Here is a 57,671-nt window from a genome sequence, read left to right as displayed (position 1 = left end):
CATCGACGAGTGGATCGCGACGCGCCGCAAGTACGACCCCACAGGCGTTTTCGCCTCCGATATGTCCAGAAGGCTGGAACTGTGATCAACGCTGTAGGTAACCCGCAAACCGTTTTGCTTCTCGGTGGAACCTCCGAGATCGGCCTCGCCATCTGTGAGGAATACCTGAAGAAGGCGCCGCTCCGCGTCATTCTGGCGGCTCTTCCCGGCGATCCGGGACGCGAAGCTGCGGTCAAGCAGCTCGAAGCGAAGGGTGCCACCTCGGTGGAGCTCATCGACTTCGACGCCGTTGATTTCGAATCGCACCCGAAGGTGATCGACCAGGCGTTCTCGAACGGGGACGTCGACGTCGCGATCGTCGCCTTCGCACTGGACGGTGACTCCGAAGAGCTGTGGCAGAACCAGCGCAAGGCGGTTCTGGTCGCAAACGTGAACTACACAGCGTCCGTCTCGGTCGGTGTTCTTCTCGGCGAGAAGATGAAGGCTCAGGGCTTCGGCAAGATCATCGCGATGTCGTCGGTTGCCGGCGAGCGCGTCAAGCGTGCCAACTTCGTCTACGGCTCCACCAAGGCAGGCCTCGACGGTTTCTACCTCGGACTCGGCGAGGCTCTCGCGGAATTCGGACCGCAGGTCACCGTCGTTCGCCCCGGCATGGTGCGCACGCAGTTCAGTGCCCACGTCAAGGAAGCTCCGCTGACGGTCAACAAGGACATCGTCGCGAAGCTCGCTGTTGCCGCCTCGGACAAGGGCAAGGAAATCGTCTGGACTCCCGGCCCGTGGCGTTTCGTCATGATGGGTCTGCGCCACGTGCCGCGCCCGATCTTCCGGAAGTTGCCGGTTTAAGCTCCTCCCGTGCCAGAAACAACGACTGCTCCGAGTACAGAACTTTCGACCCCGTCGCCGTGGCGTAATGCCGCGGCGACGGTGGTGGAAATGGCCCTCGGAGCGCTGGTCGCCGCTGTTGTAGCCGCTGTCGGGCTCTTTGCTTTCGGCCGAGTGCAGTGGCCGGCGTTCACGTCTTCCAACGTCACGCAGGCCGTCACGACGGTGCTGCAGGTGCTCTGCATCGCAGTGGTCGGTGTTGCGGTTCTGATGTTCCGCGCCCGCAAGGCCGAGCGGGTCGCAACACTCCTCTCGTGGGCCGGGCTCTCCGGTTTCGTCACCACGACGCTCGGACTTCCCCTGGCCGCGACGAGTCTGTATCTGCACGGCGTCTCGGTCGATCAGCAGTTCCGGACCGAGTACCTGACCCGGCTGACGGATTCGGCTGCGCTGCAGGACATGACGTACGTGGATCTGCCGCCGTTCTACCCGGCCGGCTGGTTCTGGATCGGTGGACGCGTCGCGAACCTGCTGGGCATGGACGGTTGGGAAGCCTTCAAGCCCTACGCGATCGGCTCGCTGGCTGTCGTCGCCGTCGTTGCACTCGTGTTGTGGACCAAGCTGATTCGACGCGATTGGGCCGTAGTCGCAGCGTTGGCCGTCACTGCCGTCGTGTTGGCGTACAACTCCCCCGAGGCGTACGGCGCCGTCATCAACCTCCTGATCCCGCCGGTGCTGATCCTGGCGTGGGGGGCTCTCGATCGCCCGGGTGCCTCTCGATTTGCCGGAGCCGGCGCAATTCTCGGGACGGGCCTGTTCCTCGGTTTCGCCGCAACCGTCTACACGCTGTACCTCGGATTCGCCGCATTCGCCGTGACTCTGATGGCCGTCGTTGCCGCAGTACTTGCCGCCCGCGCCCAGAACACGTGGAAAGCCGCGCTGGGTCCCCTAGTCAGGCTCGCCGCAATCGCGGTGATCTCGGGTCTGGTCGCTCTGACGGTCTGGGCGCCTTACCTGTTGAAGGCACTCTCGGGTGCCACTGCAGAATCCGGCACGGCAATGCACTACCTCCCCGATTCCGGTGCGGTACTGCCCTTCCCGATGCTGAGTTTCTCGCTCGTCGGCGGACTGTGCCTACTCGGCACGGTCTGGCTGATTTCTCGTTTCCTCTTCTCCCGCCGCGCCCGGGCACTCGGTATCGGTGTCATTGCCGTGTACCTGTGGGCACTGCTGTCCATGACGTTCACCGTCGCCGGCAGTACGCTCCTCGGCTTTCGACTGGAGCCGGTCCTGATCGGACTCCTTGCCGCCGCCGGCGTGTTCGGATTCTTCGAGTTCGCCGGTTGGATCGTCCTGGCCACCAGCGAAAATCCCCGCGTCAAAGCGGTACTGGTTGCACTCGGTGTCATCGGAGCCATCGCCTTCGCGCAGAACATCCCGCAGGTGCTGGCGCCGGATATCGCTGTGGCATACAGCGATACCGACGGCAACGGCGAGCGCGGGGACAAGCGACCTCCCGGGGCCGAAGCCAATTACGCGGACATCGACCGGATCATCCGCGAACAGTTGGGACGTGAACCCCATGACACGGTGGTACTCACCGCCGACATCGGCTTCCTGAGCTTCTACCCGTACTTCGGTTTCCAAGGTCTGACGTCGCACTACGCAAACCCCCTCGCCGATTTCCGTGCCCGCGCCGCACTGATCGAGCAGTGGTCGGAACTGAAGACCCCTGACGAACTGATAGCTGCGCTGGACGCGTCGCCGTGGCGCAGTCCCGACGCCTTCGTCTTCCGCCAGGGCGCCGACGGGTACACACTGCGGTTGGCCGAGGATGTCTACCCCAACGACCCGAACGTCCGCCGCTACACGGTCACGTTCCCCAAGGAACTGTTCGACGATCCTCGTTTCACAGTCACCGAGCAGGGCCCGTTTGTGGTCGTTACCCGCTCTGACGCGATCTAACCAGGAGATACGTCACAAAAGGCTTACCGTCGGGGTCGTTGACGCGACCCCGACGCACCCCTAACTTCATACCGTGACCCGAACCGATGCCCGAGCGGCAATGATCGATGCAGCCGAGCGTCTGGTTGCCGAACGAGGTCTGGCCGCTCTGACGCTTCGTGATGTTCAGACCGAAGCCGGACAGGCCAACAAATCGGCTGCGCAGTATCACTTCGGTTCACGTGAAGGTTTGCTGGCGGCCGTCGTCGAGTCCAGAATGCGACCTGCCGGTGAGCGTCGACGCGAGTTGCTCGACACGATCGATCTCGACCCGAATCCACCGACGATGCGTGCCCTCGTCGAGGCTCTCGTCCTGCCGTTGGCGGAACAGACCATCTACCGCGAAGGCACGTTGTACGCACGGTTCCTGGTGCAGTCGATCTTCGACCCGGCCATGTCGTCGACCATCCGTGATCACATGCAGGCCGAGAGTTTCCGCGAAGTTCAGCGGCGGATAGTCGCTGCGTCCTCGTTGCCGGCAGAGATCGCCGAACTTCGGGCGGCAACTCTGACCGTGCTCGCCGTCGTCACTTTTGCCACGTGGGAGGGTCGCGTCGACAGCCGAGAACGTGCTCACGTGATTGTTGCCGACCTGATCGAAAGTTGCCTCGGAGCACTCTCGGCCCCGGCTGCGCAAATCTGACACGCTGTCCGGCGAGTTTGTTTCCGAAACTGCCGGGGTACTCAGCCCCTCCAAGCGCAGTCGAGCAAACGGCCGCATCAACCACCGGCGGGGTAGGTGATGACAGTGAGCGAACTCGTTACGCAAAGCCGCGAGCTTGTACCGCATCGTGCAGTTCTCGATTCCGCAGAACATGTTCTGGTCATTGCGCGCGGCAAACCGTTCGGGCGCGAGCAGGCCTTCCACGAAGTGTTGAGCGTCGCGATTCGCAATCGCATCGAAGTACTCACTCTGGCAAGGGCTCTCATCGACGTTTCCGAGTCCCGCGACTACCGCGCGATCCCGACCGACACCGCACACACCGTTGCGGTGCTCGAATGGGGTGAGCTACTCGAGATCCCGACCGAACACCACGAGAAGTCCAGAGCCGAATCGGCTGGAGACGCCGATGAATCGAACGACTTCGACGATCCGATCGAGCCGGAGTATCTGGTCGAGACCGACGTGGGCGGACGCGTCGTCTTCGTCGCCCTCGCGTTCACGATCGGCGGGATAGTCGGATTCTTCGCGCACGACTGGGCGCTTCTGCTTCTGATCACCGCCGTGTACCTCGTGTGGATCGCGGCACGGCTGGTCGCGAAACTCGTCAGTGTTTCCCGCAGTGCCCATTGGGCGGACGCCGAGCCTATTCGTGGCACCGATTCGACAACTCACAACGCGGAACGCTCCCACCACCACGCTGTTGCAGCGTGAGGGCGGGAGCGCCCGTACTGCACTACAACCGTTGCGGCACACCGTAAGTGACGACGGTATCGCCATTCGACGTGACAGCCTTCGCGTAGGGCCTGATGGTTACCGGCCCGATTGCTCCCTGTACGTATCCGTGAACTCCGGAGAGCCGGACGGCTGCTTCAGGTCCGTCGAATTCCTGGTCTTCGAGTAGCGCGACGTCGGTGATACCGCCCGGCGCCAGATCGACGTCCAGTTCCTGTGAAGGAATGATGTCGCCGCCGATGGCGAACCCGTTCGAAATGTCCAGGCCCAGTTCGAAGTCCGGAACCAGACCGATACCGAGGTTCGTTCCGCTCTCGACTGCCCAGTCGAGGCCGGGACTGTTGAGAACAACCGTCGCGCCGGTCAACGCGATCGGGTAGCCGATTTGATAACCGATCGTCAGCTTCGTTCCGGTGAAGCTTGCCGCGTCCGGCCCGTCGATCTTCACGCCGGCAACCCCGTCGTGGAAGAACTCGACGCTCAGCGGTGAGCTGTCGAGAGGCGGAAAGACGTGGATAGCGGTATCAGCCTGATAGACCTCTATCCGATTTCCTTTGACGTCGGTGATCGAACTGGTGTTGTCGACGCCTGCCGACGCCGTCCCACCCCCCAGGACAACGGCCAGTAAGGCCACTGCTCCCACTGCGCTACTGCGAACTGCTGTCTTCGACATGCACAAGCACCATCCCATCCGGTATAGGCCCCGGACGTAGGTTCCAACTCTTCGTCGAGGATGGGATTCGTCGGGGCTGCCTGAACAAACGCGAGCAAGATCCTTGTTGCGATACCCCGGTCACGAACCCGTCAAACGATGCACGAAAACATTACTTTCCGGACAAGTCGGGTGGCCCGGTTTGTCCCGTCGGCTGCGCCCGCTCGCGGACGCGAACCGTTTTGTTCGTTACTCTGACAGAGGAAGTTATCGAATCGAGACCTAAATAGGCCACCCCGAACTTCTGAGAACTGCCACTTCAGGGATGGGCGCCAGAACCGAAAGGCACCGACTGCATGACCGAGACCTTGCCCGACGTCCAACTGCTCGAAGAAGCACGTCCAGGGCGAGTCCGTTCAGCAGTGCGGCGCTCGGTCGTCCAGCGCGGGCGTCTTGTCGACCTCGCGATCATGGCGACGTTCACCGTTGCGGCGATCTACGTGATGTCGAACCTGTGGAGCGATCTGCAGTCCGGCTATCTGTTCAACGCGGGCCGCGACCAGGCCATGTGGGAATGGTTCTTCGCCGATACCGCTCACGCCCTCGCCCAGTTCCGCAGCCCGCTGTTCAGTGACCTGCAGAATTACCCGCTCGGCGTGAACCTGATGGCCAATACCGCGATGTTCGGCATCAGCATCCCGTTGGCCCCGATCACGCTGATCTTCGGACCGACAGCCACGTATGCGATCGGGCTGACCGCCGGCCTCGGCGGCACCGCCATCGCTTGGTACTGGGCATTCTCGCGGCACGTACTGACCGGTGTCTCCGTCCGCTCCAAGATCGCCGCCGCCGTCGGAGCGGGGTTCTGCGGATTCGCGCCCGCCATGATCTCGCACGCCAACGGTCATCCGAACTTCGTGGCTTTCTTCGTACTCCCCTTCATCTTCTTGCAGGTAGTACGCATCTCGAACGGCAAGCGTCCGGTTCGCGACGGAATCGTTCTCGGCCTACTCGTCGCGTGGCAGATCTTCCTCGGCGAAGAGCCGCTCCTCATCTTCACGATGTCAGCCATGGTGTTCGGCGCCGCCTATGCACTACCTGACCTGGCCAAGTCGCGCCAGGCGATCAAGCGCGCGATGCCCGGTCTCGTGATCGGCGGCGCGGTCACACTCCTGATCACCGCGGTGCCGCTGTGGTCGCAGTTCTTCGGCCCTGCGAGCTACGACGGCGTCTCACACGGTCAGGCAGGCAACGACACCGCTGCACTCACCACGTTCCCGACCGAATCGGTTGCGGGTGATCCCGAGGGCGCGGAGTTCCGAATGAACCCGACCGAGGAGAATGCGTACTTCGGATGGCCGTTGGTGCTCCTGCTCCTCGGTGCAACGGTGTGGCTGTGGCGCATCCGTCTGACCCGCGCTGCCGCCGCCGTGATCGTGGTGATGGGTGTGCTCTCGCTCGGTTCCGAACTGACCATCGACGGTGACAAGACCGGCATCACCCTGCCGTGGAAACTCCTCGCCGACTTGCCGTTGTTCGAATCGGTGCTCGAATCCCGATTCGCCATGGGCGCGATTCCGGCGATCGGGCTGCTGCTCACCCTCGGCACCTACCGCGCTTTTGTCGAACTTCGTGGACCGCGCCGCACGGCCGCCGGTGTCTGGCTGGTGGCGCTCGCCGTCGCGATGATTCCCCTCATCCCGACCCCCATCGACGCCGATCAGCGATCTGCGACGCCCGAATTCATCACCAGCGGCTCGTGGGAGAACTACGTCAGCGACGGCACTCTGGTGACGGTCCCTGTCGCGAGCGCCGAGGACGCCCGCGCACTGAGCTGGCAGGTCGACGCCGACTTCGGCTTCCCCATTGCCGGCGGGTACTTTGTCGGCCCGGATTCGAAGACCCGCGCCGGAATCTACGGCGCCGAGTCCCGGCCCACCTCGACCCTGCTGGTCAATGCCAAACAAACCGGCAAGGTCCCGTTGATCGACGTGGGCACCAGGGCGAACGCACTGACCGACCTGCGGTACTGGCACGCCGATGTACTGGTGCTTCCCCGATTCTCCGGCGACGACGCCCTGCGCCACACGGTCGACGAACTGGTCGGCTTCGACGCCAAGCGCGTCGACGACGTGTGGGTGTGGGACGTACGAGACCTCGTGAGCGGCAAGACCTCCAACCAGAGCTAAGCGGGTTGATCAGCGGGTCATGATCACCGGACCGTCTTCGGTGATCGCGACAGTGTGCTCACTGTGCGCAGCCCTGGCGCCCGAAACGGTGCGAAGGGTCCACCCGTCGGCGTCGTGCCGGTAGTCGTCGGTTCCGTCGGCGATGAGCATCGGTTCGATGGCGATGACCAGGCCGGGCCGTAACCGGAAGCCTTTGCCTGCTCGACCTTCGTTGGGCACATCCGGCCCTTCGTGCATCTCGCGGCCGATGCCGTGCCCACCGTGATCGGCGAGCATTCCGTATCCGAGGCCGCGCGCGTACTGTCCGATCGCGGCACCGATGTCGCCCAATCGGTTTCCGGGCTGGGCGGCGGCAATGCCACGGGCTAGTGCCTCATCGGTCGCGTCGATCAGTGCCTGATCCTCACTACTTCCCTGTCCGACGGTGAAGCTGATGGCGGAGTCGCCGCACCAGCCGTCGAGTCTCGCACCGCAGTCGATACTGACCAGGTCACCGTCACGGAGTCGGTACCCATTCGGGATACCGTGCACCACAGCATCGTTCACACTGATGCAGGCGACGCCGGGAAAGGGTATCGGCGCCGTCGCCGGCCGGTAATTCAAGAACAGCGCCGAGGCGCCGGCAGCCGAAATGACCTCCGCGGCAACGGCGTCCAATTCGAGCAACGTCACTCCGACGCTCGCCGCCTCACGCGCCGCAGCCAGAGCCTGCGCGGTGATTCTCCCCGCCGCCGCCATCGCGTCGATTTCCCCTGCGGTCTTGATTTCGACCATCTCGAACACCTTCCTTGTCGAATAACTATACCGGTATTACTATAAGCACATGGTGCGCGTGCCGCTGACGGCGGAAGAACTCGAACGAGGACTACGACTGGGTGAACTCCTGCGATCGGCGCGGGGGGACCGAAGCATGGTTCAGGTAGCGCTCGACGCCGGTATTTCCGTCGAAACGCTGCGCAAGATCGAAACCGGACGCATCGCGACACCCGCCTTCTTCACCATCAGCGCGGTCGCGGAAGTGTTGGGTATTTCACTCGACACCATCGCCCGAACACTTGAAACACCACAATCCGAACAGGAAGTTGCATCCTGAGTAGTTCTCTCAGGATGTGTGGGCCCGCACTCGCCTAACATCGTTCCTTGTGCCGTCTGAAGTAGTAGTGCCCCCGAAACCCGTGCCCACTGGCCCCGAAGCTCCCCGAGAATCGGATTCCCAGAGAGTCCGGACGGCACGACTCATCGCGATAGTCACCGGCCTTCTTGGCCTGCTTCTTGCACTCGCGACGCCGTTCCTGCCCGTCAAGCAGGAAGCCGCGAGCATCGACTGGCCGCAGGGTGGGACCGTCAACAGCGTCTCGTCGCCGCTGATCTCCTACTCGCCCACATCGCTCGACATCAGCATTCCCTGTTCCACCCTCGGCCAGTTGGGCGGCAGCGACGGCACACTGCTCTCGACCATGCCGAACGGTGCGCCGGACCGAAACGCCCGCGGCCTCACCGTCCGCACCACTGCCGACCGCCTGGAAGCACTCACTCGCGATTCGGTGCTGATCTCGGCTCCGCTCGATCAACTGAGTGGGTGCACGGCGATCACCATCACGACCAACTCCGAGCAGACCGTCGCGGCGGTCACCGGAATCGACGGCGTCGGCACCACCCTGACCGGTGACTACCGCCCACAGGTTGTCGGCATCTTCACCGACCTGCAGGGCGCAGCGCCCGCCGGACTGTCCGCCCACATGGACGTCGACTCGCGGTTCTCGTCCAGCCCCACACTTCTCAAACTGTTCGCGATGATCGTCGCGGCACTCTCGACCATCGTCTCGCTGTACGCACTGCACCGGATCGACGGCGTCGACGGCCGTCGTGCCCGGCGGTTCCTTCCGGCACGGTGGTGGAAGTTCACCGGCATCGACGCCCTGGTGATCGGCACGCTGGCGCTCTGGCATGTGTTCGGCGCCAACACTTCCGACGACGGTTATCTGCTCGGCATGGCCAGAGTCTCGGAGCACTCCGGGTACATGGCGAACTACTTCCGTTGGTTCGGCGTCCCCGAAGCGCCGTTCGGTTGGTACTACGACGTGCTGGCGCTGTTCGCGAAGGTCAGCACCGCGAGCATGTGGATGCGCCTGCCCGCATTGATCGCCGGCATTCTGTGCTGGATGGTCATCAGCCGCGAGGTGATACCGCGACTCGGTGTTGCGGTGCGCCGCAACAAGGTTGCCATCTGGACGGGCGGGCTCGTGTTCCTGGCCTTCTGGTTGCCGTACAACAACGGCCTTCGTCCCGAACCCATCATTGCCCTCGGCGCCCTGCTCACGTGGTGCTCCATCGAGCGCGCCATCGCCACCGGACGTCTGTTGCCCGCCGCGATGGCCGTGCTGATCGCCGCATTCTCGCTGGCCGCCGGGCCTTCCGGGCTGATCGCCATCGGCGCGCTGATCGCCGGAGCCCGGCCGATCCTGCAGATCCTGATCGCCCGCGGCAAACGCGTCGGCTTCCTGTCCCAGGTCATGCCGATCCTCGCAGCCGGAACCGTGGTTCTTGTCGCAGTCTTCGCAGATCAAACCCTCGCAACGGTTCTCGAATCCACCAGGGTGCGAACCGCCGTCGGGCCGAACGTTCCGTGGTTCGAGGAGCGGTTGCGGTGGGACGCACTGATGACCATCTCCCCCGACGGCTCACTGGCCCGCCGCTTCGGCATGTTCGTCATGATCGTCGGACTCGTCTTCTGCGTCATGATGATCCTGCGCAAGGGCCGGATCCCCGGCACCGCGATCGGGCCCTCGCGCCGAATCCTCGGCATCGTGTTCGCGTCGCTGCTCCTGATGCAGTTCACCCCCACCAAGTGGACTCACCACTTCGGTGTGTACGCCGGTCTGGCCGCTACGGTTGCCGTGCTCGCCGCCGTCGGCGTGAGTGCGTCGAGCATGCGTTCCAAACGAAACCGCGCGCTGTTCGCCGCGGGCATCCTGTTCATCCTCGCTGTGGCGTTCACCAGCTCCAACGGCTGGTGGTATGTCTCGAGTTACGGCGTCCCGTGGTGGGACAAGCCACCGTCAATCGCCGGCAAGGGATTCTCGACGGCCTTCCTCGGCCTCACGATCCTCACGCTGCTGCTGGCAGCCTGGTACCACGTCATGGAGCCGCGCGAGCGAAACGGTGCGGAAGACAGCGTCAAGAAGACAAGGCGACTTCGCCTTCTCGCCCCGTCACCGTTGACCATCGCGGCCGGAGCCGTCGTGCTCTTCGAGGTGCTGTCCCTACTCAAGGGAGCGGTCGCTCAGTACCCCGCGTACTCGATCGGCAAGTCCAACATCGAATCCGTCTTCGGCGGAAGCTGCGGTCTCGCGGGTGAGGTACTCGTGGAGTCCGATCCCAACACCGGCGTCCTGCAATTGGTGGACAGGCCCACCGACCTCGCCGGCGCCGGAGCTTTCGGTGCAAGCGAATCGACCGGATTCTCGCCGGACGGAGTCGCCGGCGACCTCACCGCAGACGCCGAGGACTCGACGGCGGGCAGTGCAAACAGCCTCGACACCACGACCTCTCAGTCCGGCACCACCAGCACGCCCGGAACCGGATCCGGAACCGCTGGCGGCTCGCAGTCGACCTCGGGCGTCAACGGCAGCAACGTCGCGCTCCCGTTCGGGCTCGACCCCGCAAAAACGCCGGTGCTCGGTAGTTACGGAGCGCCCCAGAACGCGTCACTGACCACCGGTTGGTACTCACTGCCCGAGCGCAACGACGCCGCGCCGCTCCTCACCGTCGCCGCGGCCGGACGAATCCGCTACGTCAACTCCGACGGCATCGTCACCCCCGGCGCGGTCTTGCAGGTCGAATACGGCAAGAAGCAGGCCGACGGAAGCGTCGACGCGCTGGGACGAGTCGATCCGATCGACATCGGCCCGTCGCCGTCGTGGCGCAACCTGCGCGTTCCGATGGATCAACTGCCCGCAGACGCCGACACCGTGCGTCTGGTGGCCAGTGACACCGACATCAGTGCCGACCAGTGGCTGGCGGTGACACCGCCGCGAGTGCCGACCATGCGCACGCTGCAGGACGTCGTCGGATCCACCGATCCGGTGCTGATGGACTGGGCCGTCGGTCTGGCCTTCCCGTGCCAACGTCCGGTCGATCATCTGTACGGCGTCGCCGAGATCCCCGAGTGGCGCATTCTGCCCGACCGCATCGGCGCGGAGTCCACCAACGCCTGGCAGGACCACTACGGCGGCGGACCGCTCGGTTGGACCAGCGAACTGCTCTCGGCCAGGGCATTGCCCACCTACCTGGACAACGACTGGGACCGGGACTGGGGTTCGCTCGAGCAGTACACACCGCTCGATCCGGACGCGATTCCCGCGCAAATGAACGTCACCACCGAGACCCGGTCGGGCACCTGGACACCGGGCCCGATTCGTTACCAGTCGTAACTGTTACGCGTGGACCTACCAACCACCCAGGCACGGTAGGTCCACGCTCAGCCCTGACATACCATCGGTAGCCGTGCCCGACGCCGTGACAGCTTCACCCCAGACTTCGAGTTCGCCGCCTCCTGCTGGTCAGGATGCCCGCGAGCGTTTCCATCGCACTCGATGGGTTGCGATCATCGCCGGCTTGCTCGGCTTCGTACTCGCACTGGCAACTCCTCTGCTTCCTGTCGTGCAGACGACGGCGACGGTCAACTGGCCACAGAACGGCGTGATCGGCGACGTCGAGGCACCGCTGATGGCGCAGGTTCCCATCGACGTCAACGCGTCGATCCCCTGCACCGCGGTCAGCTCACTCCCCGAGGGCGGCGGCATCCTGATGTCGACGGCACCTGCTCAGGGCGACGGTGCCGCGCTCTCGTCGATGTTCGTCCGCGTGTCCGCTACCAGCGTCGACGTGCTCGATCGCAACGTTGTCGTCGCTTCGGCAGCGCGCGAGGACGTCGAGTCGAGTCGCTGCGGCGCCATCGCGTTCAGCTCTGACGTCAACCGGACCTCGGCGGAGTTCGTCGGACTCACGTATCCCGACGGCAACCCGATTCGTGGCCAGCTCGACGGCGACTTCCGCCCGCAGGTGGTCGGCGTCTTCAGCGACCTGCCCGACGGCGCTGCCCCCGAGGGCCTCGGCTTCTCGATGACGATCGACTCACGTTTCTCGTCGAGCCCCAGCGTCCTGAAGCTGGTCGCGATGATCGTGGCAGTGCTCTCGACCATCGTCGCGCTGGTCGCCCTGGCTCGCCTCGACGGCACCGACGGCCGCAAGCACCGACGTTTCCTGCCCGAACGCTGGTGGAAGTTCTCCGGTATCGACGGAGTTGTGGTCGGCACGCTGGTCGTCTGGCACTTCATCGGCGCGAACACCGCCGACGACGGTTATCTCCTGACCATGGCCCGAGTCTCGCCGGACGCGGGATACATGGCCAACTACTTCCGTTGGTTCGGCGTTCCCGAGGCCCCGTTCGGCTGGTACTACGAAGTCCTGGCCGTGATGGCGAAGATCTCGACGGCGAGCCCGTTCATGCGTCTGCCCGCTCTGCTCGCCGGAATCCTCTGCTGGATGGTGATCAGCCGCGAGGTCGTCCCGCGTCTCGGCCGGGCGGTCCGCCGGAGCAACGTCGCCCTGTGGACCGGCGGTCTGGTATTCCTGTCCTTCTGGCTGGCGTACAACAACGGTCTTCGCCCCGAGCCCATCGTGGCTCTCGGCGCACTGCTCACCTGGTGCTCCATCGAGCGCGCCATCGCCACCGGACGCCTGCTGCCCGCGGCCACGGCAATCTTGATCGGCGCCTTCACTCTTGCCGCCGCACCCACCGGATTGATGTGTATCGCAGCCCTTCTCGCCGGTGTGCGCCCGTTGGTGCGCATCGTCGTCAAGCGTCACCGACTGGTCGGCACACTGCCGCTTCTCGCTCCGATCGCCGCTGCCGGAACCATCGTGCTGGTGGTCATCTTCGCCGACCAGACCTTTGCCGGCGTCATGGAAGCCACGCGCGTCCGAACGATCATCGGGCCCAATCTCGAGTGGTACCAGGACTTCCTGCGCTACTACTACCTCTTCGTCCAGACGGTCGACGGCTCGGTTGCCCGACGCTTCGCGTTCTTGACGATGATCCTGTGCCTCTTCACGACGCTCTTCGTGTTGTTGCGCCGCGGCCGCGTCCCCGGCGCCGCAACCGGTCCGTCGTGGCGCCTGGTCGGCGTCGTCTTCGGCACGATGTTCCTGATGATGTTCAACCCCACCAAGTGGACTCACCACTTCGGTGCGTACGCGGGCATCGCTGGTTCTCTCGCCGCGCTGACCGCCGTCGCCGTGTCCGCGTCGGCCCTGCGCTCACGTCGTAACCGATCGGTGTTCGTGGCCGGACTCCTCCTGATGCTGGCGTTGACGTTCGCCGGTATCAACGGCTACTGGTACGTCTCGAGTTACGGCGTGCCGTGGTTCGACAAGACCATCTCCTACGACGGCCGTGAATCCAACACACTGTTCCTCGCGCTCTTTGCTCTCGCTTTGGCCTTTGCCGCCTGGCAGTACCTGCGTGAGGGATTCGCAGCTCCGCCCGAGAAGCCGAACACAGCCAAGGGCAGACGAATTCGCAAGTTCGCGGCCGCTCCGCTCACCGTGATCGCCGGTCTGATGGTCCTGTTCGAGGTGCTCTCGCTGCTCAAGGGAGCGGTGTCGCAGTACCCGGCGTACTCGCTGGGCCGAAGCAACATCGAGGCACTCGCGGGCAAGACCTGCGGCATGGCCGAGGACGTTCTGGTCGAGACCGACGTCAATTCCGGGAATCTACGGCCGCTCACCGCTCCCGGATTCAACGCCGAGGATCCGTTGTCCGGAGTTGATTCGAAGGGCTTCTCCCCCAATGGGGTTCCGAGCGATCTGACTGCGGATTACATCGAAGTCAAGCAGGGCATGGGCAATACCGACACCCAGAGTGTCGGCCCCAGCTTCGCCACCGGTTCCGGCGCCGGAACCAGCGGCGGCACCGGCAACATCGGCGTCAACGGCAGCACGGCCAAACTCCCCTTCGGCCTCGATCCGTCGAAGACGCCGGTCATGGGCAGCTACCAGCCCGGCGTGCAGGAACCTGCTTCCCTCATCTCGAGTTGGTACGGATTGCCCACTCGCAGTGAAGAATCACCGCTGGTGGTCATGTCCGTAGCGGGCCGCGTCTGGTCCGTCGACAACACCGGTGCGATCACGTACGGCCAGTCGCTGCTGGTCGAGTACGGCAAAACTCAGCCCGACGGAACCGTGCAGGTTCAAGGTTCGTACATGCCGCGGGACATCGGGCCCGCGCCGTCGTGGCGCAACGTCCGCATCCCCATCGACGAACTCGCGCCGGACGCCGACGCCGTTCGAGTGGTCGCGTTCGATCCCAACCTCACAGGCGATCAGTGGATGGCATTCACGCCGCCGCGCGTGCCGAAGCTCAAGTCCCTGAACTCGTACATCGGCAACGAGCAGCCGGTCCTCCTGGACTGGGCTGTCGGCCTTCAGTTCCCGTGCCAACGTCCGTTCACACATCAGAACGGTGTGGCCGAGATGCCGAACTTCCGCATCCTCCCGGACCGTCCCCTGGCCGTCAGCTCCACCGACACCTGGCAGTCCGCGGACAACGGTGGCCCACTCGGATTCACCGAGGTCCTCGCCGGTGCGACGACGGTTCCGACGTACCTGAAGGACGACTGGGCGCGGGACTGGGGATCACTCGAGCGGTACGACCGGTACTTCCCCAATGCTGTTCCGGCAGAGGTGGAGACGGGCACGGCAACCCGCTCGGGCATGTGGATGCCCGGCGAGATGCGGGTGCACTAGCCTGCGCCGCCTACTCGGGTTACTGCTCGGGTGCGACGTACGGAGACGGCCGAGACCGCTCCGACAACGACGACGCACCCGAGTAGTTGCCCAACGCCCGGCCGTTCGCCGAGCAGCACAACTGCCAGCAGCACGGCGAGAACCGGTTGCATGAGCAGGAGCGTCGCGCCCACCTCGGCGGGAAGCCGAGGGAGCGAGTGCCCCATCAGCATCCAGCCGAACACCTGGCCGACCAGCGCCAGTGCCGCGAGCCAGCCGAACGCTTCCCAACCCGGGACGAAATCGATCCGGCCCCACAGTGATCCGATGACGGAGCCGGCGATGCCCGCGGATGTCGTCGAGATCAACACCTGGCTCGCGGCCCGATCCGCCTCGCCCGTACGACCGACCACGAAGATGTAGCCGCCGTACGCGATTCCGGAGACGAGCGAGAGCGCCGTTCCCCACAGCAGGTCGTCGCCGGTTCCCCCGCCCCCGAACACGCCGCCCGCCAAGGCGATTCCCGTGAACATGAACGGTAGGGCGAAGACGAAGCGCATCGGCACCCGATTGCCGAACACCAACCAGGACAGTGCGGGCACCACAATCACCTGTACGTTCACGACGACGCTCGCCATACCCGCGCCGATCATCAGAATCGACTGCGACCACAACGCGAAATCCAGTCCGAGCAACAGACCGCCGAGCACCTGCAGAACGGCTGCCCGCCGGCTCGGTTTGCCCACCCGGCGGTACTCTCGCCACGCCAACCACAACAGCGGCGGCAAGGCCAGGAAGCAACGGAAGAAGACGGCCGTCGAGGGCCCGACATCAGCCAGCTTGATGAGGAGCGAACTGATCGAGATCGCGGCTGCGCCTCCGACGACGAGCAATCGAGGGTCGATGCGCCCCCGAGGAGTTCGGGTGGGTGTCGGTGTCTGCGCGGTCGCGGAGGTCAGAGTGGTCACTCGACAATGTTCCTGCCGCTAACTATTCAGCACAAGCAAATGTTCAGACCGTATATTCGGTAGCATTTCTACTGTGTTGAATCTCGAAAGACTCCGCGCCCTGCACGCCGTCGCCGAGAACGGATCAGTGGCGGCTGCCGCCCGCACCTTGCATGTCACACCGTCCGGGATTTCGCAGCAGTTGAACAAACTCGAGCGCGAGGTCGGTGTTCCGCTCCTCGAACCGCAGGGCCGCGGTGTGCGACTCACAGAAGCGGGCCGAATCCTCGCGCGCCGAACCGCAGAGGTTCTCTCGACGCTCGCTCAGGCCGAGGCGGAAATCGCGTCGCTGCAGAGCGAGGTGACGGGCCGCGTACGCATCGGGGCCCTGGTCTCCCCCAGCAGGACAGTGCTGCCGCGAGCCATCGCCGAGATCAGGCATGCGCACCCGCAGCTCGAAATCACCTTCAACGAAGGCGAATCCGAAGAACTGCTCCCCGCACTGATTCGCCGCGACCTCGACGTCGTGGTGGTCGACAGTTGGAGCACTCTGCCCGTCGAACTTCCCGACGGAGTCTCCTTCACGCCCGTGTACGACGACGTGGCGCTGCTCGCTCTCCCCGCGTCGCATCCGCTGGCGGAGAACAAGGTCGTCGCGCTCAGCGAGCTGTCGGAGCATGCCTGGGCGACGTGGACCCGGGGAACGGACTTTCACACCTTCACCGTCAGGACCCTGCGCGCGCAGGGGTTCGACCCACGAATCGAGTACGAGGTCGCCGAGTTTCCCACCCAGGTCGAATTCGTCGCTCAGGGCCTCGCCGTCGCTTTGATCCCGCGCCTGGCGAGAGTTGTACCACCGGAAGGTGTTCGAATGCTCGACACCCTTCCGCCGCTGGGCCGCGACATCTACCTCGCCTGGCGGACCGACAGCGAAAGACCTGCCGTCCTGGCGGCGATAGAAGCGCTACGCCGCCAGTTCGACGCCCTCGGTGACAAGAAGAATTAGAGCGGCATCAAGTTGTGCTTGCGCGGGTTCTTGAAAATCGTCTTGTCCTTGAGCAACTTCAGAGCCTTGCGGATTTCGAGACGCGTCTGCGAAGGCTCGATCACCGCGTCGATGTATCCGCGCTCGGCCGCGATGTACGGCGTCGCGACGAACTCGTTGTAGAAGTTGATCAACTGAGCACGCACCGCGGGTGCGTTCTCGCCCGCCTCGGCGAGCTGACGACGTCCCATGATGTTGACGGCACCCTCGGCGCCCATCACGGCGATACGAGCGGTCGGCCACGCGAGGTTGATGTCGGCACCGAGCTGCTTGCAACCCATGACGGCATAACCGCCGCCGTACGCCTTACGAACCACCACAGTCACCTTCGGGACAGTGGCTTCGATGTACGCGAACAGGAAACGCCCGCCACGCTTGATGACACCGACCTTTTCCTGATCGACGCCGGGAAGAAAGCCTGGTGTGTCGACGACAAAAACGAGCGGGATGCTGAAAGCGTCGCACAGGCGCACAAAATGGGCAGCCTTGTCGGAGCTGTCTGCATCGAGGGCGCCACTGAGGTACGTGGGCTGGTTGGCCACGACACCGACGGGCAGGCCGTCGACGCGGGAGAACCCGGTTATCACGTTGTGCGCGACCTGGGCTCCGATTTCATGGAAGGTTCCGTCGTCGAAGATCCGCAGAATGATGTCGTGCATGTCGTAGCCGGCATTGTCGGCATCCGGCATGAAGGCGTTGAGTTCGAGATCCGACTCGGTGATCTCGGGTTCGAGACCCGGGTTGATCAACGGCGCCTTCTCCGTGCACGAGGACGGCATGAAGCTCAGGTACTCACGCACCCAGTCGAATGCAGCCTTCTCGTCGGGAGCGACGTGATGGATGTTTCCGTACTCCGCCTGCTTGCGCGCTCCGCCCAGATCCTCGAGGCTGACCTCTTCGCCGGTGACCGACTTGATGACGTCGGGTCCGGTGACGAACATGTACGACTCTTCGGTCGCGACCACGACGTCGGTGTTGATCGGTGCGTACACGGCACCGCCGGCGCACTTACCGAGGATGACCGAGATCTGTGGGCAGACGCCGGACAAGGGCTCCTGACGTGAACCCATGTTGGCATACCAGGCCAATGAGGAAACGGCATCCTGGATTCGAGCTCCACCGGAATCGTTGATACCGACGACCGGGCAGCCCACCTTCAGTGCAAAATCGTTGACCGCTGCGACCTTACGGCCGAACATCTCTCCGGCGGCACCGCCGAACACAGTCTGATCGTGCGCGAACACGGCAACCGGACGCCCGTCGACAGTTCCGTGACCGGTCATGACGCCGTCGCTGTACGGGTTGTCCTCGCCCGCCATCTTCACCAGGGCGCCGACCTCGACGAAGCTACCGGGATCGAGCAACATGTCGATGCGCTGGCGCGGCGTACTGTGCCCTGCTGCATCGCGCTTCGCAATGGCCCGAGCCGAGCCGGGTTCCTTTGCCTTCTCCAACTTTTCGCGGAGTTCAGCGAGCTTCTCCGCGGTGGTTGTCGTCACTTCTGAACTCCGGTTTCCGCTGCTTTGGTCTGAGCTGTCTCGATCTGGGCCAGCTTGGTGGTGAGGTCTGCCGCAACCTTCGCGATGTACGGCTCGTCGACGATCTGCAGGTGGTCCCCGCCGATGTAGACGACCTCGAGGTTCTTCACGTAGTCACCCCAACCACCATCTGCCTTGCGGGTCTTGAATGCAGGCTCGAGCGTCATCAACTCGTCGTGGTACTTGTCGGCCATGTAGAGCACGACGTCGCCGTCGTAGCTGCTGAACTCGGCCGTCTGGATGGCACGGTTGTCCAACCACGACGTCCGCTGATGCTCGATGATGCCGCCGGGAATCTTGGCGCCGCTCATCTTGATCATGTCCATCAAGATCTGGATCTGATCCTCGTCCGCTTCGGTGGAGGCCAGAACGTCAAGCGGCAGCGGAACATCCAGGTTGTAGGTGCGCTTGGCGAACTTGCCGTAGCGCTCCCAACGCTTGCGTCGTTCCGCCTCGGTGTCCGGCACGACCTCGCCGGCCATGACGGTGTCGAGCAGTCCGACCACACGCACGTCAGCGCCCTGCTCACGCAGCAACTTCGCGACCGCATACGACATCACGCCGCCGAACGACCAGCCACACAGCACGTACGGTCCGTCGCCCTGGATCTCACGCAGCAGCGGAACGTAAGCAGCAGCACGGGTTTCGATCGAGCCCTCGACCCGCTCGAACCCGTACATCGGCGTGCCGGCGGGCAGGCGCTTGAGCAAAGGCTCGTACGTCACGGTCGAACCACCGGCAGCATGGAAAACGAATACCGGTACGGCAGTGGAACCTTCGGGACGGGCACGCAGAGTGCGTACGAGTCCGTCGATCTTGCCGTCGTCCTCGAGGTACTGGCGCACGACGTCCGCGAGCTCTTCGATGGTGGTGGAATCGAGAACGTCGTCGAGAGTGATCTCGCCGCCGGCACGCTCGGAAAGCCGAGCAGCAAGCTTCTCGGCGACCTCGTCACCGACGATCGGCAGATCGTTGAAAATACCCTTGGCGGACTTCCCGGTGACGACGGCCCACGTCGCAAACGTCAAGCGCTCGGCCGCATCTCGCGGCGGAACATCGGAGCCGGCATCGTCGGCAGTTCCGGCTCGAGAAGGATCGGAAGGCGCAGCAGCAACCGGAGCAGTCGCCGGCAGTTCCACCGACTCCTCAGCGGGAGCAGCGTCCTCGTCAGCCGCATCGGCTACCAACTTCTCGGCAGCCTGCTTGTCGGCCATCGCCTGAACCTCTTCGCGATTGTCGATCGCGTAGCGCAGGTACTTGTTGACCTCGTTGAGGCTCGCGTCCTTGACTGCCTGGAGCTGGAGCTGCGGAATGTCGAACTCGTACTCGACGCGGTTCTTGATACGCATCGCCATGAGCGAATCGAGACCCAGTTCGATGAGCGGAACCTCGGCCGGAAGATCTTCCGGCGAGTACCCCATCGACTCGGCCACAACGATCTTGAGGCGGTCGTCGAGGCTCTGCGAACCGTTCGGATCCCACTTGTCTCCGGCGTCTTCGACGACCTCGGCCAGGGTTTCCATCGGCGCACTGGTCTTGACCGGCGCGCTAATGACCAGCTCGGGCAGCGGCTCACCGGACGTGACGACGGCGTCGAACAGCAAACGGAACGTAGCGCCCTCGCGTGCGTGCACCTGCACCGACGCTCCACCCGGATGCGGGTTGAGGGTTGTCGTCAGGGTCGCAGCGCCGGCCAGTTCACCGTGCGGAACGGCAGCGGTGAGAGCGACATCCGAGAGCACCTGTCCGGCAGCAGCGCTCACGAGCACAGCCAGATCGGTGACGGCGGATGCGTCGACCTCCCACACGTGGCGGCCGTCGGGCAGAGCGACGTGCGAGCCGGGTACGCGAGCCGAACCGCCGGCACTGACGCGAATGTCGAGCCAGTACGGCTTACGCAGGAATGCAGTACGCGGAACCGAGGCGAAATCGCCTGCAGGAAGCAAGGACTCGAGGTTCACGGCATGGCCGTGCACGTACAGCTGCGCGAGAGCGGCAAGCACACCCGCGGACTCGTCTTCCTTACGCTTGAGCGTCTGGATGAGTTCCATGTCGTGCAGGCCCGAATCGAACGCGGTAGCCGCCACCGACATCAGCGTCACCGGGTTGGGTGCAAGCTCGACAAAAGTGGTGTGGCCGTGGGCAACTGCACCGCGTACCGCATTGGTGAAGTACACGCTGTGGCGAAGGCCCTTGACCCAGTACGCCTCTTGATGGATCGGCTCGTGACCGGGACGGTAGAAGGTGTCCTTGTCGACGGACGAGTAGACGCCGAGCTTCAACGTGGTCGGCTCGATACCGGCCAACTCCGCGGCAAGCTCGCCGAGCAACGGATCGACCTGTGAGGTGTGGCTGGCACCCTTGGTCTGCAGGACACGCGCCATCTTGCCGTCCGCCTCGGCGGCCGCGACGATCGCCTCGATGTCCGGCTGCGGTCCACCGATCACCGTGTGCGTCGGAGCTGCGTAAACGCAGACCTCGAGCTTGGGATACGTGGGCAGCAGCGCCTCGATCTCGGATGCGCTGTACTCGAGCAGTGCCATCAGACGGATGTCGTCACCGACGAGTGCGCCCTCGGCCTCACCCATCAGCCGTGAACGTGAACAGATCACGCGCACAGCGTCTTCCAGGTTCAGACCACCGGACACGTATGCGGCAGCGGCCTCACCCATCGAGTGCGGAACCACGGCTTCGGCTTCAGCGCCATGGTGACGCAACAACGCAGCCAGACCGACCTGGATGGTGAAGATTCCCACCTGTGCGGTCTCGACGTTGTACTCGATCGCATCGTCGAGGAACATCTCGACCATCGAGTAGCCGGCCTCGTCCTGGATCAGCGCATCGACCTCGTCGACGGCTGCCTTGAAAGCCGAGTTCTCCGTGTAGAGCTGCTTGGCCATCTTGCGGTGCTGCGAGCCGAAGCCCGAGAACACCCACACCGCGCCCTTGGGCGACGGCGAGTCGGCCGAGAAGACTCCTTGAGCCGGCTTGCCTGCGGCGACGGCGCGCAGCGAGCTGATGGCCTCGGACCGCGTCTTCGCCAGAACAGCGGCGCGCGAGCGTCCGTGGTTGCGACGCGCGAGTGTGCGGGCAACGTCGGCGAGGGGCGTCTTGCTTCCCTCTTCGGTTTCGAGCCAGTCGGCCAGATCTGCAGCTGCGCGGCGACGACGCGAAGGCAGCGCACCGGACACAGCCAGCACAACGGTGCTCTCGTCCTCTGCTGCCGGTTCGTCAGCTACCGGGGCATCCACGACTGGTTCATCGACTGCCACGTCGGCGGGCACGTATTCCTTGACCACGACGTGCGCGTTGGTTCCGCCGAAACCGAAACCGGAAACACCGGCGACGGCCTTGCCGGTGTAACGCGGCCAGTCGGTGGCCTCGGGCGTCACCTGCAGGTGCGACTTCTCGAAGTCGATGTGCGGGTTCGGGCCCAGGTAGTTGATCGTCGCGGGAATCTTGTTTTCCTGCATCGCCAGAACGACCTTGATCAGGCCGGCGGCGCCCGCAGCTGCTTCCAGGTGCCCGAAGTTGGTCTTCGCACTACCGAGCAGAGCCGGCTTGTCGTCGTCACGGCCACGACCGACGACACGGCTGAGCGCGTCGGCCTCGATGGGATCACCGAGATCGGTACCCGTTCCGTGCGCCTCGATGTAGTCGACTGTGGTCGGCAAGATTCCGGCGTCGCGGTACGCGAAACGCAACACGTCGGCCTGGGCGTCAGGGTTGGGCGCGAGCAATCCGTTGGAACGGCCGTCCTGGTTGACCGCGGATCCGGCGATCACGGCGAGGATGGAATCGCCGTCACGCTCGGCGTCTTCGAGACGCTTGAGCACGACGAGTCCGCCACCCTCACTGCGAACGATGCCCTGAGCGTGTGCGGAAAATGCACGCAGTTTTCCGTCGGGAGCGAGCATCCCGGTCTGATCGAAACCGAGGGTTCCGGGAGGGGCCAGCAGCATGTTGACGCCACCGGCCAGCGCGATGTTGGAATCACCACTGCGCAGCGAACGCACAGCCTCGTGAACGGCAACCAGCGAAGACGAGCACGCGGTGTCCAGAGCGATCGACGGTCCACGGAAGTCGAAGAAGTACGAAACCCGGTTCGCGACGATGGCCGTCGACGTTCCGGTCAGTGCGTACGGGTGCGCCGTCGTCGGATCACTGACCGCGAGCAACTGGTAGTCGTTGGCGGAACTGCCGATGAAAACACCGACCTGCTTGCCCTTGAGCCCGCTGGCCGGAATGCGCGCGTGCTCGAGCGCTTCCCACGCGAGTTCCAGGGCGAGGCGCTGTTGCGGATCGACGTTGACGACCTCGAGCGGAGACATCGCGAAGAACTCGGCGTCGAAGCCCTTGACGTCGTCGAGGTACCCGCCCTTGGTGTTGGCGTTCTCGACCGCGGCCCTGATGGCTGGATCCGACATGAACTCGGCCCAGCGGTCCTCGGGGAGGTCGCTGATGCCGTCGCGTCCGGCCGCCAGCATTTCCCACATGTCCGAAGGCGTGTGCCCGGCACCGGGGAATCGTGTGGACAGTCCGACGATGGCGATGTCGTGGGCGTCCGTCGTGGCGCCTGAGACGTAGTACGACGCGTCGACGGTCTCCTCCGGCGCCTCGGGCTCACCTTCGATGATCCGAGTAGCCAGCGAAGCGATGGTGGGGTGTTGATAGGCAACGGTGGCGTTCAGCGTGACGCCGAGCAGATCCTCGATGTCTCCGCTCAGAGCGACTGCGTCCCGCGAGGCGAGCCCGAACTCTTCCATCGGGCGATCGTCCGTGATCGACCCAGCCGGCTGACCGGTCGCATTCGCGATCCAATTGCGAAGCCACTCACGCAGCTGCGCAACACTCATCTCGCTCACAACGTCTTTGCTCTGCACACCATCTTGTTCAACCATCAACTCACCAAGCCACCGATCATGAAGGGACTGCTCCTCAAACGCTATCGGGGAATGCGGTCTGCTGATAGCCGCCTCGCAACGTTCCCTCGATATAACTCGCCTTACACGCGCGGCGAGCGATCTTGCCGCTGGACGTACGCGGAATCGAACCCGCGGGGACGAGCAGGATGTCTCGGGCCGTAACACCGTGACGGGAAGAAATCGCCGCACGCACGGTGTCCGCGATCGGCTGCGGATCGGCCTTGCCTGCTCCGGGAGCACGCTCGGCCACGATGACCAACTGCTCCGAGGAATCGTCGTCGTCGAACTTCAGACCCGAGTGCGTGTTGGAGAACACGACAGAAGGCAGCTGGTTGGCCGGTACGGCAAACGCAGCGATGAAGCCGGGGCGCAGGGCGGGGCTGGCTTCCTGAGCCGAAGCCTCGAGGTCCTGCGGGTAATGATTGCGACCGTCGACGATCACGAGGTCCTTGACGCGACCGGTGATGTACAGCTCGCCGTCGACGTAGACGCCGAAGTCGCCGGTACGCATCCAGTTGGCATCCGCAGGCGTGCCCTCGGTGTGGCTGTCTTCGCTCAACCGATTGTCCAGCTTGTTGTGGAAGGTCTCCGCCGTCTCGTCGGGGCGACCCCAGTAGCCGATGCCGATGTTCTCGCCGTGCAACCAGATCTCGCCTACGTGATTGTCGGGGACCTCGGTCAGAGTTTCGGGATCGACGATCGCCGCCCACTGACTGCGCGAGACGTACCCACAGGAGACCTGTGCGATGGCGTTCTCGGAGTACTGGTCGACGATGACCATGCGGCCCTTGTTGAGTTCCGTGCGGTCGACGTAGATGACCTTGGCCTCGTCGGAATGCTTGGTCGAGGAGACGAAGAGCGTCGCTTCGGCCATGCCGTACGACGGCTTGATCGCAGTCTTGGGCAGACCGTACTGAGCAAAAGCGTCGTTGAACTTGCGCATCGACGACGTCGTGACCGGCTCACTGCCGTTGATCAGGCCGATGACGTTGCTCAGGTCCAGGGTCTCGCCGTCCTTCGGCAGGCCGCGCGCGGCAGCGTGCTCGAAAGCGAAGTTGGGAGCGGCGGCGAAGGTGCCTGCGCCGTCGGAAACCGCAGCCAGTTCCTTGATCCACCGGTACGGCCGCTGCACGAAAGCGCGCGGGCTCATGATGGTGATGTACTTGCCGCCCAGAGCAGGCAGGATGACCGTCAGCAGGCCCATGTCGTGGAACAGCGGCAGCCACGTGACGCCGCGTGAGTCCTCGTTGAGTTCGATGGAGTCGACCATCTGGAGCGCGTTCGTTCCGACAGCGCGGTGGGTGATCTCCACGCCGGCGGGAACTCGGGTCGAACCGGAGGTGTACTGCAGGTACGCGATGTCGTCGAGTTCGATGTCGGGACGAACCCACGTTTCACCGACGGTGTCGGGAATCGCGTCGACGGCGATGATGCGCGGACGCTCGGCAGCGGGAAGCGAGCGGAACAACTGACGAACACCGGCTGCCGACGATGCGGCAGTCAGAATCGCAGTCGGCTTGCAGTCACCGAGAACAGCGTGAAGACGGTCGGTGTGGCCGGGCTCGTCCGGATCGAAGAGCGGCACCGCGATGGAACCTGCCTGAATGGCGGCAAAGAACGAAATGACGTAGTCGAGCCCCTGCGGCGCAAGAATCGCGACACGGTCGCCACGCTTGGTGACCTGCTGCAAACGGGCTGCAACAGCGCGCAGACGCACACCGAACTGCTCCCAGGTCAGCTCCAGGGCTTCACCGTCACGCTCGCGTGAGTAATCGATGTACCGATACGCGAGCTCGTCCGCGTTGACACGCGAGTGTTGCTCGACGTAGTCGACCAGCGTGAAGCCTGGTTGCAGGCGGATCTGGCCCTTCTCGTCGAGAAAGCCATCGAACAGCGCGTTCATTCCATCTCCTCCGAAGCGATCACACAAGCACTGTCTTTCATGCCTGCGCCCCAGACTTCCTTCGCTCTCTCGGGTCCATCTTCGATCAATCGAATCGCACTTTGTGCGCAACTCACCTGAATCACTTCATCGATCCCAAACCATCGATATGTTACAGATTCGCATCGTCCGTATTCTCCGGCCTACTCGCCCGCCAGTAACGGGATGATCGGGGCGAACGCTTCCATCTGCGTCGGGAAGACCCCGACGTACGACATCGACGTCTTCTCGCGGACCAGTCGAATCTGGTCTGCGATTTCCTCGAAAGTGCCCACAGCCAGGTATGGAGAGTTCAGCAACTCCTCCACGCTCAGCTTACGATCCACTTCGATGTTCGGCGGAAAACCTTGGTCCAGAGCGGCGATTGCCATCTCGGCAGCCTGCTCTCGATCGTCGGTGATCATGATCATGGTGATGGTCCAGTTGAGTTCGATCTCATCGAAACGCTCGCCGGCAGCTTCGCGGATCCGCTCGACACGTTCGATGGTCTTTTCCATCGTGATTCCGGAGAGCAGAAGCCGCCCGTCACGGTTGGTCGGTGTGGCGACCGAGATGATGTCCGCGTACTTCGCGGCGAGAGCGAGCATCTTCGGTCCACCGCCTCCGACGATGATCGGCGGCCGCGGGCCCTGCCGCGGTCGCGGGCTGCCCTTGAGGCCACGCACCTGATAGTGCTTGCCTTCGAAAGTGCATTCCTGCCCGCGCAGCAGTGTGTCGAGAATCTGCAGAGACTCCTCGAGTTTCTCGATGCGAACGCCGGGGCTTTCGTATGCGATGCCGCCCTTGTCGAACTCTTCCTTCATCCAGCCTGCGCCGATACCGAGTTCGAGTCGACCACCGGACAGCACGTCGATAGTCGCCGCGTCCTTCGCGAGCACAGCAGGATGACGGAAGCCGTTGGCCAACACGGCAGTGCCCAGACGGATCTTGTCCGTGGCCACTGCGAGCGCTCCCAGAGCGGCGATCGGTCCGACCTGATTACCCAGGTGGTCCGGAATCATGAACGAGTCGTAGCCGAGTTCCTCGGCCTTCTGCGCAAGCTTGATGAAACGTCGCGCACCACCCTCTTCGGCGTTGCCCTCGCCACCGGCCGCAAACCGGAATTTGCGTAGGGCATCGCTGCCGTGGGTGGAACTCATATAGCGATTCTCCTGTGATGGACACGTACGTCGTACTCGGACTTCGAAACCGGACAAATCGAACCTACTCGCCAGTCACTTACGTGACAGCACTGTAGAGGACGCCCCCGGACCGTGCAGCACTCTACCGGGACCAAACGAGCAGATTACCCGCGAGCGAACTCCCGAGACGCCCGATTGTGACGAATCAACAGTGCGGCGGTGACTCAACTGTGGGGCGGTGTCGGTGCGGCGTCGATCTTCTCCGCAGCCCACTGTGCCATCCATTGGGTGGCCGTCGTGCCGTTCGGATCGACTTGGAAGGAGTTGTACATCGCGTGCACAGGGTTGTTGTAGTACTCGAGAAGCCGCGGCGCCGAACTCAACCAGTTGGTCGGATTGAGAGCGGCGGCCGGAGCGTCGCAGATACCGTCGCTCGGCGCGCAGATCTGATAAGTCCGGTCGTTGAGGTCGCCGAATCCGCCTGGCCTCGGGCCGGTCATCGTGAGACCGGGAAGCTTCAGCCCGTTCAGCGACAGCTCGGCGCCGACACCGGCAACGCTCGGGCCAACCGTGTTCCCGAACGCCGGATCGCGCCGACCGTCGGCAATCAAGCCCACGCCCAGAACCAGATCGGCAGGCACCGCGCCGGTACCGTCGCCGATACTCGCGGCGACGTCACCCGCGATCACCGCGCCCTGGGAAAATCCGGTCAGGACGTAGCTCGTGAGCGGGCACTCGGCGTGCCGCTTCATCAGAAAGTCGTTAGTGGCAGCAGTTCCCGCAGCCCGGCTGTTGTTGTAGGACTGCTGTCCGTCCGGCGGGATCGCAACCGGATTCGAAAACTGTGCGACGTAAGGAACGGTGTAGACGTCGGCCCTCGAACTATCGAACTTCTCCTGAAGAGGACGGGTCACGTTCAGCATCAACGACGCCGGATTGGCCGTCGGGTTGTACGGGTCGTCGGTAGCGCTCGACTCCCACGTACCCGGTATGGCTACTACCTGGACATCGGGGCAACTGGCCGGCTGAGAGACCGGTGGCTCCGGACTCGGCGGGATCGGAGTCGGCGAAGGCACCCGCCCGGCCAGGATGTACCAACCGCCGATCACGACCGCTGCGACCACAAGAATGATCAGCAGCGGGATCAGGCACCCACGACGCTTTCCAGACCTCGCCATGACCCGCGCCTACTTGCAGTAGGTGGTGTTGGCGACGTCGATATAGATCTGAGCGTTCGCACCTGCCTGCTCGGGAGTGATCTGCTTGCCTTCCGCCGACGCTTCCTGGCCGACGAAGGCAGTCACGAAGGTCAGGACCTCGTCGTCGGTCTGAGGACCGGCAGCGCAGATGTAATTGGCCGTGTTGACGGCGATGCTTCCGTCACCGGCTGGGGTGATGCCCTTCGCCTTCAGTCCGTCGAGGAACTTCTGTGCCTCTGGACTGACCTCGACGACTGTGGGGCCCGGGAAGCCTTCGATGCTCTGCGGCTGCTCCGGCGGCGCGGTGGCTGCTGCTCCTGGACTGGTGGGCGCAGCCGACGCCGTCGTGGTCGCAGAGGCGGACGCAGACGCCGAACCGCTCGAGGACGAAGCCGCAGCGGACGTCGTGGTGACCGGATTGGAGGTTGCAGTGGAGTCGTCACTACCGCACGCGACAAGCGCACCACCCGTGGCGAGCGCCAAGGCGCCGACCGCGATCGCGCGTGCACAAGTGTTTCGGTTACCCGAGAAAAGCGACATCAATGTCCGTCCTTGCCTTCAGTCGAAAGTCCATCAACAGGTTACGCAACGCACGCGGGCGGGCACCGATCCGTGATCGGGCCCGCCCGTCGTGCACCACTGTGAGTTAGTGAACTTCTGTCTTGTCACCGATCACCGTGATGTAGCCGAACTGGAAGTTCTGCTGGACACCACCGGGAATGTCGAATTTGTCACTGATCGGGAATCCGAGGCGGCCGCCCTCGTATCCGACGCTCTTCCAGCCGTCGAAGAGCGGGCCGTTCTCGACGGACCATGCACCGGTGCCGGGGCTCCAGTAGATGTTGCCGCCCTCGAACTCGGTGAAGCGTCCGTTGTCCTTGATGGGAACCTCGTTCGACTTCGGGAATCCGAGCCAGCCGTTTTCCCAACCGAGTTCGCCGTACTTGCCCATGATCATTCCGAGAACCGCGTGAGTTCCGTTGGCGCTGCTGTACATCGCGCCGATCTCGAATCCCTGAACCTTGCCCGGCTTGCCGGGCGTCGCGATCTCGTCGGCGGTCGGGTAGCCGAGCGGGCCACCTTCCCATCCCTGTGCGGACCACTCGGCGAGGATGTCGCCGCTGACGGGGTGAGCGCCGGTCTGCGGGGTCCAGTAGATGGAGCCGTTCTGGAAGTGGTTGAAGCGTCCGCGTCCGTCGGGGGTACCGAGTTCCGGGGTACGCGGGAAGCCGAGCGGGCCGGCCGCTGCTCCGGTGTTCATGTACGCGCCGGCGATACGACCGGCGACAGGCTGGGCGCCCGTTCCACTGGTGAAGTAGATGCGACCGTTGCGGAAGTCCTGTGCCAGTCCACCCGCGACGCTGTACTCGGGCGTGATGCAGTCGCCGATCCAGCCGTTGGCTGCAGCCGTCGCACCGATCTCACCCGAAGTGCCGCAAGCCGGCTTCTCGACCTCGACGCCGATGGCGTTGGCCAACTGCGGCCACAGCTGATGAAGCTCGAACTGCCAGTACGGCCACGAGTGGGTTCCGGACGGGCGGTAATTGACCTGCGCGGGGATGCCGAGCTGGTTGAGCTTGGTCGCGAAGGTCTGCGAGGTCAGGCGAGCGAGGATCTCGAGGCCCATACCTGCGTAGTTGGTGCTGACGCCGGGAATTCCCGACGGCTGGTCGTACGGGCCGGTCGTACCGCTACCACTCGAGACGTACAGACTGACGCCCTTGAGCTTCTCGGCGAGCGCATACGGATCGTGTGCAGCCCACTGTGCGTTGGACGGCGGTCCCCACATCGCGGCGGAGTTGTATCCACCGGCGTCGGTCATCGCGAACTGGATTGCCTGAGGCATGCCGAGCGAGGTGGTGGTGAGGATGCCGGACAGCGAAGCCGCGAACTTGAAGAAGCCGGGGTTACGCGCCGTGAGGAACATAGCGGACGTTCCGCCCATCGACAGTCCGACTACTCCGCGCGTCTGCGTGGTCCGCCAGTCCTTTTCGAGGATCGGGGGCAGTTCCTTGGTCAGGAACGTCTCCCACTGGTAGTTCTTGCCGTTGTCGGGCTCGAGCCAGTCGGAGTAGAAGCTGGACTGACCGCCGACGGGAAGAATGACGTTGACGTTCTTGTCCGCGTAGAAGGACTCAGCGTCGGTTTCGTAGGTCCAGGCGTTCTCGTTGTCGGTCGCGCGAAGACCGTCGAGCATCCAGACCGAGGGGAAGCTGGCCGACGGATTGACGTTCCAATCGCGAGCCAAGAGGATCTGCACCTGAATCGGGGTGCCCATCGCGGGAGAGTTCACCCACAGCGCGACGCGACGCTCACTGAGCCAGTCGACCTTCGTGACCGCTGCGCCGGTGGGGTTCTGGGTCACGGCCGGTGCGGCCTGAGCAGGTGCCGGCGCGGCTGCCGCGGTTCCGGCCGTCGTCAAGCCCGCGGCGATCGGCAGTACCAGCATCGCTGCCAGTGCGCCGACGACCTTTGTCCGGAAGGTTGCCCGGGACCGGCGACGGTCCTCCGTGGCAAGGCCTACTCGCATGAGCTCACTCTCTTTCCTTACGTTCGGTCCGCGCGTCGATCGTGTAGCCGCCTGAGCAGCCAGACCCCCGTTGAAACTATTTCTACACGCAAACGATCCCCGCTTGGGGTAGCCGCGCTGTTACTGGTGGTGCAATTGTTACTGACCTCAGGCGATCGTGCAGCACCTGAATACACAAGTGCCGTCCCGGTTTCCCTTGGAGGGAGTCCGGAACGGCACTGGTGAAGTGACTAGGTCACGGGATGGCGCACGATCACCAAGCGTTCATGGTGTCGAGGATCTGGCCGCGAGCCTTCCACAGCTCTGCCGACCAGTACGGCCACGAGTGCGTGCCGTTGGACGGGAAGCTGTAGGTGGCCGGGATACCCAGCGAGTTCATGCGGATCTGGAATGCACGGGTGTTGACCAGGGCGAGAGCTTCGAGGCCCATGCCGTTAGCCGTGTTGTAGTAATCGATCGGTGCGCGCGGGTGGTCGTATTCACCGGGCAGGCCGCTTGCCGACGAGATGTACATCGACAGGCCCTGCAGACGCGGTGCGAAGACGAACGGGTCGTTGCGCAGCCAGGACGGGCTCCACGGCGGTCCCCACATGGAGTCGACGTTGAAGCGACCGGCATCGAGCATTGCGACGCGGATTGCCTCGCGCATGCCGGGAGCCGAGATGTTCAGGTAGCCCGACAGCGAGCCGGCGAACTTGAACTGGTCGCGGTGGTAAGCAGCCAGCGTCAGAGCAGCGCTGCCACCCATCGAGAGACCGAGAACCGCGTTGTTGTTCGGCGAGACGCCGTAGTTCGCGAGGAAGTTGGGGAGTTCCTGCGTGAGGAACGTTTCCCACTTGTACGTGATCTGCTGACCGTTGAAGTTCGACGGTGCATACCAGTCGCTGTAGAAGCTGGACTCGCCGCCGACGGGCATCACGAGGGTGATGTTGTCGTTGCGGTACTGGTCCATCGCGTTGGTCTCGAAGCTCCACGCGTTGGCGTCGTTGCGCGCACGCAGGCCGTCGAGGAGGTAGAGGGCAGCGTTTCCGCCGCGTGCGGCCCACTGGACCTGGACCTTGATGTTGCCCATCGAGGAGGGCACCCACAGCTCGTCGTATCCGCCGGAGGGGGCGGTGTGGCTGGGAGCAGTGTGCGCGGGCGCAGCAGAGGCGACAGCACTACCGGCAACTCCTGCAGCAAGGGGTAGCACAAGTGCTGCGGCACCGATGGCCAACGCTCGGTGCTTGAGGCGCTGGGTCAGCCTCTTTCTGGCAAAACGCATGGATACTGCTCTCTCTCTTCGTCTGCGGCACTCACTCGGTGGAGTGGCTCCGGCGGATTCCGTCGGGGAACAGGCTTTTCTGCCAGCCCGAACAAGTTCGGGTCGGCAGCGGACCTCTTCCAAGTCACACTGCGCTCGCTGGACTTTATGTCACAGGTTCAGCTGTGACAAATAGACAGACCGTTACGTCTCAGTCCGCGGGCGACGCCGTCATCACCCGCAGGGAGTGATTCAGGTTAGGTGAATCGTCTTCGAGTACATCGTGGCCAATCGATTCGGTGTTACTGAATCGAAATATTCAAACCTTCAACCGTCGGTGATGCTGATCACATCACTTCGGCGGCTCCGGCGGAACGAGCCCGCAGCGTTCCAATTCGTAGGCCGGAACCCGGTCGAATCGGTACTTCGCGAAGTCGAAAGCCTGCTGGAAGTTCTGTTTGAATCTGGCCCAGGTCAGCTCGGAGCGATACGACGTGAGCAGCTCCTGCGTTTCCGGGCACGTGATGGCCAGCTTCGCGTCGGCAACCCAGTCCTCGTCGAGGAAGAACGGCAGCCACGGGCGAACGTCGATCATTCCGGTATCCGCGACCACCCAGTCCGGGTAAAGGTTCTTGTCGTGCCCGATCCGGCCGTCTTCGAGGCGCTCGGTGTGTGCTGCCAGGGGGTACGCCAGCCCCATCTGATCGAGCACCCGAACGTCGAGGCCCACGTTCATGCTCGTCATTCCGAGGTTGAGGAAGAAGACGACGTGCTCGGCAGGCTCCTCGAGCGGCCCTGGCGGTGGGACGACGAACCAGGAGTCGTAACTCGCCGACGGCAACAGCAGCCCACCCTCCGGAGTCCGCGCGATGGTCTCCACCATGGCACGCATTCGCGGATAGTCGAGGTAGTCCTCGGCAAGAATCGGGTGCTTGTGACCGGTGTTGAGTGCATAGAACGCACGCTCGTCGACGATTCCCGAGCGACCCACCACGGAGCCTTCCGGCATGCCCGTCGTGTTGGCGGCGAAGAAGGCCCAGATGATCGTGCCGATCCACAGCACCGCCGAGACTCCGAAGATCGCGGTGTCGCGGTTACTTCCGAACGCTGCCCGCGCCGGAACCCGCAACGGAATAACCGCGACAGGGATGAGCAGGCAGAACAACACCGGCAACAGGACGCGGCCGTGCATGAAGTCGCCGCCGACGCGTAGCGAATAGATCCCGAGGATCAGCCCACTGCCGAGGATGAACGTGACGACGGCCCGCGGCGTGCGCAGAAACTGCTGAAAGCGCTGCCACAGCGAGCGTGCGGGTTGATCGGTGGCGGTAGCAGGTGCGTCCGCTCGGCTTCGCCACACGAGCAGCAGCGCGCCGATGAGCAGGAACAGCAGCGGCAGCCAGAGCAGGTACGGCCCGACGAGGTTCCACAGGTACGCAAAACCCTGCGCCCACTTCGCGCCACCGGCGTCCTTCGACACCGCGGTGTTCGGGTACGGCAGGGCGTAATAGCCCATTCGCCAGATCTGATAGCCCACCGGCACAAGTCCGGCGACGACCACGATCAGTGCACGAATCTTCCAGGTCAGGCCTGCGGAGAGAACGATCATCATCAACGCGGCAGCACCGGGAATTGCCATCTCGGGTCGAACCAATGGTCCGAGGCCTGCCACGAACGAGAGAGTCAGGATCGACGCCGTGGACGGCGTCGACGCCTGCGCCCACCGAACGAGCAGTAGCCACAGGAGCGCGATCCAGAAGATCACCAAGCAAGTCTCGAGCCCGGAAGTGGCGAAATCTCGCGCAGGCGGAACCGCGATGTAGACGAGAACACCTGCCGGTACCAGCAGGATCGTTCCGCCCGCCGACGGCCGAACGCCGCGGTACAGACGACCGGTGCCGAGCATCGCCAGCACGACGGCAGCAGTCGAGAGTACGAGCGCGATCGTCAGAACGACGTATTCGAGGCGGATCTGCGTGAGCCAGCTGAACGCGTAGACGATGTACGTCCACGCGGTACTCGTGTTCGCCTCGACACGCTCCCCCGCATTGAAGACCGGGCCGTTCCCCGCGAGCAGGTTGCGGACGGTTCGCAAGACGATGAGTCCGTCGTCGGCGATCCAGCGACGCTCCCACGCCCCCCAGAACATGAGGGCAGCAGCAAGCACCACCCCGCCGAGAAAAACTCCTCGACTGAGGGTGGTGCGATTCGCCGCAGTGTCGACGTGCGGGTCGGCCTCGGTGCGTGGCTCAGACGAGGTAGACAGCGACACCCACTACTCCGATCCACGCAATCGCGAGGAGTTGCAGCACCCGGTCACCGAGCGCGATCTCCTCAGGCTCTCCGGCTTCGCCGCCGTCGACGTCCACCGCGTATCGCAGCACCGCGATGGTGAAAGGCACCATCGAGATGGCATACCAGTTGGTGCCCTTGATGGCGTCCTGTTGGAACGCCCACAGTCCGTAGCAGAGGACCAGCGTCGTCGCTGCCATCGTCCACACGAAACGCAGGTACGTCATCGTGTAGCTCTCGAGGGACTTACGGATCTTCGCGCCGGTCTTCTCGGCCAACTGCAGTTCGGCGTAGCGCTTGCCTGCCGCCATGAAGAGTGAGCCGAACGCCATCATCAGCAGGAACCACTGCGAGAGATCGATCTCGGCGGCAACGCCACCGGCGATCGCTCGAAGCAGGAAGCCGGACGAGACGATGCAGATGTCGATGACGGCCTGATGCTTGAGACCGAAGCAGTAGGCGAGCTGGATGACGATGTACACGCCCATGACCACGGCGAGTTGCCAGTTGGCCAGGAAGGACAGCCCGATCGCACCGGCAAGCAGCACGACTGCCATGCCGTACGCGATGTTGACGGGTAGAACTCCGGCCGCGATGGGACGGAATCGCTTCGTGGGGTGAGCACGGTCGGCTTCGACATCCATCGCGTCGTTGACGAGGTAGATGCCCGATGCCGCCATGCAGAACACGACGAACGCCAGCGCGACGGGCAGGAGCACGTCGGCTTCGGTGGCGGTTCCGGCCGCGATGGGCGCTGCCAGCACAAGGACGTTCTTGACCCACTGACGTGGGCGAAGCGCCTTGACGATGCCGGCGGGCAGGGACTTCGGGGGTCCGCTGACCGTAGCCGGTTCCTCGCTCATTTATCTCCACATTTCTGTTCGGCTCTGGCTTCTTCGACCCGGCGAACTACCGCCGCGGATGCGGCTCCCAGTGCCGCTCCGGCGAGTACGTCGGTCGGGTAGTGAACTCCCAGGACCAGACGCGAGAGCATCATCGGGGGCACCAGCAACGCCGGTAAGGGTAGCCCGGTGAGTCGACCGATCAGCACAGCCGCCGCCGTCGTCGACGTCGCGTGTGACGACGGGAAGCTGAGCTTGCTCGGTGTCGAGACGTTGACCTGCACCGAAGGGTCGGAAGGTCGCTTGCGCCTGACGACTCGTTTGATCACCACGGAGGCGGCGTGTGCACCGAATGCGCCGACGGCTGCTCCGGCCCACTCACGTCGACGCGGCTTGTCCACAGCAGCTCCGACGGCAGCGATCGCGATCCACCCGAGGGAGTGCTCACCGAAGTGAGACATACCGCGGGCGACCTTGACGGCTCCCGGCAGCTGCCCGACGGTCGATTGAATTCCGGCCAGAATCTGTACTTCAGGAGATGCCGAAGACACGTTCCCACCTTTCCGTGCTGGTCAGTGAAGGAACGGCGTCCTGGTACTGCTTCTTGAGTTCAGGGAAACGCGCGGCGAGTTCGCGGCGCAAACGCATGGCTTCCTTGAGCAGTTCGAGTGCCTGCTTGGGGTTGCGCTTGCGGTAGACGACGCCGCGGCCGTCGGCGGTGGTGACGGTGACGCCGTCGACCTGCGAGAGCAGGTACCACCTGGCGTCGATGGTCGGCACGTTGAGCTGAGGACGCTCGTGATGCTCAGGGTGCGCAGGCTTGAGGTTGTGTACCACGGCCTTGCCGACGCGGACGATCTTGGCGACGGGGTTGGTCGGCGCGCTGACGTCCCCGACCTCGGCGCCGGAGGGCAGCGGTAGTGCGGTTGCCGAGGGCACCACGACGGCGTCGGGGTACTCCTTGCGCTGGGCATGGACCTCACCGAGTGCGGTGGGCAGCATGTTCGCGACGTGTTCCGGTCCGGCAAGGAAGTCCGCGATGGCCTTGTTCTGGATCGCAACGGTGGAGTACTCGAGGCACAGCAGGTGCTTGAGAGTCGCCTTCACCGTGTTGACGACAAGGCCGCGGCCGTTGCCCGGCATATGGAGCGCGGCCACCACCAGACGGTTTCGGAGGTGGAAGTACGCCTGCCAGTCGATGGCGTCGTCCTTGTCGCTCCACGCCATGTGCCAGATCGCGGCACCGGGCAGCGTGACGGTCGGGTATCCGGCTTCCTTTGCGCGCAAACCGTATTCGCAGTCGTCCCACTTGATGAACAGTGGCAGCGGCTGCTTGAGCTCTTCCGCGACCTGGCGCGGGATCATGCACATCCACCAGCCGTTGAAGTCGACGTCGATGCGACGGTGCAGCAGTTTCGAATCTCGCAGCGAATTCTTGGAGAAGTCGTGGTCGTATTCGACGTTCGGCGCCGCAGACCACATGAAGATCCCGCGGTTGACCACTTCACCCATCACATGAAGGTGGCTGCGTTCCTGCAGGTTGAGCATCTGCCCACCCACCAGCATCGGCGACTTCGCGAAGCGCGAGAAAGCAAGCGCGCGAAGGATCGAGTCGGGTTCGATCTCGATGTCGTCGTCCATGAACAGGATGTGCTGGCACTGCGTGGTCTTGAGTGCCTCGTACATGATTCGGCTGTATCCACCGGAGCCGCCGAGGTTGCCCTGATCGTGAATGGCGAGCCGATCACCAAGTGCTGCAGCAGCTTCGGCGAACCCGGGCTCGTCACGCACCTTGCGGGTGCCCTGGTCCGGCATGATGACGGCCTTGATCACGTCGGACACCAGAGGATCCGAGGACAATGCAGCCAGCGCCTTGACAGCGTCGGTCGGGCGATTGAACGTCGGAATACCAACGGCAACAGTCGCTTCGCCGGGCGCCTCGACGGGCGCGTACCAGCCGCCGCTCTCGACGACGACGGCCGTATCGGTGGTGATGTCGAACCAGATCCAGCCACCGTCCTCGAACGGCGCCAGTTCCACCTCAAACTCGACCGCGGCATCGCCGTCGGCAAATTCCTTGCCTTCCACGTGAATTCGCGAAGAGTCCGCCTTGGAACGGTAGACATCCACGCGGCCGTGTCCGGACAGTTCGAGTCGAAGGACCACAGATTTCAGAATGGACCAGCGGCGCCAGTAGCTGGCGGGGAACGCGTTGAAGTACGTGGCGAACGAGACCTCGGTCTCGGCGCCGAGCGCGACGGACGTCCGCGAGGTGGAGTGAGCCCGACGACTGTTGGTCGAAGCTTCCTCCAAGTACAGCGTGCGGACGTCGAGAGGTTCGCCGGCACGGGGCAGGATGATCCGGGAGAGCAGGGACTTGCCGAGGTAGGTCACCTCGTCGCCGGTGACGACTTCTTCGCCTTCGAGTAGATGACGTGCGTTCATTCGCTCTCCCCTGCCAATTCCGCACCCGTTTCGAGATGCGGGCGCAGGGTGTTCTCGAACATCGTCAGTGCGCTGGCGATCGCCATGTGCATGTCCAGGTACTGGTAGGTGCCGAGACGCCCGCCGAAGAGGACCTTGTTCTCCGCGGTCTCCTTCTTGGCGCGGGAGCGGTACGCGGAGAGCTTCTCGCGATCCTCGGGCGTGTTGATCGGGTAGTACGGCTCGTCCTTCGCCTCCGCGGCACGTGAGAACTCACGCATGATGACGGTCTTGTCGGTCGGGTACTCGCGCTCGGGGTGGAAGTGACGGAACTCGTGGATGCGGGTGAACGGCACGTCCGCATCGTTGTAGTTCATGACCGGTGTGCCCTGGAAGTCTCCGGTGGGCAAAACCTCGGTCTCGAAATCGAGGGTGCGCCATCCGAGTGCACCTTCGGAGTAGTCGAAGTAGCGGTCGAGCGGGCCCGTGTAGATGACGGGTGCGTCGGGGCTCGCGGTGCGCAGTTCGTCGCGAACGTCGAAGTAATCGGTGTCGAGGCGGACCTCGATCTTCGGATCCTTTGCCATGTTCTCGAGCCACGCCGTGTAGCCGTCGACGGGCAGGCCCTCGTACGTGTCGTTGAAGTAGCGGTTGTCGAAGTTGTAGCGGACCGGCAGGCGGCTGATGTTCGCCGCGGGCAGCTCGGTGGGGTCGGTCTGCCACTGCTTTGCCGTGTAGTCACGCACAAATGCTTCGTAGAGCGGGCGTCCGATCAGGGAGATCGCCTTCTCTTCGAGGTTGGAGGCATCCTTCGAATCGATCTCGCTGGACTGCTCGGCGATGAGGGCCCGTGCCTCTTCGGGAGTGAAGTACCGACCGAAGAACTGCGACACGAGGCCGAGGCCCATCGGGAACTGGTACGCCTGTCCCTTGTGCAGCGCGAAGACGCGGTGCTGGTAGTTCGTGAACTCCGTGAACTGGGTGACGTAGTCCCAGACCTTCTTGTTGGAGGTGTGGAACAGGTGGGCACCGTACTTGTGGACCTCGATGCCGGTCTCCGGCTCAGCCTCCGAGTATGCGTTCCCCCCCAGGTGGTGACGGCGGTCCAACACCAGCACACGCTTACCCAGCTGGGTAGCGGCACGCTCGGCGATGGTCAGCCCGAAGAATCCCGAACCGACGACGATCAGGTCGTACTGGGCACGGGCGGTCTCTGAATTTGCAGCGGTCACGATGAACCAGGGTATCGGACCTGTTCGGACGCCGAGGGTTGGATGCGTCACCAGGGACGATGCGGCAAGTCAGGACGTTGCAAGACCGATCAGACCGGAAGCACTCGGTGCACCGTTCAAATCGAATTCGATGGTGATCGGTTCGTCGACGGGGAAGTGTGCGGGAAGTAGAAGCAGTCCCTCCGACGCGCAGCGTTCGAGAAGTTCGCGGCGGGTGACCCCGGCGATCTCGGGATCGGCGTCGCCGCCCTGGCTGAGGTCCGGGTACAGAAACTGGATCGGATGGTGGATCACGTCGCCGGAGATGACGGCGCCGCCGTCGGCAGTGCGGATCTCGATCACGACGTGGCCCGGCGTGTGACCGGGCGCGCCGCGCACGACGACGCGTGTGCCTTCGGACTCGGCCAGGACGTGGCCGTCGTCGACCGCCTCCCACTTCGCCCCGTCCAGAACGGGACGGACGCTGTCCTCGAAGGTCTGCGCCAGATCCGAGACCACTCCTTCGTGTGGACCGTCGGCGGCGAGTTGTTCGAGCGCGGCCAGTTCGGTGCGGTCGAAAATGTATGTCGCGCGGGGAAAGGTGGGCCGCCAGGTTTCGGCCTCGAGGTTGGTGTTCCAACCACAATGATCGGGGTGCAGATGTGTGCTGACCACCAGATCGACGTCGCCCAAGTCGACGCCGGTGTCGGCGAAGCGCGAGAGGTAGTCGGTACCGAACATGTGGTGCGGCAGGAGGTTCGGCCGGTGCTTGCTGTTCCCGTTGCCGGTGTCGACGACGATGGCCTTGCCGCCGATCTCCACCAGGTAGGTGTGGATGGCAAGTACGAGGTCACCGCTACCCGCGTCGAAGAACTCCGGTGTCAGCCGCGCCGACGCGTCCTCGATCTCCGCATCACCCGCGTGCGGAAAAAGCTCTCGCGGCGGAAACGGCCAGTGCGCCAGCTCCGTCAGTTGGGTGACGCGCGCCGATCCGACGTCGATGGTGAAGCTCATCAGTGATTGCCTTCCGAACAGCTCGATCCCGCTTGTAGGCACACACAAAGGCACCCACCGAAATGCTCGGTGGGTGCCTGGTCGGTGTCAATGGTTTTCGACGCCGGTGATCAAAGACTCTTCGCGATGATGCCCTTCATCACTTCGTTGGCGCCGGCGTAGATCTTCTGGACGCGGGAGTCCTCGTACATGCGCGCGATCGGGTATTCACGCATGTAGCCGTATCCGCCGTAGAGCTGCACGCACCGGTCGACGACGGCGCACTGCTGTTCGGTCAGCCAGTACTTGACCATCGCGGCGTCTGCGCCGTCCAGCTCGCCATTGAGGTGATCCTCGATGCAGTTGTCGAGGAAGACACGGCAGGTGCGCGCGATCGTCTGGCACTCGGCCAGCTCGAAGGCGGTGTTCTGGAACTCGAAGAGGCTGTGCCCGAACGCTTGACGCGCCTTGGTGTACGCGACGGTCTCCTCGACGGCACGCTCGATGGTGCCGATGGCCTGCGCGCCGATGATGAGACGCTCCTGCACCAGCTGCGCCATCAACTGACCGAAACCGAGCCCCTCGGACTCGCCGAGGAGGTTCGAGACAGGAACGCGAACATCGGTGAAGGACAGCTCCGACGTATCGGCGCCGTGCTGACCGACTTTGTCGAGGACGCGGCCGACCGCAAAGCCTTCGCAGTCACGCAGATCCACGATCAGGAGCGAGACACCCTTGGCGCCCGCCTTGGGATCGGTCTTGACGGCAAGCACGATCATGTCTGCGCTGCCACCGTTGGTGATGAAGGTCTTCGACCCGTTCACGACGTAGTGGTCACCGTCGCGGATCGCGGACGTGGTGATGGCCTTGAGGTCGGAACCTGTTCCCGGCTCGGTCATTCCGATGGCGCCGAGGATTTCACCCGTCGCCATACCTGGCAGCCAGGCCTTCTTCTGCTCTTCGCTTCCGTACTCGAGCACGTAGTGGGCGACGATGCCACTGTGCACGGAGTTCCCGAGTGCATAGTCCCCGCAGTAGCCCTGCGCCTCGAAGACTGCAAGATCGTGCGCGAAAGTTCCACCGCCCCCGCCGTATTCCTCGGGAATCGAGCAGCACAGCAGGCCGAGCTTGCCGGCTTCGAGCCACACGGACCGGTCGACGCGATGCTGAGCGTCCCACTGCTCACGCTTGGCGATCAGTTCACGATCGAAGAAACCACGGGCCAGTTCGGCTACTGCGGTGATCTCGTCGTCATGCCACGACGGCTTGCGCTTGGTCGCCATGATCAGACCCGCTTCAGCAGGGCAGCGAGTGCCTGACCGCCGCCGATGCACATGGTGACGATGCCGAATTCGAGGTCGCGACGGACCATGTCGCGTGCCGCGCGCAGCGTGAGGATGGCTCCGGTAGCGCCGACCGGGTGTCCGAGGGCGATTGCTCCGCCGTACGGGTTGGTCTTCTCCGGATCCAGGCCACTGTCACGGATGACGGCGATGGCCTGCGAAGCAAAGGCCTCGTTAACCTCGGCGGTGCCGATGTCGGACGGCTTCAATCCTGTTTGCGCAAAAAGCTTTTCGAGAGCGAGCACGGGAGCGTAGCCCATCAGGCCGGGCTCCATCGCTGCCGTCGTGACAGTTTCGAGCGTGACGAGTCCGGTGAGACCGCGCTTGGCTGCCTCGGTTCCTGTAGCGAGGACGAGGGCGCCGGCGCCGTCGTTGATGCCCGACGCGTTACCGGCGGTGACGGATCCGCCCTCTTCGAATGCGGGGCGCAGCTTGGCGAGGGTTTCGACAGTGGTTCCGGGCTTGGGGTGCTCGTCTTCGCTGACGGTGACGGAGCGCCGACCACCGGTCTCGACGGGAGTGATTTCCTCGGCGAATGCTGCCTTGGCTGCGTCGGTAGCAGCGCGGCGCTGAGATTCCACGGCGAACTCGTCCTGCTGCTCGCGGCTGACGCCGTACTTGCGGGCGACGGCTTCGGCGGTGCGGCCCATATGAGCCTTGCTGAACGGGTCGGTGAGCATGGCGACGGTGCCGTCGACGAGGCTGCGATCGCCGAGCTTGTAGCCCGAGCGGGCTGCGAAGTCGTAGAAGGGCATGCGGGACATGCTCTCGTCGCCGCCGGCGAGGGTGATGGCAGCTGCGCCCCAGCGCATCTGCATCGCCGCCGACCACACGGCCTGCAGGCCGCTGCCACAGAGGCGGTTGACGGTGTAGGCGGGAACGTTCTCGGGCAGTCCAGCGGCGATGCCCACGCGGCGTGCGTTGTAGGCGTCTGGGCCGACCTGGCCGATGCAGCCCATGACGACCTCGTCGATGTCTTCGGGTGCAACGCCGGCGCGGCTCAGCGCGGCCTTGGCTGCTGCGGCACCCAGTTCGTGTGCGGGTACGTCCTTGAAGACGCCGCCGAAGCTACCGACGGGGGTCCTGGCCCCGTCGACGATGACGATCGGTTCGGGTGTGGTCATGATTGTCCCCATCTGCTGTGCTCACGTCGATTTCTCTGTCCGTGGCCGATACTAGGACATCTAAGTATCTCGCAGATGGGGACGTTGGTGTCAGGGTGTGGGAGCGCTCTCGGACACGGGTACAACCTCGGCGTCGGCGCCTTCGGCGTCCTCGGTCTCTTTGTGGTTCCGGTATCGGTAGAGCCCAATGCCCACGAGGATCGCTGCGAGCCCCAGGGACACGATCATCTGGCTGCGCGTCGAGTCCAGGGTGAGCATGCCGATGCAGAGCGCGATGATGGCGGCGATCGTCGCGTAGGTCAGGTACGGGAAGAACCACATCTTGAGCTCCAGCTCCTGGCCCGAAGCTTCGAGCTTGCGACGCGTGCGCAGCTGGGACACCGAGATGACGAGCCAGACGAACAGAGCGATCGCACCGGAGGAGTTGACCAGGAACAGGAAGACCTTGTCCGGGGAGAGGTAGTTCATGCCGACGGTCAGGAAGCCGACGATCGTCGAGACCAGGACGGCACGCATCGGGACGCCGGTCTTCTCGATGCGCGAGAGCGACTTGGGGGCGTCGCCGCGGCCGGCCAGGGAGAAGATCATGCGGCTCGCGGTGTAGAGACCGGAGTTGAGGCAGGACAGAACCGACGTGAGGACGACGACGTCCATGATGTTTCCTGCGGCCGGAATGCCGTAGGAGTCCATGACGGCGACGTACGGGCTGAGCGCGACCGATGCGCTGTCCCAGGGAAGCAGAGTGACGACCACCGCGATCGAGCCGATGTAGAAAATGAGGATTCGCCAGACGACGGATTTGACGGCTGCGCGAACAGCTTCGAGCGGGTTGGCCGATTCACCGGCGGCGATGGTGGCGATTTCGGCGCCGAAGAACGAGAACACGACCACAAGGACTGCGGCGAGCATGGCTCCTGTTCCGTTCGGCAGGAAACCGCCGTGACCGGTCAGGTTGGTCATTCCCGGTGCTTCGACGCCGGGCATCCATCCGCAGATCGCCACGATGCCCATGCCGAGGAACGCGATGATGGCGACGACCTTGATGGAAGCGAACCAGAACTCGAACTCGCCGAAGGACTTGACCGAGATGATGTTGGTCAGCGTCAGCACGATCATCAGAATCAGAGCCCAGGTCCACTGGGGAACGCCGGGAACCCAACGATTCATGATGAGGGCACCGGCGGTGGCCTCGATGCCGAGCACGATGATCCAGAACCACGCGTACAGCCAGCCGATCGAGAAGCCCGCCCAGCGGCCGATGGCCTTGTCGGCGTACGACGAGAACGAGCCGGTTTCCGGCGACGCTGCCGACATCTCGCCGAGCATGCGCATCACGAGGATGACGACTACGCCGGCCAACGCGTAGGAAACCAGGACACCCGGTCCCGTCTCCTGGATCGCCACACCGGAGCCGACGAACAGTCCGGCGCCGATGACGCCCGCGATCGCAATCATCGACAGATGCCGCTTCTTCAGCGTGTGCTGAAGTGCCGGCTGGTCTGTACTGGACATCAGTACTCCTTGTGGGCTGTTCGGGACGTGGATCTCGGTGACGCTCTTCTGGAGCGCATTTTCGATAGCGCCAGTGTCGGACCTTCGGCAAGCTCGCGTCAGGCTCCACTTTGTACAAACGTGACCGCAGGCACTACAAAGTGGCGAGTCCGAGGTGTCAGACTGGACCCATGCCCATCACGCTCCGCCAGCTTTGTGCGACCGAACAGTTCGGCCTTCGCGTCCTGGCGGGGCACGACCAGCTCGATCGCACTCTGACCTGGGCACATGTCTCCGAACTTCCCGACCCGACGCCCTTCCTCGACGGCGGCGAACTACTACTCATCACCGGGGTGTCACTACCGACGACGGCCGCGGAAACGACCCGATTCGTACGCACCCTGGTGGCGGCCGGAATTGCCGGAATCGGTTTCGGAACCGGCCTCGGATACGAGCAGGCGCCGCAGACTCTGGTGGATGCGGCCACCCGTTTCAGTGTGCCCCTACTCGACGTCCCATTGCGAACACCTTTCATCGCCCTGACCAAAGCGGTGTCGAAAGCGCAATCCGACGACGACATGAAAGCGCTGCGCAGCAACTACCAGAGCCTGCGGCGACTACTTCAAGCTGCAGTGACGGTCAACGGCACCCGGGCAGTCGTACGACGGGTGGCGGAATTGATCGGCGGATGGGCGGCCCTGCTGGACTCGGCCGGCCATACCGTCGAGATCTCACACACCGCTGCTGCCGCAGGAATCGAGCGAACGGCTCCCGAGCGCGACGCCCGCCCGATGGAAGTCAGTTTCCTCACGAGTGAGAACGAGGACGTCATCTCGCACCCTTTGATGACGTCGAGGGGAAAGCTGATGGGGTATCTCGTCGCCGGCTGCCCCGGCGCCGTCGGCTCTCTGAATCAGGGCATCGTCATCGCCGCCGCGTCTCTGCTCACGTTGATGACGGCTCGAACCCGAGATGCGCAGTTGACGATGAACCACTTGCGTACCGTGGCGATGCATCAGCTGTTCGAAGGACAGAATGCGCTCGCCCGCAACATCTCCGGTGAACTGTGGGGAGGATTTCCGGTCGAACCTTTCCAGGTCTTCCACGTAGCGGGCCCGAGTGGCCTGCTCGAGAGCGTGTCCGTCTCACTGCTCGACGGCCTCAGCCGCGATCTGGCGTTCGGCATCACCGACGGAGCGTTGATCGCCGTCGTCTCGGCTACCGACAGCGGGCGAATCCTCGCCCGTGTCAACGAAATCGACGTAACCGTCGGCGTGTCGGACATGCTGTGGTGGGACGATCTCTCGCGCGCCAGACGCCAAGCCGCGCAGGCAGCAGCCGAGGCCGGCGCCCGCAACCTGCCTTCGATGCGGTTCGCCGAACTCTCGGAGAGCGGATTGTCCGCATTTCTCGACCAGGATCGCTCGACGGCATTCGCGGCGGCACACTTGCGCCCGCTCCTGGAAGCGAAGGGCGGTAGCGATCTCTACCGAACCTTGGCCATGTGGTTGGCACACAACGGTGTGGGCGACGCCGCAGCCACAGCGCTGAATATTCATCGGCATACGTTGCGCAGCAGACTCGCTCGGATCGAGAGCCTTCTCCAACTGGACCTCGGCTCCCCCACGGAACGTGCGGAGTTGTGGCTCGAGTACCGCTTGCTCGGCGACGCTCCGACCATCTGACCGACAACCAATGAGCCCTGAACGACCTGAAGGGCCTCCGCCGGGTTACGGCAGAGACCCTTCAGAGTCGATACGTGCGAGTCGCTACCGACCGACCTTCCCCTAGCTTCCGCCCGTCGGTATCCACTCGCGGAGCACGTTGGCATCAACTACCTGCGCACCCAAAACCTTTGTCCAGATGATGGTTCCGTTTTCGTAGACACGGAAAGTGCCTGCTTCGGAGGGCAACTGCATCTCCGGGCCGGCAGGAGCACCGAGAGAGCCGCTTTCACCGCCGAGCTCCCGATACTTCTTCTCGATCTGCGTCTCCGTAACCGTACCCGATGGATCGTCGGATGGCGAATTGGATTCCGGCACTGTCGATTCCGAATCCGGTGCCACTACCACACCAGCGCCGTCGCCGACGGTAAACCAGTCCGATTTCAGGCCGAGTTTCTGACGGAACTGCATTCCGGTGGCGCCAACAGTTGCATCTGTTCCGACCACCTCGACTGCCGTCACTCGCCCGCCGTCGGTACCGAATCCGTTGCGCGAGAGAATCTTGAGCGATTGCAGCTCGCCCACATCGAAGGCGTCCGCAATCTCACCCGCGGTCAGATTCACTGTCCAGTCGTGATTGGGCGAAAGGGCGTCACCGAGATCCTCGACGGCCGGGAATTCACCGCCGGAGCTGTAACCTCCTGTGGACGAAGAGAATTCGGTGGCAACAATCTTGCCGTCACGCGACAGAACGGCGCCGGCGGTGGACCGAACGGCTTCAGTGGTCCGGGGATCTTCCTTGCCAGCTCCGCCGTAGACCTGGCAGTCCTGAGTGTCGCACGTGTCGGCGTACGAGCTGCGATGCTCGGTCGCAGCGTACGAGCGCGCCGCCACGGCTTGCGCCCGTAGTGCTTCGGCCCCACCGGAATCGGCCCATTCGGCTTTCGCCTCGACCGGCACCACGCCGAGCAGGTAGTCCTCCATGTCGAGGAGATTGACCGTCCGAGCCGAGCCGTTGTCGAGCACTACGCCGAGGGCGCCGCGATAGGGCGCGTCGTTGTTGCACAGCTTCAGGAACTGGTCGGCGGGTCGATCGGGACTGAGATCCACAGGATCCACCCACGGATGCTCGGTGACCGCTTCCCAGACAACCCCGCCACCACACCCGCTGGTGACAACCACCTGCGCACCGCCACCGGGCAGTGCAGTGAGATGGGCAGCCTCGCCCGGCGCGGTGCGCTGACCGTTGACCACGAGGCCGGCGTCGGAGTAGACGTCGAGCGTCGAGTTGTCCTGGGCTGTGAGCCGCACACTCATCTGGGCGGGCGGCAAGGAGTCCAGGACGGTTCCGCCGTAGTAGTGACTGAGGATTCGCTCGCCGGACCAGCCGTCGTTCTTGGCGTAGCCGTAAGCGCCCCACTGCCCCATTCCGCGGCCGTGTCCGTTGCCATGACCGGAGAGCGTGAATTGTGTATCGGCGGCGACGGCGTGCAGGATCGACGGCTCGTCAGCGCGGATTTGCGTGAAACCTCCGATCGCGACGCCGAGCGCAAGAGCCGGAACGAGACCGAGGACCGAGACCCGCATCAGCGAGGTTCGCCTCCCGGGTCCGCCCACCAGAAAGCGACCTGCGCGACCGGACACAGGCTTCTTACCTGCAGTTCCGCTTCTTCCGCTTCTCGCCATCAATGCTCTCCTCATCGCTACCGGCCTCACGAGTCCGCGAAGTCGGTACTTCGCGCGCAGGCCAGTCCACAACGATTTAACTAAAGTCTCACCCTAAGGTTGAGCGTTATGGACTTTTGTGACTAGTGTGGCAAGAGTGTTTGGAGTTAGCAACACCAGTCACACGAGTCACATCAGCATCACGAGTTGCAGACGTACGCGTCCGAAAACTGGAGTTCAACCCCAGAACATGGCATCCGACCTGCTCGGATCCGGTTTTGAAGGATTCCGTTCACGGCCGTCATCGGCCCTGAAGTTCGCTCGCAAGTAACTACAACCGAGGAGTAATCCCTTGCCACACCGTCGACCGAAGCCCTCGCTCGTACTCGGGGCTGTAGCCGCAGTGGCTGTCGCAAGTCCTTTTGCGGTCTACGGCTTCACGAGCACTACGTCCGATGTACGTTCCGCGAACGAAACGACGTCAGTAGCAGTGCCGACCCAGATCGCAGAGGTGCTCCTCGCGTCGGTGCCCGACATCATCATTCCGGTCAAGGAGCTGACCGGTCTCGATCTCCCCGACATCAACCTGGGCGATCTCAGAAACCTCAAGCTCCCGACCGAAATCCCGCTACCTCCAGGGATCACGTTGCCGACCGAGCTCTTCCCGGCACCCGCTGCTCCCGGGGCCCCGACCGAAACCGCTCCGGTTCCCTCCGAGGAAGAGCCAGGTGCCGTGGTCAAGGAAGTCACCCGCGACACTCCGTTCAGCATGGTCGCGTTGACCTCGGACACGCTCGCCTCGGCGCAGTCCAAGGTCCGCGCCCTGGCCGAGGACGGCACCTGGGGTCCGTGGTTCACCCCTGACGCCATCGACTCCGCCAGTTCGGATCAGGCCACCAACGCCGGTACCGCCACCGAACCTGTCTTCGTCGGCGCCACCAAGTCCATCCAGATCCTCACCCCGCAGGGTGTCGCTGCCCCCGCGGCCGAAGCTGTGCCGGCTCCGGAAGCCGCACCCGCACCTGTCGAAGCACCTGCTGAAGCGCCTGTGCCTGCCGAAGCGCCGGCCGAAGCACCTGTGCCTGCGGAAGCACCCGCAGCCACCGGCGAACTCGGGTACACCCCGGCTTCGGTGTCCAAGCCGCTTCGCCAGGCGACGACGGCAGCAGATGCCGTTACCGCAGTGTTGATCGATCCGGGTACCAGCGACGCGGACAGCAATCTGCAGGCAGTCGCGGCACCGCTCGGCGGCAGTGGACCCTCCGTCATCACCCGCGCACAGTGGGGAGCAGACGAGTCACTTCGCTGCGACTCCCCCACGTACGACGACTTCACCGGTGGAGCAACTGTCCACCACACCGCGGGCAGCAACAACTACACCAAGGAAGAATCGGCCGGCATCGTCCGCTCGATCTACGCCTACCACGCACGCACTCTCGGCTGGTGCGACGTCGGATACAACGTCCTCGTCGACAAGTACGGTCAGACCTTCGAAGGCCGCGCAGGCGGACTCGACAAGGCAGTTCAGGGCGCGCACGCCGGCGGCTTCAACGAGAACACCACCGGTATCGCGATGATGGGTGACTACTCCACCGTCGAGCCTTCGCAGGCGACGCTCAACGCCGTCGGCAAGTTCCTCGGTTGGAAGCTCGGCCTGGCCGGCCTCGACCCGAAGGGCCGAACGACGATGTACTCCGAGGGCACGGAGTTCACGCCGTACCCGCAGGGCGCAGCAGTGGATCTGCCGATCATCTTCGCCCACCGCGACGTCGGAAACACGGCTTGCCCTGGTGATGCCGCATACGCACACATGAACGACATCCGGAACATCGCGGCCGCGAATATCGGCGGATCGTTGAACCCGTCGAACCCCTCCAATCCGTCGACGCCTGCGCCCAAGCCGACCACTCCGGTCGACACGGTCACCGGTGGCACCGGATCGTCGATCCCGGATCTGGTCACCCAGATTCTGAAGATCACCGACAATTCGCCGCTCGCGCAGAAGTGGATCGCCGAAGGTGGTGACCTCGGACGCCTCGGCCAGGCGCTGTCCGGAATCCTGCAGGCGAAGCTCGGCAACCAGGGTGCGTTGTTCCAGAACGGCGCTGTCTACACCTCACCCAACGGCGGAGTGTTCACCGTGCTCGGCGAGATCTTCAAGTCGTGGCAGAGCTTCGGTTCCGACGCGGGTGAACTCGGATTGCCGATCTCGGACGAATACTCGATCCCGGACGGCCTGCGCAGCGACTTCGAGAACGGTTCGCTGATCTTCAACCAGATCACCGGCATGGTCACGAAGGTCCTCAAGACCTACAACGAGACCTTTGCCCAGGAAATGGCCAACAGCGCGCCTGTCGGCTGACACTCGCGCAGTACACGTCCTCGGGCGCTGGTGGGTTCTACGACCACCAGCGCTCGAGGACTTTTGCGACCCCGTGCGCCGAATTGGTGTCGGTGACCTCGTCGGCTGCGGCTTTGGCTTCGGGGTGAGCGTTGCCCATGGCAACGCCGAGGCGTGCCATCCCCAGCATCGGGATGTCGTTGGGCATGTCCCCGAAGGCAACCAGACCCGACAGGTCGAAGCCGAACCTTTCGGCCGCGGCAGCCAGGCCGGACGCCTTCGTGATTCCCGGCGCCGAGAGTTCGATCAGTCCGTTCTCGGTGGAGTACGTCATGTCGGCGAGCGCACCGACGTGCGGGGCGAGCGTGTCGTACATCGCCGTGCTGGTCATGCCTGGACGGCGAATCAGGAGTTTGACGGCCGGCGCCGCAAGCACTTCGTCCTCGGACATCTCGGTGTTGTCCGGGTTGAGCCAGGCGTGTTCGTAATCTGGTGAGCTGACGAACTGTGGGGTGGCGGCGTCGTGTGCGCTCTCCCCCACCCGTTCCGCGGCCAAACCTGCGCCCGGGAGTGCAACCAGTGCCAGCTCGGAGAGTTCGGTGAGTGCGGCGACCGACAAGGTCGCGGCGCTGAGGACGCGGTCGGCGTAACTGTCGTAGACAACAGCACCGTTTGCGCAGACCGCGAGTGGCGCATATCCCAAACCTTCGACGACGGGCGAAATCCATCGCGGAGGACGTCCGGTGGCCAGCAGGAACGGCGTGCCGGATTCGACGACGGCATGCACGGCGGCGCGGGTGCGGGCACTGACCAACTCGTCGTGATCGATGAGGGTGCCGTCGACATCGGTCGCAACCAAGGTTGGGCGGTCAGGGCTGATACGACGGTCTGGGCTCACACCGCCATTGTGCCTGCCCGGTACGACGGTCTCGCTCAGCGCGCCCGCTTCGCGCGTCCTCACCGGAGATCGCGAACCCCGAGATTCCCGCAAATCACATTTCAGTCCGACCGGTCTGGTATCTATTGCGGGAGAACCAGACATTCGGCCTTACCTGGGTACCGCTGCCCTGCTCCTTCGGCGCACCTGACTCAGGGTCCTTTCGTCCTCGAACCCGAGACGATCAACCTTCTCAAGGAGAACACCCCATGTCCGTGCCACCCGATCTGCCGCCGCCTTACGGGGGCTCACAGCCTCCATTCCAGATTCCGCCACAACCGCAACCTGAGACCAAGAAGTCGAAGAAGTGGCCGTGGATTGCCGGTGCAGTCGTCGCGTTGCTCGTCGTCGCAGGCATTCTCGGCGGACGAGACAAGGACGACGCAAAAACCACCAGCGCTGCACCGAGCTCGAGCGCCTTACAGGCCACTACCAGTGCCGTTACGTCGCGCGCCTCTGTCGCACCGATCGTCAGTTCGTCGACCGCTGCTCCTGCCCCGCCATCCAGCAAGGTGGCGGAGCCCACGACGACCACGTACCAGGCGCCCGCACCTGTGGTCACTCCGACAGTTGCGCCTGCCCCGGCCAGGCCGCAGGTCAGCTCCGGTCAGCGCAACGCCGTCCGATCCGCCCAGCAGTACATCGACATGACTGCCTTCTCCCGCAGCGGACTGATCGAACAGCTCGAGTACGAAGGTTTCTCCACGGAGGATGCGACGTACGCGGTAGACAATTTGAACGCCGATTGGAACAAGCAGGCTGCGCTGAGTGCCGAGCAGTACCTCGAGATGACGTCGTTCTCCAGGTCAGGACTGATCGAACAGCTCGAGTACGAGGGCTTCACGAGTGCGCAGGCCGAGTACGGAGCCAACGCTGTGTACTGACCGCATCAGCGCAAGCGCCGTCTATTCAGCGCGCCCGCTTCGCGCGCTCCTGGGCATCCATGGCCGCGGCTTCCGCCGGCGTCGGCGCGCCACCGCCGAGTCGGCGAGGCACCCAGTACGCCCCGGGTTCGTGCACGAATCCGTCCTGAACGTGGCGCAGGATCGCATCCATCTCGATGCGCAGGATCTCGCTCAGCGCTTCGGCGGGCTCGACCGGATCGATCGGTGCACCCACCTCCACCGAGATCGGGAAATGATTGCGGCCCAGATTTTTCGGTCCGCCCTTGGTGACGATCCGCTGGGCGCCCCAGACGATCAGCGGAATTATCGGCACGCCGGCGTCGATGGCCATCCGAGCTGCTCCGGATTTCATTTCCTTGATCTCGAAGCTCCGGCTGATCGTCGCTTCCGGGTAGACGCCCACCAATTCGCCACGCTCGAGGGCGTCGACTCCGGCTCGATACGCCTGCGCTCCGGCGGAGCGGTCCACTTCGATGACGCCGCATCCACGCATGAGGAAGCCGAGGACCTTGTTGTCCGCCAGCTCAGCCTTGGCCATCACTCTGAGCTTGCGTTTCGCGGTGCCGACCGCCAGGGCCGCCGGTATGAAATCGAGGTAACTCGTGTGGTTGATCGCGATGACGGCACCGCCGGACACCGGGACGTGTTCCGTCCCGGTGCGGGTGACTTTCACGCCCTGGAAACCGCTCAGACCACGCGCGACTACCTCGACGGCGGTGTAAACGGGTTCGAAGGACATGGGTCAGCCTTCGGACTTCCGCGCCTCACGTGCTTTGGCTTTCGCCTCGGCCTCGTCGGCATCCATCTTGTCGGCCTGCTCGAGCGTCGGCGCGCTGCCACCGAGGCGGGCCGGTACCCAGTACTCGCCGGCGGGATGGTCGTAGTCCTTCTGCAGATCGAGCAGCAACTCCTGCATCGTCGACCGTAGCTTCGCCGTCAGCTCACTCGCCGGTTCGAAAGGTGCAATCGGCTCGCCGACGGCAATGGAGATGGGAGTGTTGGTGCGGCCCAACCGCTTCGGATAACCCTTCGTCCACACGCGCTGAGCGCCCCAGATGACGACGGGAACGATCGGGACGCCCGCCTCGATCGCCATCCGGGCGGCTCCGGACTTGAATTCCTTGATCTCGAAGCTCCGACTGATCGTCGCTTCGGGGTACACACCCACCAATTCGCCGCGCTTCAGGAAATCTACGGCCGCCTTGTAGGAGTCGGCGCCCGCGCCGCGGTCGACCGGGATGTGCTTGAGGGCCCGCATGATCGGTCCGGAGATCTTGTTGTCGAAGACCTCCTTCTTCGCCATGAACCGGATGTAGCGCTTGGGGGTCCGCGCCGGCAGTCCCGCATACGTGAAGTCCATGTATCCGGTGTGGTTGATCGCGATCACGGCGCCACCGGACGCCGGGATGTTCTGCTCTCCCTTGACGGAGAACTTCAGGCCCTCGAAAGCGAAGACGGTACGGGCGATGCCGATGACTGTTCTGTAAACGGGATCCACAGTTCGCTAGCGTAGACGGGAATCCGTGATCTGACCCGCAGCAGTTATGGGGTGGATGTTGGTCAGAATGTCGCAAAAGGGGCGTAAGAACGAATGAAGTCGGCAGGACGAGCGGCAGTGGGGGCAGTCGCACTCGCCATGACGTTGGCGATAACCGCATGTGAGGACGACGGACGGACAGGAATCCTGACGGACGAACCGTCTCCGCCTACGACGGAAACCACGACGACAACCACTCTCGCGCCCACGACCACCACTGCGCCCGCCGCGCCGGTCGCGCCACCTCCGGTTGGTGACGTGCCCGGTAATCCGGCTGCTGCGCCGGCCTTGGCGGCCTGGGCAACGGACCTGGTGTCCTTGGACGTGGCTGCGCTCACGAACGCATGCTGGACGATGCCGCCCACAACAATTGCCGACCGATACTCGGATGTGCCCGCCATCTTGACGGCCATCGCCGCACCAGGCGTCGACGGCCAGTACGCGGTCACCTGGAGTGGAGGCGGACTCTCCGTCGCCGCCAAGCGCTCGGAGATCGCTTCCGGCTATGCGTGCCCGTTCGTCTTCCCTGCGGGGCAATCAAACTTCTACACCGCGGCCGACGCTTCCCACGCCGTCGTCCGGTTTCTCTCACGCGCCACGGGACGGCCGGTCAATACCCGCGACGTCGAGACGTTCTATCCACTGATCTGCCCCGGCAACAGCCCGTGGGATCCCGACGGCACCGGCGCCACCGGCCAGCCGCCACTCAAGCTCGATCCGAATCAGCTGGCCGGTATCAAGTCTTTCGACGCCGACGCTGCAACAGTCACTCCGGTTCGCGGCGACTACGTCCGTGTCACCCTGCCCGTCAGCGCCGGAACCGGTAACTCACGCCCGATGCAGTTCACCCTGTCGATCGGCCCCGAGGGATACTGCCTCGGGGCCGCGACCTGAACTGTTCCGGTCAGGAACCGAAGGGAAGGAAATCGCTCGAGCCAGCGCTGCCTGAACCGAGGCTGCCCGTGCCACCGCCGGTTGCAGCCTTGATCTGAATTGCGTGGGCCGCCGAGGTGGAGCCTGTGAATCCGGCTGCGCCGCTGTAGATTGCCGAAATCGAATGCGCGCCGGTTGTGGTGAAGGTGTGGTTCAGCGCCGCGATCCCGTTGACCACTGGCACAGCGTCACCGACCGGGGTGTCCCCATCCATGAACTGCACCGTTCCACCGTTCTGCACCGAACTGACAGTCGCCGACAGGGTCACCGACTTGTTCACCACACCATCGGCAGGCACCGTCACCACAGTCTCCGTGGTGACATCCGAAGGCGCAGGGTCCGTTACATTCACCGTCCGCGCCTGGGCCGAGGACCCGACTACACCGGCTCCTCCCGAGTAAACCGCCGTGATGCTGTGCGCACCCGCAGAGGTAAACGTATGCGACAGACCAGCAGCGCCGGCCGTAACCGCTTCAGGACCGCCGATCGCGACGCCACCGTCGTAGAACTGCACGGTTCCGACGCCGACAGCGTCATCCGACGACGTTCGGACTGTTGCCCACAAGTCGGTCGCCACACCAGTTTTGGCATCGGTGGGGATATTCAGTTCGACGACGGATTCCTGGTCGGCAACACTGACCTGAACTGACTTCGCACTCGCAACCGAGTTCTTGAATCCGGCACCAGCGGTGAAATCCGCGGTAATGCTCTGAGCACCAGCAGCATCGAAGGAATGCGAGAGCGTCGCGGTCCCACCGGACACCGTGACCGGGGAACCGATCGCCGTGCCGTTCGACTTGAACTGCACCGTACCCACAGCATTGTTCGGAGCAACCGTCGCAGTCAGATCAACAGCCACACCCGTAGTTGCCGTAGCAGGAACCGAGAGCGACGTCGTCGTCTCCACATCCACCGGAGCCGGATCCGAAACGGTCACCGTCTGAGCAGATGCCGACGAACTCACGAAGCCAGCACCGGCAGTGAAATCGGCCGTAACACTCTGAGCACCAGCAGCATCGAACGCATGCGACAGCGTCGCAACACCCGACGTGACTGCCACCGGAGTGCCGATCGCAGTGCCGTTCGACTTGAACTGCACCGAACCCACAGCGTTCTTCGGAGCAACCGTCGCAGTCAAATCAACCGCCGCACCCGTAGTTGCCGTCGCCGGAACCGAGAGCGACGTCGTCGTCTCCACATCCACCGGAGCCGGATCGGACACCGTCACCGTCTGAGCCGACGCCGACGAACTCACAAACCCTGCACCAGCGGTGAAGTCAGCCGTAACACTCTGAGCACCAGCAGCATCGAACGAATGGCTCAATGTCGCAACACCCGCGGAGACTGCCACCGGAGTGCCGATCGCCGCACCGTTCGACTTGAACTGCACCGTACCCACAGCGTTGTTCGGAGCCACCGTTGCCGTCAGATCAACCGCCGTACCCGTGATCGCCGTCGCCGGAACCGAGAGCGACGTCGTCGTCTCCACATCCACCGGAGCCGGATCCGAAACGGTCACCGTCTGAGCCGACGCCGACGAACTCACAAACCCTGCACCAGCGGTGAAGTCCGCCGTAACACTCTGAGCGCCAGCAGCATCGAACGAATGCGACAGCGTCGCAACACCCGCGGAGACTGCCACCGGAGTGCCGATCGCAGTGCCGTTCGACTTGAACTGCACCGTGCCCACCGCATTGTTCGGAGCAACCGTCGCAGTCAGATCAACCGCGCTGCCCGTGATCGCAGCGGCCGGAACTTGAAGCGTTGTAGTCGTACTCAGCGCGGAGCTCGAGATCTCGATGGTCTGAGCTTGCGCGGTCGAACCACCAAAACCGGCAGTGCCTGAGTAGACCGCAGTGATCGAGTGCGACCCCGTCGTAGTGAACGTGTGATCCAGGGTCGCTCCGCCGGCAGTCACCGCGATCGGTCCGCCGATGTCTGTGCCACCGTCCTTGAACTGGACCGTTCCGCCGTCAGTTGCCGGAGAGATGTTTGCGGTCAGCGCGACCGAGGTCTGCTCGACGGCGCTGCTCGGAACTGTCAGCACCGTGGTCGTCTGTACATCGGCAGCAGCCACGCTCACTGTGCGCGCCGGTGACGTTGAGGTCAAGAACTCGAGAACTCCGTCGTACACAGCGGTGATGGAGTGATCTCCCGCCGCGGTGAATGTATGTGGCAGTGTGGCAACGCCATTGACGACGGCCACCGGGGCGCTGATGTCAGTCCCGCCATCCTTGAACTGAACGGTGCCGCCTGTCGGCGCCGGGGAGACCTGCGCAATCAAATCCGTCGATTGACCGATCGTTGCCGACGCGCCGGACGTCACTGCGGTCGTGGTCGCCACCTGCGAGACGACGTTGACGGTGGCCAATGCCTGACCACCCGCATTCAATCCCGCGCTGCGTGAGTCATGCGGAGAGCAGTTGTACCTCTCCCAGTATGCGACGGTGAAGACGTCCTTCTCGCGCTGCAAGAAGGTGAAGGCATTTTTCGGAGAATCAAAGGATCCCGAATTGCCATCCGTCACCCTTAACTTCGGCTGCACAGTGCTACCCGCACCACCCGCAATCACCGTCACATCGATCGCCGGCAACCGGAAAGTCTTTCCAGCCTCCGCGCCGATTCCGCCATCATCGTTCTTACTTGTACTCGGACCGTTTCCACCACCGCCATTGGAGTCAGCAGTCTGATTGTTCCCCGAAATACGCAAGTGAGTGCCCGCAGCATCCGGCGAACCACCGTCGTTGATTCGAATTACCGAGGGCGCCGCACCCGACAAATTCGACGACGTACCCGCCACTACCTGAGCATCGACCAACGACACCCCCGCAGGAATGTCGAAGTCGTACTTCATCCGTGTCCACCTGATCGCCGAACGCCCCGCATGACCACTCGTGGGAACAGTCATCGCACCTGGCTGGACTCGGTAGGTGAACGTCGACCCCGCCGCGACCTTCTCCGGAGCCGAGATGGTCACGCCCGTGGAGTGGAATTCGTCGGAGATGCTACCCAAGCCAGGGTGCTCGTAACCATCGCAACCCAGTTTGAACCCGATCGTGTTCTCCACCGCGGGAGATGACGTCGGAGCAGCCGAAGCAACACCACCTGCCACCAGCACGCCACCGACCAACGCCGCCACCACAACCGCGGAACTTCTTCTCACCAACACGAACTCTCCTCAGCTAGCAACAGACGTGGATCGGGAACCGCACGGAAGGAGGTCACTCGAACAGAGCGGAAATCAGAATGGAGCTGGACGCTCGTACAGTACCCGTCGAAAGTAGTACTTGTATCAGTTATTTCAGACAAATATTCACGAATTGCCGATAGTTCTGCTAACGACCAATCATCGATTCGCGAAGAGTGATGCCCCTTGCACCCGTCGGGCGCAAGGGGCATCACATCATCGGAGAATCAGGACCCGAACGGCAGCGACAACGATCCGAGCGAACCGAAGTCACCGCCCCCGTTACCGACGTTCACAACCGATGCAGTCGACGTGGAACCCGTGACGCCCTGGGCTCCGCTGTAGACCGCGGTGATCGAATGGTTGCCGGTCGTGGTGAAGGTGTGGCTCAACACAGCCTGCCCACCGACAACATCGACGGCCGTTCCGATCGGAGTCGTTCCATCGAAGAACTGGACGGTTCCCGACGTCGCGCCGGAAGAACTGACCACAGCCTTCAGCTGCACCGACGTGCCGACCTTTGCCGAAGACGGAGCCGTCAACGACGTAGAGCTTTCGACATCCGACGGGGTCGGAACCGTGACATTGACGTCGACGGATTCCGCGGTGGACGACGTGAACACGCCGGAGCCACTGAATACAGCCGAGACTACAAAGGTGCCTTCTGCTCCGAACACGTGCGGCAGCTTGGCAACTCCGTCAACAACCGCGACCGGGGCACCCTGATCGACTCCACCGATCTTGAACTGAACCGTTCCGCCGGACGGCACCAGGGCGTCCGAGGGATCTTCGGACACTGTCGCGAAGAGATCAACAGGCAGTCCGACCTTGGCTTCACCCTGAACGCTCAGAACCGTCTTCGTCGCCTTGTCGACCGGAGCCGGATCGGAGACCGTCACCGTCTGAGCAGACGCCGAGGAACTGACAAACCCTGCACCAGCGGTGAAGTCCGCCGTAACACTCTGAGCGCCAGCAGCATCGAACGAATGGCTCAATGTCGCAACACCCGCGGAGACTGCCACCGGTGAACCAATGGCCGTGCCGTTCGACTTGAACTGCACCGTACCGACAGCATTGTTCGGAGCAACGGTTGCAGTCAGATCAACAGCCGTACCCGTGATCGCCGTAGCGGGAACCGAGAGCGACGTCGTGGTCTCGACATCGACCGGAGCCGGATCAGAGACCGTCACCGTCTGAGCGGACGCCGAGGAGCTGACGAACCCTGCACCGGCGGTGAAGTCCGCCGTAACGCTCTGAGCGCCAGCAGCATCGAAGGAATGCGAGAGCGTCGCAGTCCCACCGGACACCGTGACCGGAGAACCGATCGCCGCACCGTTCGACTTGAACTGCACCGTACCGACAGCATTGTTCGGAGCAACGGTTGCCGTCAGATCAACAGCCGTACCCGTGATCGCCGTAGCGGGAACCGAGAGCGACGTCG

The 57,671-nt window shown here is 63.7% G+C and carries 40 protein-coding genes (1 of these 40 cut by a window edge); 14 read left to right on the top strand and 26 right to left on the bottom strand.

Annotated elements, in window-relative coordinates:
• The 5 genes from dprE1 to QM596_RS25375 all read left to right on the top strand — a co-directional run.
• Positions 1-85, top strand: the final stretch of a protein-coding gene (gene dprE1, locus QM596_RS25395) for a decaprenylphosphoryl-beta-D-ribose oxidase (RefSeq protein WP_003943934.1). The gene continues 1,349 nt to the left of window position 1, outside the view; only the last 85 of its 1,434 coding nucleotides appear in the window; the start codon falls outside the window, past its left edge; the stop codon is at positions 83-85.
• Positions 82-843: a decaprenylphospho-beta-D-erythro-pentofuranosid-2-ulose 2-reductase gene (gene dprE2, locus QM596_RS25390; RefSeq protein ID WP_019746424.1), complete on the top strand. Its 762-nt coding sequence runs from the start codon at positions 82-84 to the stop codon at positions 841-843. Before dprE1 ends, dprE2 begins: the two co-directional genes overlap by 4 nt.
• Before the next feature lie 90 nt (positions 844-933).
• Positions 934-2,787, top strand: a complete 1,854-nt coding sequence (locus tag QM596_RS25385) for a galactan 5-O-arabinofuranosyltransferase (protein WP_283310308.1) — start codon at positions 934-936, stop codon at positions 2,785-2,787.
• Between the two features lie 73 nt (positions 2,788-2,860).
• Positions 2,861-3,469, top strand: a complete 609-nt coding sequence (locus QM596_RS25380; protein WP_020905779.1) for a TetR family transcriptional regulator — start codon at positions 2,861-2,863, stop codon at positions 3,467-3,469.
• A gap of 99 nt (positions 3,470-3,568) precedes the next feature.
• Positions 3,569-4,201: a hypothetical protein gene (locus QM596_RS25375; RefSeq protein WP_195849558.1), complete on the top strand. Its 633-nt coding sequence runs from the start codon at positions 3,569-3,571 to the stop codon at positions 4,199-4,201.
• 22 nt (positions 4,202-4,223) lie between these two features.
• On the opposite strand, the gene QM596_RS25370 is transcribed toward QM596_RS25375, so the two are convergent.
• The gene (locus tag QM596_RS25370) at positions 4,224-4,895 is read right to left on the bottom strand and encodes an MspA family porin (protein WP_020968119.1); all 672 of its coding nucleotides are present in this window, start codon (positions 4,893-4,895) and stop codon (positions 4,224-4,226) included.
• A gap of 335 nt (positions 4,896-5,230) precedes the next feature.
• On the opposite strand from QM596_RS25370, the gene QM596_RS25365 reads away from it, so the two are divergent.
• Complete coding sequence (locus QM596_RS25365; protein ID WP_019746419.1) at positions 5,231-7,063, top strand: glycosyl transferase; 1,833 nt, start codon at positions 5,231-5,233, stop codon at positions 7,061-7,063.
• 9 nt (positions 7,064-7,072) lie between these two features.
• Here QM596_RS25365 and map read toward each other — a convergent pair whose 3' ends face one another.
• A complete protein-coding gene (gene map / locus QM596_RS25360; protein WP_020905776.1) occupies positions 7,073-7,837 on the bottom strand; it encodes a type I methionyl aminopeptidase in 765 nt (254 codons plus the stop codon).
• Positions 7,838-7,886: 49 nt separating this feature from the next.
• Between map and QM596_RS25355 the strand changes: the two genes are divergently transcribed.
• From QM596_RS25355 to QM596_RS25345, 3 genes are all read left to right on the top strand, one after another.
• Complete coding sequence (locus QM596_RS25355; RefSeq protein ID WP_003943854.1) at positions 7,887-8,156, top strand: helix-turn-helix domain-containing protein; 270 nt, start codon at positions 7,887-7,889, stop codon at positions 8,154-8,156.
• 49 nt (positions 8,157-8,205) lie between these two features.
• Positions 8,206-11,496: an arabinosyltransferase domain-containing protein gene (locus QM596_RS25350; RefSeq protein ID WP_502943440.1), complete on the top strand. Its 3,291-nt coding sequence runs from the start codon at positions 8,206-8,208 to the stop codon at positions 11,494-11,496.
• Positions 11,497-11,569: 73 nt separating this feature from the next.
• Complete coding sequence (locus QM596_RS25345) at positions 11,570-14,872, top strand: arabinosyltransferase domain-containing protein (protein ID WP_283310214.1); 3,303 nt, start codon at positions 11,570-11,572, stop codon at positions 14,870-14,872.
• On the opposite strand, the gene QM596_RS25340 is transcribed toward QM596_RS25345, so the two are convergent.
• On the bottom strand, positions 14,869-15,819 hold the full coding sequence (locus QM596_RS25340; protein WP_283310213.1) for a DMT family transporter: 951 nt from the start codon (positions 15,817-15,819) through the stop codon (positions 14,869-14,871). The two genes, QM596_RS25345 and QM596_RS25340, sit on opposite strands and share 4 nt — an antisense overlap.
• Positions 15,820-15,892: 73 nt before the next feature.
• Between QM596_RS25340 and QM596_RS25335 the strand changes: the two genes are divergently transcribed.
• A complete protein-coding gene (locus QM596_RS25335) occupies positions 15,893-16,804 on the top strand; it encodes a LysR family transcriptional regulator (RefSeq protein WP_020968113.1) in 912 nt (303 codons plus the stop codon).
• Here the strand turns inward: QM596_RS25335 and QM596_RS25330 are convergent.
• From QM596_RS25330 to QM596_RS25250, 17 genes are all read right to left on the bottom strand, one after another.
• Positions 16,801-18,342: an acyl-CoA carboxylase subunit beta gene (locus QM596_RS25330; protein ID WP_019746413.1), complete on the bottom strand. Its 1,542-nt coding sequence runs from the start codon at positions 18,340-18,342 to the stop codon at positions 16,801-16,803. The two genes, QM596_RS25335 and QM596_RS25330, sit on opposite strands and share 4 nt — an antisense overlap.
• Positions 18,339-23,282, bottom strand: a complete 4,944-nt coding sequence (pks13, locus tag QM596_RS25325) for a polyketide synthase Pks13 (protein ID WP_283310212.1) — start codon at positions 23,280-23,282, stop codon at positions 18,339-18,341. Before pks13 ends, QM596_RS25330 begins: the two co-directional genes overlap by 4 nt.
• Before the next feature lie 37 nt (positions 23,283-23,319).
• The gene (gene fadD32, locus QM596_RS25320) at positions 23,320-25,209 is read right to left on the bottom strand and encodes a long-chain-fatty-acid--AMP ligase FadD32 (RefSeq protein ID WP_003943899.1); all 1,890 of its coding nucleotides are present in this window, start codon (positions 25,207-25,209) and stop codon (positions 23,320-23,322) included.
• A gap of 182 nt (positions 25,210-25,391) precedes the next feature.
• The gene (locus QM596_RS25315) at positions 25,392-26,387 is read right to left on the bottom strand and encodes an LLM class F420-dependent oxidoreductase (RefSeq protein WP_020968111.1); all 996 of its coding nucleotides are present in this window, start codon (positions 26,385-26,387) and stop codon (positions 25,392-25,394) included.
• A 206-nt stretch (positions 26,388-26,593) separates the two neighbouring features.
• Positions 26,594-27,547, bottom strand: a complete 954-nt coding sequence (locus QM596_RS25310) for a cutinase family protein (RefSeq protein WP_019746409.1) — start codon at positions 27,545-27,547, stop codon at positions 26,594-26,596.
• A 9-nt stretch (positions 27,548-27,556) separates the two neighbouring features.
• The gene (locus tag QM596_RS25305) at positions 27,557-28,108 is read right to left on the bottom strand and encodes a DUF732 domain-containing protein (RefSeq protein WP_019746408.1); all 552 of its coding nucleotides are present in this window, start codon (positions 28,106-28,108) and stop codon (positions 27,557-27,559) included.
• Positions 28,109-28,214: 106 nt separating this feature from the next.
• Positions 28,215-30,098, bottom strand: coding sequence for an alpha/beta hydrolase-fold protein (locus QM596_RS25300; protein WP_020905771.1), 1,884 nt, complete (start codon positions 30,096-30,098; stop codon positions 28,215-28,217).
• A gap of 253 nt (positions 30,099-30,351) precedes the next feature.
• Positions 30,352-31,362, bottom strand: a complete 1,011-nt coding sequence (locus QM596_RS25295; RefSeq protein ID WP_020905770.1) for an alpha/beta hydrolase — start codon at positions 31,360-31,362, stop codon at positions 30,352-30,354.
• 331 nt (positions 31,363-31,693) lie between these two features.
• Positions 31,694-33,613, bottom strand: coding sequence for an arabinofuranosyltransferase AftB family protein (locus QM596_RS25290; protein WP_029254208.1), 1,920 nt, complete (start codon positions 33,611-33,613; stop codon positions 31,694-31,696).
• Entirely contained in the window at positions 33,591-34,496 is a 906-nt protein-coding gene (locus QM596_RS25285) for a decaprenyl-phosphate phosphoribosyltransferase (protein ID WP_003943808.1), read from the bottom strand. Before QM596_RS25285 ends, QM596_RS25290 begins: the two co-directional genes overlap by 23 nt.
• Complete coding sequence (locus QM596_RS25280; protein WP_003943893.1) at positions 34,493-35,026, bottom strand: phosphatase PAP2 family protein; 534 nt, start codon at positions 35,024-35,026, stop codon at positions 34,493-34,495. The genes QM596_RS25285 and QM596_RS25280 overlap by 4 nt, the downstream gene beginning before the upstream one ends.
• Positions 35,007-36,920, bottom strand: a complete 1,914-nt coding sequence (locus QM596_RS25275; protein WP_029254207.1) for a glycosyltransferase — start codon at positions 36,918-36,920, stop codon at positions 35,007-35,009. The genes QM596_RS25280 and QM596_RS25275 overlap by 20 nt, the downstream gene beginning before the upstream one ends.
• On the bottom strand, positions 36,917-38,131 hold the full coding sequence (gene glf, locus QM596_RS25270; RefSeq protein ID WP_007731822.1) for a UDP-galactopyranose mutase: 1,215 nt from the start codon (positions 38,129-38,131) through the stop codon (positions 36,917-36,919). The genes QM596_RS25275 and glf overlap by 4 nt, the downstream gene beginning before the upstream one ends.
• 69 nt (positions 38,132-38,200) lie before the next feature.
• Entirely contained in the window at positions 38,201-39,124 is a 924-nt protein-coding gene (locus tag QM596_RS25265; RefSeq protein ID WP_283310211.1) for an MBL fold metallo-hydrolase, read from the bottom strand.
• Positions 39,125-39,234: 110 nt separating this feature from the next.
• The gene (locus QM596_RS25260) at positions 39,235-40,386 is read right to left on the bottom strand and encodes an acyl-CoA dehydrogenase family protein (RefSeq protein ID WP_007731824.1); all 1,152 of its coding nucleotides are present in this window, start codon (positions 40,384-40,386) and stop codon (positions 39,235-39,237) included.
• A 2-nt stretch (positions 40,387-40,388) separates the two neighbouring features.
• Positions 40,389-41,570, bottom strand: a complete 1,182-nt coding sequence (locus QM596_RS25255; RefSeq protein ID WP_269577441.1) for a thiolase family protein — start codon at positions 41,568-41,570, stop codon at positions 40,389-40,391.
• Positions 41,571-41,660: 90 nt separating this feature from the next.
• The gene (locus QM596_RS25250; protein ID WP_019746401.1) at positions 41,661-43,082 is read right to left on the bottom strand and encodes an amino acid permease; all 1,422 of its coding nucleotides are present in this window, start codon (positions 43,080-43,082) and stop codon (positions 41,661-41,663) included.
• A gap of 170 nt (positions 43,083-43,252) precedes the next feature.
• Between QM596_RS25250 and QM596_RS25245 the strand changes: the two genes are divergently transcribed.
• Positions 43,253-44,746 carry a PucR family transcriptional regulator gene (locus QM596_RS25245; protein WP_019746400.1) on the top strand — a complete coding sequence of 498 codons (1,494 nt, stop codon included), beginning with the start codon at positions 43,253-43,255 and terminating at the stop codon, positions 44,744-44,746.
• Positions 44,747-44,848: 102 nt separating this feature from the next.
• Here the strand turns inward: QM596_RS25245 and QM596_RS25240 are convergent, their stop codons facing one another.
• Positions 44,849-46,411: a SpoIID/LytB domain-containing protein gene (locus tag QM596_RS25240; RefSeq protein WP_029254204.1), complete on the bottom strand. Its 1,563-nt coding sequence runs from the start codon at positions 46,409-46,411 to the stop codon at positions 44,849-44,851.
• Between the two features lie 331 nt (positions 46,412-46,742).
• Here QM596_RS25240 and QM596_RS25235 point away from each other — a divergent pair, with 331 nt between their 5' ends.
• A complete protein-coding gene (locus QM596_RS25235; protein ID WP_070796556.1) occupies positions 46,743-48,752 on the top strand; it encodes an N-acetylmuramoyl-L-alanine amidase in 2,010 nt (669 codons plus the stop codon).
• A 37-nt stretch (positions 48,753-48,789) separates the two neighbouring features.
• Here QM596_RS25235 and QM596_RS25230 read toward each other — a convergent pair whose 3' ends face one another.
• Positions 48,790-49,611, bottom strand: a complete 822-nt coding sequence (locus QM596_RS25230) for an HAD family hydrolase (protein ID WP_283310306.1) — start codon at positions 49,609-49,611, stop codon at positions 48,790-48,792.
• Positions 49,612-49,877: 266 nt separating this feature from the next.
• On the opposite strand from QM596_RS25230, the gene QM596_RS25225 reads away from it, so the two are divergent.
• Positions 49,878-50,552, top strand: coding sequence for an Ltp family lipoprotein (locus QM596_RS25225; protein WP_283310210.1), 675 nt, complete (start codon positions 49,878-49,880; stop codon positions 50,550-50,552).
• Between the two features lie 25 nt (positions 50,553-50,577).
• Here QM596_RS25225 and QM596_RS25220 read toward each other — a convergent pair whose 3' ends face one another.
• Both QM596_RS25220 and QM596_RS25215 read right to left on the bottom strand, forming a co-directional pair.
• A complete protein-coding gene (locus QM596_RS25220; protein ID WP_029254200.1) occupies positions 50,578-51,312 on the bottom strand; it encodes a lysophospholipid acyltransferase family protein in 735 nt (244 codons plus the stop codon).
• Between the two features lie 3 nt (positions 51,313-51,315).
• The gene (locus QM596_RS25215; protein ID WP_020905757.1) at positions 51,316-52,071 is read right to left on the bottom strand and encodes a lysophospholipid acyltransferase family protein; all 756 of its coding nucleotides are present in this window, start codon (positions 52,069-52,071) and stop codon (positions 51,316-51,318) included.
• Positions 52,072-52,164: 93 nt separating this feature from the next.
• Here QM596_RS25215 and QM596_RS25210 point away from each other — a divergent pair, with 93 nt between their 5' ends.
• A complete protein-coding gene (locus QM596_RS25210; RefSeq protein WP_283310209.1) occupies positions 52,165-53,004 on the top strand; it encodes a hypothetical protein in 840 nt (279 codons plus the stop codon).
• A gap of 10 nt (positions 53,005-53,014) precedes the next feature.
• Here the strand turns inward: QM596_RS25210 and QM596_RS25205 are convergent, their stop codons facing one another.
• Positions 53,015-56,206: a beta strand repeat-containing protein gene (locus QM596_RS25205; RefSeq protein WP_283310208.1), complete on the bottom strand. Its 3,192-nt coding sequence runs from the start codon at positions 56,204-56,206 to the stop codon at positions 53,015-53,017.
• A gap of 251 nt (positions 56,207-56,457) precedes the next feature.
• Positions 56,458-57,671: Ig-like domain-containing protein (locus QM596_RS25200; protein WP_283310207.1), on the bottom strand; the 1,214-nt coding region annotated here is incomplete at its 5' end.

Origin of the sequence: Rhodococcus sp. IEGM 1406 (genome assembly GCF_030056745.1) — a bacterium.
Lineage (GTDB): Bacteria > Actinomycetota > Actinomycetes > Mycobacteriales > Mycobacteriaceae > Rhodococcus_F > Rhodococcus_F erythropolis.
This window is presented reverse-complemented; position numbering and strand designations above follow the sequence as displayed.

What these genes read in the sequence shown, in the direction of transcription:
- QM596_RS25240 (WP_029254204.1), bottom strand. Translation starts at nt 46,411, where the DNA reads ATGGCGAGAAGCGGAAGAAGCGGAACTGCAGGTAAGAAGCCTGTGTCC.
- QM596_RS25210 (WP_283310209.1), top strand. Translation starts at nt 52,165, where the DNA reads ATGAAGTCGGCAGGACGAGCGGCAGTGGGGGCAGTCGCACTCGCCATG.
- QM596_RS25260 (WP_007731824.1), bottom strand. Translation starts at nt 40,386, where the DNA reads ATGGCGACCAAGCGCAAGCCGTCGTGGCATGACGACGAGATCACCGCA.
- QM596_RS25305 (WP_019746408.1), bottom strand. Translation starts at nt 28,108, where the DNA reads ATGTCGCTTTTCTCGGGTAACCGAAACACTTGTGCACGCGCGATCGCG.
- QM596_RS25245 (WP_019746400.1), top strand. Translation starts at nt 43,253, where the DNA reads ATGCCCATCACGCTCCGCCAGCTTTGTGCGACCGAACAGTTCGGCCTT.
- QM596_RS25285 (WP_003943808.1), bottom strand. Translation starts at nt 34,496, where the DNA reads ATGAGCGAGGAACCGGCTACGGTCAGCGGACCCCCGAAGTCCCTGCCC.
- QM596_RS25310 (WP_019746409.1), bottom strand. Translation starts at nt 27,547, where the DNA reads ATGGCGAGGTCTGGAAAGCGTCGTGGGTGCCTGATCCCGCTGCTGATC.
- QM596_RS25355 (WP_003943854.1), top strand. Translation starts at nt 7,887, where the DNA reads ATGGTGCGCGTGCCGCTGACGGCGGAAGAACTCGAACGAGGACTACGA.
- QM596_RS25250 (WP_019746401.1), bottom strand. Translation starts at nt 43,082, where the DNA reads ATGTCCAGTACAGACCAGCCGGCACTTCAGCACACGCTGAAGAAGCGG.
- QM596_RS25385 (WP_283310308.1), top strand. Translation starts at nt 934, where the DNA reads ATGGCCCTCGGAGCGCTGGTCGCCGCTGTTGTAGCCGCTGTCGGGCTC.
- QM596_RS25365 (WP_019746419.1), top strand. Translation starts at nt 5,231, where the DNA reads ATGACCGAGACCTTGCCCGACGTCCAACTGCTCGAAGAAGCACGTCCA.
- fadD32 (WP_003943899.1), bottom strand. Translation starts at nt 25,209, where the DNA reads ATGAACGCGCTGTTCGATGGCTTTCTCGACGAGAAGGGCCAGATCCGC.
- QM596_RS25225 (WP_283310210.1), top strand. Translation starts at nt 49,878, where the DNA reads ATGTCCGTGCCACCCGATCTGCCGCCGCCTTACGGGGGCTCACAGCCT.
- QM596_RS25265 (WP_283310211.1), bottom strand. Translation starts at nt 39,124, where the DNA reads ATGAGCTTCACCATCGACGTCGGATCGGCGCGCGTCACCCAACTGACG.
- QM596_RS25220 (WP_029254200.1), bottom strand. Translation starts at nt 51,312, where the DNA reads ATGTCCTTCGAACCCGTTTACACCGCCGTCGAGGTAGTCGCGCGTGGT.
- pks13 (WP_283310212.1), bottom strand. Translation starts at nt 23,282, where the DNA reads ATGGTTGAACAAGATGGTGTGCAGAGCAAAGACGTTGTGAGCGAGATG.
- QM596_RS25300 (WP_020905771.1), bottom strand. Translation starts at nt 30,098, where the DNA reads ATGCGAGTAGGCCTTGCCACGGAGGACCGTCGCCGGTCCCGGGCAACC.
- QM596_RS25315 (WP_020968111.1), bottom strand. Translation starts at nt 26,387, where the DNA reads ATGAGTTCCACCCACGGCAGCGATGCCCTACGCAAATTCCGGTTTGCG.
- QM596_RS25255 (WP_269577441.1), bottom strand. Translation starts at nt 41,570, where the DNA reads ATGACCACACCCGAACCGATCGTCATCGTCGACGGGGCCAGGACCCCC.
- QM596_RS25295 (WP_020905770.1), bottom strand. Translation starts at nt 31,362, where the DNA reads ATGCGTTTTGCCAGAAAGAGGCTGACCCAGCGCCTCAAGCACCGAGCG.
- QM596_RS25275 (WP_029254207.1), bottom strand. Translation starts at nt 36,920, where the DNA reads ATGAACGCACGTCATCTACTCGAAGGCGAAGAAGTCGTCACCGGCGAC.
- QM596_RS25370 (WP_020968119.1), bottom strand. Translation starts at nt 4,895, where the DNA reads ATGTCGAAGACAGCAGTTCGCAGTAGCGCAGTGGGAGCAGTGGCCTTA.
- QM596_RS25375 (WP_195849558.1), top strand. Translation starts at nt 3,569, where the DNA reads ATGACAGTGAGCGAACTCGTTACGCAAAGCCGCGAGCTTGTACCGCAT.
- map (WP_020905776.1), bottom strand. Translation starts at nt 7,837, where the DNA reads ATGGTCGAAATCAAGACCGCAGGGGAAATCGACGCGATGGCGGCGGCG.